General features: G+C 69.1%; 57 protein-coding genes, 1 tRNA gene and 3 pseudogenes (1 of these 61 only partly in view). 35 read left to right on the forward strand and 26 right to left on the reverse strand.

Going from position 1 to position 55,916, the window contains the following annotated elements; genetic code table 11:
- Window positions 1-69: 69 nt before the first annotated feature.
- The 3 genes and pseudogenes from AB5J54_RS12545 to AB5J54_RS12555 all read left to right on the forward strand — a co-directional run.
- Window positions 70-288: pseudogene (locus tag AB5J54_RS12545) on the forward strand (UTRA domain-containing protein); the annotation flags it as partial.
- Window positions 285-566, forward strand: a complete 282-nt coding sequence (locus AB5J54_RS12550; RefSeq protein ID WP_369144008.1) for a hypothetical protein — start codon at window positions 285-287, stop codon at window positions 564-566. The pseudogene AB5J54_RS12545 and the gene AB5J54_RS12550, both read left to right, overlap by 4 nt.
- A gap of 489 nt (window positions 567-1,055) precedes the next feature.
- Entirely contained in the window at window positions 1,056-2,507 is a 1,452-nt protein-coding gene (locus tag AB5J54_RS12555) for a hypothetical protein (protein WP_369144009.1), read from the forward strand.
- A gap of 349 nt (window positions 2,508-2,856) precedes the next feature.
- Here AB5J54_RS12555 and AB5J54_RS12560 read toward each other — a convergent pair whose 3' ends face one another.
- On the reverse strand, window positions 2,857-3,378 hold the full coding sequence (locus AB5J54_RS12560; RefSeq protein WP_369144010.1) for a hypothetical protein: 522 nt from the start codon (window positions 3,376-3,378) through the stop codon (window positions 2,857-2,859).
- Window positions 3,379-3,724: 346 nt separating this feature from the next.
- Between AB5J54_RS12560 and AB5J54_RS12565 the strand changes: the two genes are divergently transcribed.
- Entirely contained in the window at window positions 3,725-4,843 is a 1,119-nt protein-coding gene (locus AB5J54_RS12565) for a toll/interleukin-1 receptor domain-containing protein (RefSeq protein ID WP_369144011.1), read from the forward strand.
- Between the two features lie 1,145 nt (window positions 4,844-5,988).
- Here the strand turns inward: AB5J54_RS12565 and AB5J54_RS12570 are convergent.
- Complete coding sequence (locus tag AB5J54_RS12570) at window positions 5,989-6,213, reverse strand: cold-shock protein (RefSeq protein WP_369144012.1); 225 nt, start codon at window positions 6,211-6,213, stop codon at window positions 5,989-5,991.
- 131 nt (window positions 6,214-6,344) lie between these two features.
- A pseudogene (locus AB5J54_RS12575) lies at window positions 6,345-7,110 on the reverse strand (GntR family transcriptional regulator).
- A gap of 78 nt (window positions 7,111-7,188) precedes the next feature.
- Here AB5J54_RS12575 and AB5J54_RS12580 point away from each other — a divergent pair.
- The 5 genes from AB5J54_RS12580 to AB5J54_RS12600 all read left to right on the forward strand — a co-directional run bounded on the left by AB5J54_RS12580 (window position 7,189) and on the right by AB5J54_RS12600 (window position 9,244).
- The gene (locus tag AB5J54_RS12580; protein ID WP_369144013.1) at window positions 7,189-7,467 is read left to right on the forward strand and encodes a hypothetical protein; all 279 of its coding nucleotides are present in this window, start codon (window positions 7,189-7,191) and stop codon (window positions 7,465-7,467) included.
- A gap of 12 nt (window positions 7,468-7,479) precedes the next feature.
- Window positions 7,480-7,776 (forward strand): hypothetical protein, encoded by a 297-nt coding sequence (locus tag AB5J54_RS12585; protein WP_369144015.1) that lies wholly within the window; start codon window positions 7,480-7,482, stop codon window positions 7,774-7,776.
- A gap of 196 nt (window positions 7,777-7,972) precedes the next feature.
- The gene (locus AB5J54_RS12590; protein ID WP_369144016.1) at window positions 7,973-8,236 is read left to right on the forward strand and encodes a hypothetical protein; all 264 of its coding nucleotides are present in this window, start codon (window positions 7,973-7,975) and stop codon (window positions 8,234-8,236) included.
- Window positions 8,205-8,900: a GntR family transcriptional regulator gene (locus tag AB5J54_RS12595; RefSeq protein WP_369144017.1), complete on the forward strand. Its 696-nt coding sequence runs from the start codon at window positions 8,205-8,207 to the stop codon at window positions 8,898-8,900. The genes AB5J54_RS12590 and AB5J54_RS12595 overlap by 32 nt, the downstream gene beginning before the upstream one ends.
- Entirely contained in the window at window positions 8,897-9,244 is a 348-nt protein-coding gene (locus AB5J54_RS12600; protein ID WP_369144018.1) for a hypothetical protein, read from the forward strand. The genes AB5J54_RS12595 and AB5J54_RS12600 overlap by 4 nt, the downstream gene beginning before the upstream one ends.
- A gap of 166 nt (window positions 9,245-9,410) precedes the next feature.
- On the opposite strand, the gene AB5J54_RS12605 is transcribed toward AB5J54_RS12600, so the two are convergent.
- Window positions 9,411-10,616: a restriction endonuclease gene (locus tag AB5J54_RS12605; RefSeq protein ID WP_369144019.1), complete on the reverse strand. Its 1,206-nt coding sequence runs from the start codon at window positions 10,614-10,616 to the stop codon at window positions 9,411-9,413.
- A gap of 264 nt (window positions 10,617-10,880) precedes the next feature.
- Between AB5J54_RS12605 and AB5J54_RS12610 the strand changes: the two genes are divergently transcribed.
- Window positions 10,881-12,869: an ATP-binding protein gene (locus tag AB5J54_RS12610; RefSeq protein ID WP_369144020.1), complete on the forward strand. Its 1,989-nt coding sequence runs from the start codon at window positions 10,881-10,883 to the stop codon at window positions 12,867-12,869.
- Between the two features lie 396 nt (window positions 12,870-13,265).
- Here the strand turns inward: AB5J54_RS12610 and AB5J54_RS12615 are convergent, their stop codons facing one another.
- Together AB5J54_RS12615 and AB5J54_RS12620 are read right to left on the reverse strand one after the other, a co-directional pair.
- Window positions 13,266-13,649: a hypothetical protein gene (locus AB5J54_RS12615; RefSeq protein ID WP_369144021.1), complete on the reverse strand. Its 384-nt coding sequence runs from the start codon at window positions 13,647-13,649 to the stop codon at window positions 13,266-13,268.
- A 10-nt stretch (window positions 13,650-13,659) separates the two neighbouring features.
- Complete coding sequence (locus AB5J54_RS12620; protein WP_369144023.1) at window positions 13,660-14,124, reverse strand: NUDIX hydrolase; 465 nt, start codon at window positions 14,122-14,124, stop codon at window positions 13,660-13,662.
- On the opposite strand from AB5J54_RS12620, the gene AB5J54_RS12625 reads away from it, so the two are divergent.
- From AB5J54_RS12625 to AB5J54_RS12670, 10 genes are all read left to right on the forward strand, one after another.
- Window positions 14,125-14,922: a GntR family transcriptional regulator gene (locus AB5J54_RS12625; RefSeq protein WP_369144024.1), complete on the forward strand. Its 798-nt coding sequence runs from the start codon at window positions 14,125-14,127 to the stop codon at window positions 14,920-14,922.
- A gap of 138 nt (window positions 14,923-15,060) precedes the next feature.
- Window positions 15,061-15,405, forward strand: a complete 345-nt coding sequence (locus tag AB5J54_RS12630) for a hypothetical protein (RefSeq protein ID WP_030688073.1) — start codon at window positions 15,061-15,063, stop codon at window positions 15,403-15,405.
- A gap of 3 nt (window positions 15,406-15,408) precedes the next feature.
- Window positions 15,409-16,764: an FtsK/SpoIIIE domain-containing protein gene (locus AB5J54_RS12635; protein ID WP_369144025.1), complete on the forward strand. Its 1,356-nt coding sequence runs from the start codon at window positions 15,409-15,411 to the stop codon at window positions 16,762-16,764.
- A gap of 83 nt (window positions 16,765-16,847) precedes the next feature.
- Window positions 16,848-17,540: a DUF2637 domain-containing protein gene (locus AB5J54_RS12640; protein ID WP_369144026.1), complete on the forward strand. Its 693-nt coding sequence runs from the start codon at window positions 16,848-16,850 to the stop codon at window positions 17,538-17,540.
- Window positions 17,541-17,552: 12 nt separating this feature from the next.
- A complete protein-coding gene (locus AB5J54_RS12645; protein WP_369144027.1) occupies window positions 17,553-17,744 on the forward strand; it encodes a mobile element transfer protein in 192 nt (63 codons plus the stop codon).
- 20 nt (window positions 17,745-17,764) lie between these two features.
- Window positions 17,765-17,923 carry a hypothetical protein gene (locus AB5J54_RS12650; protein ID WP_369144028.1) on the forward strand — a complete coding sequence of 53 codons (159 nt, stop codon included), beginning with the start codon at window positions 17,765-17,767 and terminating at the stop codon, window positions 17,921-17,923.
- An 11-nt stretch (window positions 17,924-17,934) separates the two neighbouring features.
- Window positions 17,935-18,276 (forward strand): SpdD-like protein, encoded by a 342-nt coding sequence (locus AB5J54_RS12655; RefSeq protein WP_369144029.1) that lies wholly within the window; start codon window positions 17,935-17,937, stop codon window positions 18,274-18,276.
- Window positions 18,277-18,364: 88 nt separating this feature from the next.
- The gene (repSA, locus tag AB5J54_RS12660) at window positions 18,365-19,762 is read left to right on the forward strand and encodes a replication initiator protein RepSA (RefSeq protein ID WP_369144030.1); all 1,398 of its coding nucleotides are present in this window, start codon (window positions 18,365-18,367) and stop codon (window positions 19,760-19,762) included.
- Window positions 19,759-19,947: an AlpA family transcriptional regulator gene (locus AB5J54_RS12665; protein WP_030688058.1), complete on the forward strand. Its 189-nt coding sequence runs from the start codon at window positions 19,759-19,761 to the stop codon at window positions 19,945-19,947. Before repSA ends, AB5J54_RS12665 begins: the two co-directional genes overlap by 4 nt.
- Complete coding sequence (locus AB5J54_RS12670; protein WP_369144031.1) at window positions 19,947-21,098, forward strand: tyrosine-type recombinase/integrase; 1,152 nt, start codon at window positions 19,947-19,949, stop codon at window positions 21,096-21,098. Before AB5J54_RS12665 ends, AB5J54_RS12670 begins: the two co-directional genes overlap by 1 nt.
- On the opposite strand, the gene AB5J54_RS12675 is transcribed toward AB5J54_RS12670, so the two are convergent.
- A complete protein-coding gene (locus AB5J54_RS12675) occupies window positions 21,076-21,714 on the reverse strand; it encodes a hypothetical protein (protein WP_369144032.1) in 639 nt (212 codons plus the stop codon). The two genes, AB5J54_RS12670 and AB5J54_RS12675, sit on opposite strands and share 23 nt — an antisense overlap.
- A gap of 141 nt (window positions 21,715-21,855) precedes the next feature.
- A tRNA-Val gene (locus AB5J54_RS12680) sits at window positions 21,856-21,930 on the reverse strand.
- Window positions 21,931-22,097: 167 nt separating this feature from the next.
- Between AB5J54_RS12680 and AB5J54_RS12685 the strand changes: the two genes are divergently transcribed.
- The 3 genes from AB5J54_RS12685 (at window position 22,098) to AB5J54_RS12695 (ending at window position 24,532) form a co-directional block, all read left to right on the forward strand.
- A complete protein-coding gene (locus AB5J54_RS12685; protein WP_369144033.1) occupies window positions 22,098-22,856 on the forward strand; it encodes a DUF4097 family beta strand repeat-containing protein in 759 nt (252 codons plus the stop codon).
- A 135-nt stretch (window positions 22,857-22,991) separates the two neighbouring features.
- Window positions 22,992-24,290, forward strand: coding sequence for a hypothetical protein (locus AB5J54_RS12690; RefSeq protein WP_369144034.1), 1,299 nt, complete (start codon window positions 22,992-22,994; stop codon window positions 24,288-24,290).
- A gap of 32 nt (window positions 24,291-24,322) precedes the next feature.
- Window positions 24,323-24,532 (forward strand): zinc ribbon domain-containing protein, encoded by a 210-nt coding sequence (locus AB5J54_RS12695; protein WP_369144035.1) that lies wholly within the window; start codon window positions 24,323-24,325, stop codon window positions 24,530-24,532.
- On the opposite strand, the gene AB5J54_RS12700 is transcribed toward AB5J54_RS12695, so the two are convergent.
- The 3 genes from AB5J54_RS12700 to AB5J54_RS12710 form a co-directional block, all read right to left on the reverse strand.
- Window positions 24,529-25,326, reverse strand: a complete 798-nt coding sequence (locus AB5J54_RS12700; RefSeq protein WP_369149304.1) for an HAD family hydrolase — start codon at window positions 25,324-25,326, stop codon at window positions 24,529-24,531. The genes AB5J54_RS12695 and AB5J54_RS12700 overlap by 4 nt on opposite strands.
- A gap of 89 nt (window positions 25,327-25,415) precedes the next feature.
- A complete protein-coding gene (locus AB5J54_RS12705; RefSeq protein WP_369144036.1) occupies window positions 25,416-27,947 on the reverse strand; it encodes a phosphoribosyltransferase in 2,532 nt (843 codons plus the stop codon).
- Window positions 27,948-27,965: 18 nt separating this feature from the next.
- Window positions 27,966-29,291, reverse strand: a complete 1,326-nt coding sequence (locus AB5J54_RS12710) for an HpcH/HpaI aldolase/citrate lyase family protein (protein WP_369144037.1) — start codon at window positions 29,289-29,291, stop codon at window positions 27,966-27,968.
- Between the two features lie 177 nt (window positions 29,292-29,468).
- Between AB5J54_RS12710 and AB5J54_RS12715 the strand changes: the two genes are divergently transcribed.
- Entirely contained in the window at window positions 29,469-30,338 is an 870-nt protein-coding gene (locus AB5J54_RS12715) for a TerD family protein (protein WP_369149305.1), read from the forward strand.
- A 42-nt stretch (window positions 30,339-30,380) separates the two neighbouring features.
- Here the strand turns inward: AB5J54_RS12715 and AB5J54_RS12720 are convergent, their stop codons facing one another.
- From AB5J54_RS12720 to AB5J54_RS12745, 6 genes are all read right to left on the reverse strand, one after another.
- A complete protein-coding gene (locus tag AB5J54_RS12720; protein ID WP_351191600.1) occupies window positions 30,381-31,118 on the reverse strand; it encodes a Tellurium resistance in 738 nt (245 codons plus the stop codon).
- Between the two features lie 107 nt (window positions 31,119-31,225).
- A complete protein-coding gene (locus tag AB5J54_RS12725; RefSeq protein WP_369144038.1) occupies window positions 31,226-32,374 on the reverse strand; it encodes a DUF475 domain-containing protein in 1,149 nt (382 codons plus the stop codon).
- 29 nt (window positions 32,375-32,403) lie between these two features.
- A complete protein-coding gene (locus AB5J54_RS12730) occupies window positions 32,404-32,979 on the reverse strand; it encodes a TerD family protein (RefSeq protein WP_369144039.1) in 576 nt (191 codons plus the stop codon).
- Window positions 32,980-33,063: 84 nt separating this feature from the next.
- Window positions 33,064-33,639: a TerD family protein gene (locus AB5J54_RS12735; protein WP_030495317.1), complete on the reverse strand. Its 576-nt coding sequence runs from the start codon at window positions 33,637-33,639 to the stop codon at window positions 33,064-33,066.
- Window positions 33,640-33,789: 150 nt separating this feature from the next.
- The gene (locus AB5J54_RS12740; protein WP_369144040.1) at window positions 33,790-34,248 is read right to left on the reverse strand and encodes a peroxiredoxin; all 459 of its coding nucleotides are present in this window, start codon (window positions 34,246-34,248) and stop codon (window positions 33,790-33,792) included.
- 130 nt (window positions 34,249-34,378) lie between these two features.
- Window positions 34,379-34,801: a DUF3052 domain-containing protein gene (locus tag AB5J54_RS12745; protein ID WP_225799709.1), complete on the reverse strand. Its 423-nt coding sequence runs from the start codon at window positions 34,799-34,801 to the stop codon at window positions 34,379-34,381.
- Window positions 34,802-35,252: 451 nt separating this feature from the next.
- Between AB5J54_RS12745 and aceE the strand changes: the two genes are divergently transcribed.
- Together aceE and AB5J54_RS12755 are read left to right on the forward strand one after the other, a co-directional pair.
- Window positions 35,253-37,985, forward strand: coding sequence for a pyruvate dehydrogenase (acetyl-transferring), homodimeric type (gene aceE, locus AB5J54_RS12750; RefSeq protein ID WP_369144041.1), 2,733 nt, complete (start codon window positions 35,253-35,255; stop codon window positions 37,983-37,985).
- A 170-nt stretch (window positions 37,986-38,155) separates the two neighbouring features.
- On the forward strand, window positions 38,156-38,935 hold the full coding sequence (locus AB5J54_RS12755) for a potassium channel family protein (RefSeq protein WP_369144042.1): 780 nt from the start codon (window positions 38,156-38,158) through the stop codon (window positions 38,933-38,935).
- Here AB5J54_RS12755 and AB5J54_RS12760 read toward each other — a convergent pair.
- A complete protein-coding gene (locus AB5J54_RS12760) occupies window positions 38,916-39,287 on the reverse strand; it encodes a peptidase inhibitor family I36 protein (RefSeq protein WP_369149307.1) in 372 nt (123 codons plus the stop codon). The two genes, AB5J54_RS12755 and AB5J54_RS12760, sit on opposite strands and share 20 nt — an antisense overlap.
- 42 nt (window positions 39,288-39,329) lie before the next feature.
- Here AB5J54_RS12760 and AB5J54_RS12765 point away from each other — a divergent pair.
- Window positions 39,330-39,488 (forward strand): annotated as a pseudogene (locus AB5J54_RS12765) (hypothetical protein); the annotation flags it as partial.
- Between the two features lie 98 nt (window positions 39,489-39,586).
- On the opposite strand, the gene AB5J54_RS12770 reads toward AB5J54_RS12765, so the two are convergent.
- A complete protein-coding gene (locus AB5J54_RS12770; RefSeq protein WP_369144043.1) occupies window positions 39,587-41,209 on the reverse strand; it encodes an MFS transporter in 1,623 nt (540 codons plus the stop codon).
- 129 nt (window positions 41,210-41,338) lie between these two features.
- On the opposite strand from AB5J54_RS12770, the gene AB5J54_RS12775 reads away from it, so the two are divergent.
- The 7 genes from AB5J54_RS12775 to AB5J54_RS12805 all read left to right on the forward strand — a co-directional run bounded on the left by AB5J54_RS12775 (window position 41,339) and on the right by AB5J54_RS12805 (window position 49,109).
- Entirely contained in the window at window positions 41,339-41,977 is a 639-nt protein-coding gene (locus tag AB5J54_RS12775; RefSeq protein ID WP_369149308.1) for a TetR family transcriptional regulator, read from the forward strand.
- A 141-nt stretch (window positions 41,978-42,118) separates the two neighbouring features.
- Complete coding sequence (locus AB5J54_RS12780) at window positions 42,119-43,330, forward strand: alpha/beta hydrolase (protein WP_369144044.1); 1,212 nt, start codon at window positions 42,119-42,121, stop codon at window positions 43,328-43,330.
- 74 nt (window positions 43,331-43,404) lie between these two features.
- Window positions 43,405-44,328, forward strand: a complete 924-nt coding sequence (locus tag AB5J54_RS12785; RefSeq protein WP_369144045.1) for a DUF4429 domain-containing protein — start codon at window positions 43,405-43,407, stop codon at window positions 44,326-44,328.
- A gap of 450 nt (window positions 44,329-44,778) precedes the next feature.
- Complete coding sequence (locus tag AB5J54_RS12790; protein WP_369149309.1) at window positions 44,779-46,029, forward strand: sensor histidine kinase; 1,251 nt, start codon at window positions 44,779-44,781, stop codon at window positions 46,027-46,029.
- The gene (locus AB5J54_RS12795; RefSeq protein ID WP_369144046.1) at window positions 46,026-46,703 is read left to right on the forward strand and encodes a response regulator; all 678 of its coding nucleotides are present in this window, start codon (window positions 46,026-46,028) and stop codon (window positions 46,701-46,703) included. The genes AB5J54_RS12790 and AB5J54_RS12795 overlap by 4 nt, the downstream gene beginning before the upstream one ends.
- Window positions 46,704-46,935: 232 nt before the next feature.
- Complete coding sequence (locus AB5J54_RS12800) at window positions 46,936-47,916, forward strand: alpha/beta hydrolase (RefSeq protein WP_369144047.1); 981 nt, start codon at window positions 46,936-46,938, stop codon at window positions 47,914-47,916.
- A complete protein-coding gene (locus AB5J54_RS12805) occupies window positions 47,913-49,109 on the forward strand; it encodes an acyltransferase (protein ID WP_369144048.1) in 1,197 nt (398 codons plus the stop codon). The genes AB5J54_RS12800 and AB5J54_RS12805 overlap by 4 nt, the downstream gene beginning before the upstream one ends.
- Before the next feature lie 10 nt (window positions 49,110-49,119).
- On the opposite strand, the gene AB5J54_RS12810 is transcribed toward AB5J54_RS12805, so the two are convergent.
- Together AB5J54_RS12810 and AB5J54_RS12815 are read right to left on the reverse strand one after the other, a co-directional pair.
- A complete protein-coding gene (locus AB5J54_RS12810; protein WP_369144049.1) occupies window positions 49,120-50,145 on the reverse strand; it encodes an aldo/keto reductase in 1,026 nt (341 codons plus the stop codon).
- Window positions 50,142-50,552, reverse strand: a complete 411-nt coding sequence (locus AB5J54_RS12815; protein WP_369144050.1) for a MerR family transcriptional regulator — start codon at window positions 50,550-50,552, stop codon at window positions 50,142-50,144. Before AB5J54_RS12815 ends, AB5J54_RS12810 begins: the two co-directional genes overlap by 4 nt.
- 52 nt (window positions 50,553-50,604) lie before the next feature.
- On the opposite strand from AB5J54_RS12815, the gene AB5J54_RS12820 reads away from it, so the two are divergent.
- A complete protein-coding gene (locus AB5J54_RS12820) occupies window positions 50,605-51,435 on the forward strand; it encodes a serine hydrolase domain-containing protein (protein WP_369144051.1) in 831 nt (276 codons plus the stop codon).
- An 8-nt stretch (window positions 51,436-51,443) separates the two neighbouring features.
- Here AB5J54_RS12820 and AB5J54_RS12825 read toward each other — a convergent pair whose 3' ends face one another.
- The 5 genes in view from AB5J54_RS12825 to AB5J54_RS12845 are tightly spaced (at most 50 nt apart) and all read right to left on the reverse strand, a layout consistent with a single transcriptional unit that may run on beyond the window.
- Window positions 51,444-52,052, reverse strand: coding sequence for a hypothetical protein (locus tag AB5J54_RS12825; protein WP_369144052.1), 609 nt, complete (start codon window positions 52,050-52,052; stop codon window positions 51,444-51,446).
- Entirely contained in the window at window positions 52,049-53,542 is a 1,494-nt protein-coding gene (locus tag AB5J54_RS12830; RefSeq protein ID WP_369144053.1) for an ATP-binding protein, read from the reverse strand. Before AB5J54_RS12830 ends, AB5J54_RS12825 begins: the two co-directional genes overlap by 4 nt.
- A gap of 8 nt (window positions 53,543-53,550) precedes the next feature.
- Window positions 53,551-54,234 (reverse strand): response regulator transcription factor, encoded by a 684-nt coding sequence (locus AB5J54_RS12835; protein WP_359516881.1) that lies wholly within the window; start codon window positions 54,232-54,234, stop codon window positions 53,551-53,553.
- A 50-nt stretch (window positions 54,235-54,284) separates the two neighbouring features.
- On the reverse strand, window positions 54,285-55,895 hold the full coding sequence (murJ, locus tag AB5J54_RS12840) for a murein biosynthesis integral membrane protein MurJ (protein WP_369144054.1): 1,611 nt from the start codon (window positions 55,893-55,895) through the stop codon (window positions 54,285-54,287).
- Window positions 55,892-55,916 carry the end of a lipid II:glycine glycyltransferase FemX gene (locus tag AB5J54_RS12845; protein ID WP_369144055.1) on the reverse strand. The gene runs 1,163 nt beyond the window's last position, so 25 of the gene's 1,188 nt are visible here — the last part of the coding sequence; its start codon lies off the right edge, out of view — the gene reads right to left on this strand; the stop codon is at window positions 55,892-55,894. The genes murJ and AB5J54_RS12845 overlap by 4 nt, the downstream gene beginning before the upstream one ends.

Genomic DNA, 55,916 nt, shown 5'->3' on the forward strand with positions numbered 1-55,916 from the left:
TTCCGCGACCTCGCACCGGCGGCACACCGCGACCTATCCTCCTGGCCCGGCGGTCGAAACTCAGACTGGGCGGAATCCCACGAGACAGTCACCGCCCGCCTCCCCACCGCAGAGGAAGCAACGGCTCTTCGCATCAGCTCCACGCGGACGGTCCTGACCATCACAAGCATCGCCATCAACACCACGGGCCGCGTGATCGAGGCCGTACTCATGACGCTGCCCAGCGACACCGCCGACGCGGCCTTCACCACCCACCCGACACCCAAGGAAGAGGAGGCGGGTAAGTGACCTCCCGCAACGAACTGCGGCTTCTCCCCTGGTCCGGCCCCGACGGCAAGCCGTGCTTCCTGAGCACTGACGACAGCAACAGGCGCTTGTCCCGCCTGGCCGACAGGCTCGAAGCGACCTACCTCGACCATGCGGCCGGGGCACTCACCGACGCGATCGAAATACTGAACCTGCCGGAGCTCGACCCGGCGGACCTGCGAGCCACGTCGACAGACCTCGCGGAAGCCTTGGAACAGGCGCTACGCGTTGCCGAGAGCCGCGGCCGTCGCCTCCCATAGGTGGGTCCCCCGCCCACATCAACAAGGCCATCGCCTCCTCGAACCACCTCAGGATGCAGGACTCTCGCGTGCACGATCAAGAAGCCCCCAGCATCTCCGCTGGGGGCTTCTCTGGCACAAGTTCGGAGGCCGTGCATTCCCTCGCCCCCGCAGGTCAACGTCCTACAAGTGGCATGGCGGGCGCTCTCGGCTCACGAACAGGCCGCACCTCGTGGACACAAAGGCTTCTCAGTTGGCACCCGCTGGGCGCTGTGGGACCTCGCGGACCCTCTGCGAGACCTACCGCCTTTGCAGGGAGCCACAGTTACGGCTGTCAGCTCCCTCCACTCGACGGAAGCTCAGAAAGCCGCGCAGCACTCACACATCTGGCATCCTGCTCACAGGGCTGGCCATCGTTACCTGAGCCAGCTGCACACTCCCGTTCAGTGGTACGCCGATTCGAGGACTACAGTGACTCAGTCGCCCAAATTCACCGAACTCTACTTCGGCATGGCCGATAGCAAGAACGAAGCGCGAGACAGCCCTGACGCCTTCATTAAGAGTTTCATCGATCCTCAAGGAATCGTCCCAGACCTGCAAAGCCGAAAGAAGTTCCTGGTACTAGGACCCAAAGGCGCGGGAAAGTCGGCAGTTGCTTGGTATATGGATCTTACTGCGTCCTCGACGGAACTGGTCAGCACTCGCGACATTAGCGAGCTCCCGATTGCCGACGTAGAAAAGATGAAGACTGGCGACAATGCAGGAATCGGGAGAACGGTAACCGCATGGAAGCTGATCATTCTTTGCGCCCTCCTCGATCTCATCTTGACCGATCAATCCAGCCCTCTCCACTCAAATGCAGAGGTCCAGCGAGTCGAAAAGGAGCTGAGACGTCAGGGTTTCATGGACCCGACGCCAGTAAAGGCGGTACTGGCAACCACTAAGAATACGTTTAAGGTGCCAGTCCCAACGATTGGAGAGATCTTCTCAAGAGAAAAGAGCAGCTCTGTCCATCTGGCCAATATTGTTCCCTTTGTTGAGAAATGGGTATCCGCAAACCAGAAAAACAAACACACGTTGATCCTGGACGGAATCGACTCGATCTATCTGAACGACCCGAAGTATTTCACGTCGATTTCCGCAATGGTGCAAGCAGTGTACTCAATCAATCAAGCATTGCGTGCCTCACGATCCAGCGCTCACGTAGTCCTGCTTGTCAGGAATGACCTCTTCTCTAGGTTGACATTGGCCGACGCCGGAAAGATGCGCGAGGATTTCGGAGCCGACCTAGATTGGCGAATCCTCTCTGGCCAACCACGCCAGGCCCCCCTATTCAAGCTCGTTAACAGGAAAGCTGGATCGCTCCTCACGAACCCTCCTGCAGACATTATCGACACCTACTTCCCCATCGACGTGCAGATTGGAGGGAGGGGTGGCGGGGCACCCCAGTGGGTGGCTATCCATCAATACTTGCTCAACCTAACGCGCCATACACCAAGGGACATGCTGCGCCTGTTCGAACACATTCGAAGGGTTACAGAATCGGGAAATCTCCCGACGACCAGAGACGGGAAAGTAACACAAGAAATCATCAGAGAGGGCGTCCTGCAATACTCGTCAAAGTATTTCGTAGACGCTATCAATAACGAACTCGTTGGCCGCGAAGGTGACGAAGATAGCCTCGTCCGCGAAGCTATGGTCACACTTAGGCACCTGCCTAAGAGTTCGTTTACTCTCGACGAGTTCGTACAGGAATGCTTCGGAGACGCTTCCGTTGAGAGCCGCAAGAGATCCGAGAAGGTCCTAACGTGGCTATTCTTTGCCGGGGCTCTTGGGAACTTGCGAGGAGGCTCCGAGACCTACATGCAGTTCTATCACCGACGTGAAGATACAGACGTTTACCTCAAGGGGAAACTCGTGCTACACAACGCTCTTGTGCACGCTTGGAATGTCCCCCGCTAACACCTCTACCTAGGGTCAGCGACCTTCCCCCAGAGGCCATTCAAGACTACAGGTAGCCGTGCAACCCGTAACGGCCCGAATCGCCACGGGTTGAAATCCTCCCTCCGGCAATGAAACGGCCCCTGCCCAGGAAAGGGTAGGGGCCGTTACCAAAGCAGTACATGGGAAGCCCTGGGCACTTTCCGGTGTCTCCGATAAATCAGGTCATCCAACCAGAACGCCAAATGCACTACTCTTGGACTAAAGATAAAATAAGAGAGGAGCTGGCGACAGCAGACGGAGATCTGGATGGATGCCAATCAGACGCCATCACAAGTCTCAAGGGAGGCCGAATCATTAATATATCCCGTCACGCCAGTAGCTTCTCCTGCTCCTTCTTAAGTCGATCGAACGAGCCCTGAACATATTCATTAAACGCGCTTCCCGGATGTGCGATCAAGGCGCGCCTATGCAATCCTTCGGCCTCCTCTAGAATCGAAATCTCTAGGGCCAGAACATGAGCACAAAAGTCGCGAAGGGGGTGCGGAACCTCGGGCTCAACAATCAGGTCGGCGCGTTCGATAATCAAGTCCCGCATTCGGCGATTAGTTGGAACAAGCGCCTGATCCCGCCACCTCTGCCACTCGCTCGAATTTGCGGTTGGATCTCTCTCATCCTGTGCGGGAAGAAAAGAAACCCGCAATGCTTCCCAAACTCTCTCATTACTCTCAATGAGAGTATTGAGAGGCCCGTAAAGCTCTCGGAGTTGGCTATTGATTCGCGCGAGACGAGCCTGGCGTCGCTCTTGTCGAATTTGGGCCCGCTGGGTTAGGAGAAATGCCAGAACTGCGACGACAATGCTCGCGCTGGCGGTGATGATGGCTGCTGTCACACTGCAAGTGTGGCCTACGGTAGTCGTTTTGGATACAGGCAGGCACCCCTGACCGGCCCTTCGAATGGCCGAAGCCGCTCTCGACCTGACCGATCAAGAGTTCGACTGACCTCTACGTGACTGATTCACTTGGCGAGGTCTAGTCCGACTGATGCCATTATGGCATCGTCTGCCAGTACTTGCGCCCTATGATGGGGCTGCTTCACGGCTGTCGGTATCAGCGGTGCATGCTCCATGGCCCTCGTCCCGCTGTGCAAGAGCAACAACATTTCACAGAACCTCACGAAGCGGACCATCAGTTGTCATACTGGCCGCACGCATACCAAGGGTCTACGTTCCAGCTCGGGTGGAGGTCATCGTCAATACCATAATTTCTCAGGCGAACCGGCTCTTTATCAGCTATGCCTTTTCGGACGACGAGCTGTTCGATGACGCTGTGCGAGCGTTTGCCAACGACCTTAAGCGGTTTTACTCAGCAAAAACCGGCAACGAACTTTCGGTCTTCTTTGCGCGTGAAAGCATTGGATGGGGTGACAACTGGAGGTCTAGGATTGATAGCGAGCTGGAAAACGCTTCGATCTTCATGCCGATCATCACCATGCAATACTTCAACCGCTCCGCATGCCGGGACGAACTAAACACGTTCCATCAAGGAGCGTTGCGGCTGGGGGTGCAGTACCTGATTCTTCCCGTAGTCATCGCCGGCGCCCACGCCATCAGGTCCGACCATCCGATGCCAGAAGTGGCGACAATCAAGGCGCTGCAATATAAGAACTTGGAGGAAACCTTCCTTGCCGGCCCGGGAACGCCGGAGTGGCGCAGAGCACTCAGTGGCCTAACCGACGAGCTTATCGAACTAATCTCGAGGGGAGAGCTAGCGTCCCCCGTGCTTGCATCTAAGGATTCGGGTGGAGTTGACCAAGGCGAACTCAGTGAAGATAACAGTGATTTTCTGACAAGTGCGGCAGAGTTGGAGACCCTCACTCCCGCTCTTGCGAAGGCTGCCGAGCAGGTACTGGAGGATTTCGGCTCGTGGTCTGAGGTAGTGAACGAAGCAACCAAGTTGGTCAAGCCTGGCTTGACAGTTCAGCAAATGCGAGCCGTCTCAATCTCGATCGCCAATCAGCTGAAGATCCCGTCGGAGAAACTGCACGACTCTGGGGTAAAGCTTGCAGAGACGGCAGAGAAGGCCGACGCTGTAATGAATGCGATTAGCGACCAAATCTCTCGGGTACCAACTCAAGAGGGGAAGGCCGGACTGGAGAAATTGGTTGCGCCAATGCGACAGTCTGCTGATCTCCACGAGGTAGTGGGTAACATGACAGAACTTCTCGAAAACATGGCATCAGTGGAGGTACTGAGCGCTCCCCTCAGGAGATCCCTCAAACCGGCCAGGATCGGGATCACTAAAATTCAAGACACCGCGCGAGTGGTGGACCGCTGGGCCAATGGTCCACACATGTGATGCCGCAGGGTCGGACGAGTATTCTACTTTTCAGCGTTCACGTGAGGCATGCAGATCGGCGACAGCTCTCTGACCTACGCCCAACGTCGTGGACTGTGCTGAAGAGATGGAACCCGGGGCGATCCTGGGCTCAAACGTAGAAGAATTCGTCTGGAATTTAGCAGCGACTGGAGGAGGACTTGTTTTCCGCGAGCCTCCTCCAAGTAACCTGGGTTCTACGCACCAGCAGTTCATCCACTCGCACGAAGGCAGACAAGATCTTCCTACTGGGGTGCAGGCGACGGGATCGAAGCCTCACCGATTCACGCCTCGCCTAACTTGCATCCCGTCTGCCATCGGCCCACACGTATGTGGAGCGGCCGCGGTGCCGGGCGTCAAGGTGGAGCGCGCCACTGTACGAACGACCTTGACGCCCGGCACCGCGGCCGCTCGGCTTGTCCTGGGCCGATGGCAGGCGGGATGCAAGTTCCCCACCCTCACGTCCCACCGGCCGGCACCCGCGTACGGCCCCCTCCCATCCCGGAGCCGGAGCGCCCCCGCCGGAGGCATCGTTTTGAGTCACACCCGCGTACCGCCTCGGCCGCATCGTGGTTCACCCTTCATCAACCCGAGCTGTCAGGCGTGCGGCCGGCGGTCGGGCTGGAGCGGGGCGGAGACAGGAGCGCAGGCCCGGGCGACGGGCCGCGCGCGCCGCGCCGTGCGCGGCGGGTGCCTTGATGAAGTAGAGAAAGTCTTACCGCGGTGCAGTGCTTGGGGTGTCAAAGTGTGATCGGCTTGTAGGCCATGGCTCCGAGGCGGTCTTCTCCTCCGGTGGCTCCGGATCACGGTCCCAGCAGACGTGGTCGCTCATGTGCGGGCACGCCCGATGGCAGTCAGCTACCGGGATCGACTGCTCAAGAGTCGTTCCCGGTCCTGGTCTACGCCATCGTTGATGTCAGGTGGCATCGACGTGGCATGGAGAAGCCCCCAGCCGTGATCGGCTGGGGGCCTTTTCCCTGGTGGGCGCGGACGGTTTCGAACCGCCGACATCTGCTTTGTAAGTTCGCTCGTACTCGCCGCCCGAAGCCCTCATCAGCGTCCTGCCATGCCGCTGATGACCGCTCGACACCCCCCACGTCCGGGCTCGTTGATGTCAGCCGTAGATGTCAGGCGGATCGAGGAACGATGCCCAGCGCGCGGTAGTCGTACCCGTCCTGCTTGAAGCCGGGAGCTTCCCAGGTGAGCTCGACCTGCTGCCCCGGCGACAGCGTGCGGAACCCCGCCGCCTGAATGTCGGAGAAGTGGCCCCAGCACCCCCCAGGGGTCTCGGGCGAGTCGAGCACGCCCCAACCTTCCTCGTCGTTCCACTCGCGGACAGTCGCAATCACCATGGGTGGAACCCTACGGGCGTTCGGGCGTTGGTACGGGCGCAAGCAACGGAAACTCCCGGTGACCCGTTGCCCGATCGCCCGTCTTTGCAGCACCGGGATTGCAGCTGACACGGAAGATACTCCGAGCTGCGCTAACTCTGCTGCCGGTTAACGGGCACCTCGTAGACGATCTCGCACAGAGCCGCAGGCACGACGATGTCAGCCGTCTCCACGGGCTGCCCCTCATCGCTGTAGTACGTCCGCCGGATGTGCGTCACGAGGGAGCCCTTCTGGATCCCGAGAAGTGACGCCTCTTCTGCTGTCGCCTGCGCTGGCTCGGGCTGCTCCACGGCATGGCTGACCGTGATGCCGATCTCGGCCATACGGTTCACGACACCCGCACCGGCGTGCGGTCCTCCCTCAGGAAGGACGACGAGAGTGCCGCCCGTGAGGTCGTACGACTCCCAACTCGTCGACAACTGCACGGGGCGACCGTCGGCAAGGAACTCGTACACGGTCCGGACGCACAGGTCCCCCTCGGCAATACCGAGCCGCACCGCGATCTCAGCCGGCGCTGGCACCTTCGCCTCCGTCCGGCTCTCCCAGTCCCCCTGCTTCCCCACGGCCTTCATGTCAGCCCGAAACGGAGAACCGCCGCGCTGCTCGCGCGCCGAGGACCGAACCACCCGAACACGCTGACGAGGTTCGGCGACGTACGTGCCCGAACCCGCACGGCCCTCCAGGACCCCCCTGGGAGATCAGTAGCTCCTGCGCCCGGCGGACCACGTTCTCGCCGACACCGCACTCCTGGGCGATCTGAGCACGGGAGGGGAGCCGGTCTCCAGGCGCCCACTCATGCTCCGCGATCCGCTGTCGAAGGACATCCGCGATGCGGAGATAAGGCGGCTGCTCAGGCATATGGAAAATCTAGTCCACTAGCTCTAATCTAGTTAACTAGCTTCACGTAAAGTGATCACACGGCGACGGAGGCTCCCTGTGCCTACTCCGGAAGTAAGCGCGGAGGCCATCGCCGCCCGGTTGTCCGCCCTCGGACTCACCACACGCGTGGAGCCACACGCCCGACACACGTCGATCGAAGCGGAGGTACCGGAATCCCTCCCGGGCGAGACATGGCGGGAGGCCCTGGAAGTGGTGGCGGAAGCTGATCGGTTCGGTCTTCTCGCCAGCAGTCTGAACGGCCGCACGTTATGGGCCGCCGTACACAAAGCGGTCCCCGCGACAGGCGACGTCCGGGGACCTGGCCGTCAGCGATAGGAGCTGATCAGCATGTTCAACCGTATCCGCCGCGCGGTCTCGCGCACCAGAGAGCGGCACCCGTCGAAGGGCAGGCACCGCAGCCCCTTAACGCCCAACCGACCGACGATCGTTCACTACGACCTCTACGACTGGCCGACGCTGCTCACGGCGCCGCACCACAACCGCACGGACGTATTCGCGGGCGAGGACAGTGCACTCGTCCGCCCATACGTACTGGCCAGCGAGGAGCGTACGTTGCGGCGCTCGACGCCCCTGCCTCACGACCTCCTCACGCACACCTGGTTCGCGCCGACGGAGGCCCTCTGATGCCTCGTCGTCACCAGCCGCGAGTGACAGACGCCGCAGCTGCCTACCGGTCGAGCGCGTGCCGGATCGGCACACATCACGAGTGCGCCCACTCCGCCCCCACCGCGGCGCCGGTCGACATCCCCGTGGTCTACGAAGCGTGCGACTGCTCCTGTCATCCGGCCGGCGACCGGAACACACCGAAGGAGGTGCCCCAGTGAGGGGATGGGCACCCAGCGGTGCCCTTGCCTCCAACGTCGAGATCACCTCGGCCACCGTGCAACTGGGAGACGTCATCCAGATCGGCGGTCAGCCGTGCCGGGTCGCGGACCTCTTCCAGCTCCCCGGCGGCGCCAAACGCCTCCTCTTCGAATCCGGCGAGCTGCTGACGATGCACTCCCGGACCCGACTCATCGCCCTGCGGATGCTGAGAGGAGGTGACTCACGCCGTGCCTTCTCTCCGTCACACCATCGCCGATGACCTACGAACCCGAATCGCGACGGGCCGCCTCAAGGCCGGCGAGCGCCTCCCCTCGGAGCCCCAGCTCGCCGCCCAGTACAAGGTCAGCACGGCGACCCTGCGGAACGCCCTCGCGCTCCTCCAAGCCGAGGGGCTCATCGAAAAGGTCCACGGCAAGGGGAATTTCGTCCGTCCCCCACTCCGCCGTATCACGTACGCCGGCGGTGGCCGCACGCCCTTCGATCCCGCACTCCAGGTCAGCATCCGCACGACCAACCTCCGGGCGCGCGGACACCTCAGAGCCCTACTGAGGGTCTCGTCCAACAGCCCTTTGACCGAGTTCCTCTGCATCACCCACGAGGGAAAGTCACCCCACAGCCTGGCCCGCATCTACGTCCCCCGCGGCCTGGCGCCGGCCGTCCAACTCAGCTCGTCGCCGTGGCCCCAGAGCGCGGAGCCGATATCAACGGAGGTCCGAGAGACGGTCACCGCCCGCCTCCCCACCCCAGAGGAAGCAACAACTCTCCGGATCAGCTCCACCCTGGCCATCCTCGCGATCACGAGCGTGGCAACCGATGCCACTGGCCGCGTAGTAGAAGCCGCGCTCCTGGTGCTCCCCGGCGACCGCGCGGACGCAGTCTTCACCACACGCCCCACGACCGAAGAGAGGAAGACGGAAGGATGACGCGCGACAACGAACTGCGGCTCCTCCCCTGGTCGGGCACCGACGGCAAGCCCTGCTTCCTGAGCACCGACGACGCCAACGGCCACCTGTCCCGCCTTGCTGACAACACCGAAGCGATCCAACTCGGCCTGGCGGCAGAACTCCTGGACCACGCCTCTGAGGTACTCGGCGACACGGAGGCTGCCCCGGAAGAGCTCCGCGCCCTGGCCCACGACCTCACGGAATCCTTGCGGGACACGCTGCGCGTCGCGGAGAGCCGCGGTCACCGCCTGTCGCTTCCCGGCCCGGACACCCATGGCAACGAAACCGGGGGCCCGATGCTGCCGGCGACGGCCTTCGGCTAACGAGCAACGCACCTACAACGACGCCGAGAAGCCCCGGACTCAGTCCGGGGCTTCTCGGCACACGGCTCCGGAGGCCCCGTGCGTTCTCTGCGTTGCCGCAGGTCAGGGTCGCGCAGGCCCATGGATGCCCCCTGCCTGTCCGCGAATAGACCGCGACCGTCAGAGCTCACTCAAGGAGGATCTCCTCCGGCCTGCGGTTCGTGATCACAGTTTCCTGTCCAGCGAGTATGTGTTCAATGCACGCCGTCAGGTCGCCGCCGTGGTCGTCCCTAGCCATAGCTCTGAGTTCACGCACCAGTTCTGATCCGTTGATCAGAACGATCGGGTACTGGTCCTCGACCATCTCGGTCTGTGCGGGCTCCGAGTACGCCCCGGTGGTGACGTAGACGCCGATCCACCCTCGCCGGAGCCGCGCCACGACGCGAGCGATCTGTTCCGCGGTGACGAGCGTGTCGAGCTTCACACACTTGGCCTGCCCCAGCACCACGAGGTTCGTGCCGGCCAAGCCGCTTCCCAGATCGATGCGACCCACAAAATCGGCGCCGCCGTCTCCTGAGCGCCGCGTCAACCATCCTTCGACGTAGCTATGCCCGGATCCTCGCAGGACACGAGCCGCCACCGCGGACGCCAGGGCTTCGAAATCGTGCTTGCGGCCGTCGAAGTGCTTGTAGATCAGTTCAAGGTCGGCATGTTCGCTGCTACCAGGCTTAGGCCGCTGGTCGCGAACCTTGCTGACCTTGGCACGAGCGACACGACGTCGTAGCCGTGGCAGCGCTGAGATGCCGTGCTTCACCCATTCCCGCCACGCCGTGGGCGCGAGCTGGACAGCCTCGGCGTCTGTGACGGTCTCGTCCCTACGGGCTTCGATCCACTCCCAGGCGACCTCATCGCCCTCAACTGCTAGATCGAGAAGTGCAATGTCGTAGACATAGTTGACGAACGTGGTGTGGTCGCTTCCACCCCACTGAACGAGCCGTTCGGTCCGTTCAATGACACCAAGCCCGCAGAACTCAACGTGCCCCTTGGGTTGCCCGTTTCGAGAGACCGACCGGAAGAGCAGCAGTGGTGTCGCCGCGGCTCGCGCTTCGGGCGTATGACCCTGGTGGCCATCGAAGGCATCAAGCAGGGTGGCATTGCCGGTGGTCGTGCCCGGAGCCATGCTTAGGCCGGCCTTGTGATCCCCGAAGTACCGGACGTGCCCGTTGTCCATGTCGAACACGTCGTGCCACGGCGTCTGTTCGGTCCCTGCCTTCCAAGGGCTGGACCGGATGAAGATGGCTGGCCTGCGGGCGCCGTCGAGGGCTGAGACCTTCGCCATCCCGTTGATGCCACGCTCGAGCAACGCCCGCTTCAGTCCTGGGGAGAAGGTCACGTGGTGGAAGTTTGGGTAGCCGTCTAGCACCTGCGGTAGGGGGTCCTTTCCGCTGGCGTAGCGGTAGACCTGCCCTACGCGAAACCTGCCGCCCAACAGAACCTCCGTGTCTAGTCTTTGAGGATCTTGTCACGCGGCCAGGCCATGTCATATAGCTAGGGCGAGACTCGGCGTGCGGGGGCGGGGAGCGCTCCTTGGCGAGATCGGGTGGCCAGAAGGCGCTGGCGGAAAGCAGCGTCCTCAGACAGGAAGAAGTTGAATACGGTGACAACTGAAGCGGCCAAGCTGTACATCGCATTCCATGGTCGAGTGATCGAGCACCTTGGAATCGACATGTATCAATCCCCGGTCGCCGCAATTGCCGAACTCGTCTCGAACTCCTGGGATGCTGACGCTCGACGTGTGACGGTCAGCTTGCCGGATGACATTTCAGCAGACGCCGAGATCGTAATCTCGGACACTGGGGAGGGGATGTCCCTTAAGCAGTGTCAGGATCGATACCTGAAGGTTGGTTACAATCGCCGGAAGGATCGGCAATCTGAGTTCACCGTTGGCGGCCGTCCGGTCATGGGGCGCAAGGGGATCGGAAAGTTCGCAGGATTCGGAATCGCGAATCTTGTCGTCGTCGACACAGTGAGTCGAGAGACGGGAGAGCGGACGGTTTTTAAGCTCGACGTTGCTCGTCTCACAGGAGAATCCGACGGATATGCCAGCGAAACCCGCCTCGATGTGGAGGTAGTCGATTACTCTGGCCCGAATGAGTCCATGAGGAAGGATGGCGGCACGACCATCTATCTTCGTAATCTAACGCTCAAGAAGCGACCGAATAGCGATCAGTTTCGGTTGAGCATGGCGCGACGATTCCTCCTGCTGGAGCGTTCGGACGAGTTTGAAGTATTGGTGGATGGCAAGCCGATCGCAGATGAGGAGAATGTGGAGAAGATTCAGTTCTCCTTCCCTGTCGACTACGCCGAGGGTGAAGCGCCGGCTGGCGTGACCCTCGACGGAGGCTGGGGAGTCGAGCGGCTCTCCAATGGAGAAAAGATTCGCTGGCGGTTTCATTTCTACCGGGACCCGATCCATGAGGAAGAGCTGGCGGGCATCTCGATCTTCAGTCATCATAAACTCTCTCAGCGTCCCTTCTTCTTCAATCTGAGTGGCGGAATTGGAGGGCAGCAAGGTACGAGTTACCTGTCAGGTCGAATCGAGGCTGACTTCATTGATGATCAAGAGAAAGATTTGATCTCGACGGAACGGCAGCGGATCAACTGGGAGGCGGACGCGGCTCTCCCCCTGGCTGCGTGGGGTCAGGATCGAGTGAAGGCCCTTCTGAGGATCTGGCAAGATCGGCGCGCCGAGTCGAAGGTGAAGGCGATGAACGCCAGGATTGAGCCGTTCTCGCAGCGCCTCGGAAAGCTTGAGAGGCATGAGCGAAAGATTGTGAATCGCGCCTTGACATCGCTTGCCAGGGTCGCCGTAATTTCAGACGAGCAGTTCGAGGATTTGGCTAATGCCATCTTGAGCGCATGGGAAGGAGGTCGACTTCGCGACTTGATCGATGATCTCGGCCAGACCGGCGAGATGGATGCCGACGCACTTGTCAGAATTTTGATTGAATCCCGGGCGATGAACGCGCTTCATGCGGCGGAGCGCGTTAAGATCCAACTGAATCTCCTTGAAGGCCTTGAGCAGCGCATCAAGAATCGCGAACTTGAGAATGCTGTGCGAGATTACATCGCGGAGAATCCGTGGATGATCTCGCCGGAGTGGGATACTTTTAAGGTCGAGAAGAGCCTCGAAAACCTGATGAAGATGGTCGGGGAGACATCCCTTGACACTTTGGAAGGATGGAAGGGGCGAGTGGATCTGGTGCTCTGTTCTGGACATCAGCTTCTTGTAATTGAATTTATGCGCCCCGGAGTCACGGCCGACTGGGATCACGTCGGCCGGTTCGAGCGATACATTTTCTCCCTCCGAGAAGCGATAATTGCGAATCGAGGTGGCGATTTTACGTCGGTGACTGGTCTGATGGTGGCAGACAGATTGGAGAGGCCGGCAGGATTTACTGAGAAGCTTGCTGGGCTGCGTAGGCAGGGAATGGATGCGACCGATTGGGCTGGCCTTCTCGGCAAGGCGAGGTCGCAATGGCAGGACTATTTCGACATCCTTTTTGATCGAGCGCCTGAGGACGGCCGGATGCAGGCGCTGGCAGGTGCAGGAACCGCCTCAACCGAGTCGAGCGAGGACCAGTAGCCGGGCGTTTTGGCAAGCCGGGTCGTCTGCTGTCTAGATGACCCTCCTTCCCCGGAGGGCAGTGTGATCGGCAAACCCAGCTGAAGGACCGCTCCATGCCCGCCAGCCATGCCCCCAACTCCCATCCCGCCCCGCCCCACCGGCCGGCACCCGCGCACCGGCCCCCTCCATCCCGGAGCCTGAGCGCCCCCGCCGGAGGCATCGCCCTGAGCCGCACTCGCGTCCCGCCTCGGCCGCATCGTGGGTTCGTCACCCATCAACCCGAGCCGTCAGGCGTGCGGACGGCGCCCGGGCTGGAGCGGGGCGCAGACAGGAGCGCAGGCCCGGGCGACGGGCCGCGCGCGCCGCGCCGTGCGCGGCGGGTGCCTTGATGAAGTAGAGAAACTCTTACCGCACCTAGTCTGTGGCTTCGGATGCACTGGCGCCGGCTGCCATGAACTCGTCGAGGAGAGCGAAGAAGAGCTCGATGGTCGGCATGTCCCTTCGCTCAGCCTCTCGTTCGATCTCGACGGCCCACCCGAGCGCGCTGGGGTACTGCATGCCAAGTCGCTTCCAAAGCCAGTCACTGAACGGGCCACGGTTGGCAAAGTCGGACTCCTCGTCCACGCCATGGATCTCCAGGGCGATCCAGTAGCCAGTCAGCATGGAGTCGAGGTGCTGAAGGGAGCTGCCGCGGACCCACATCCCTGGGCGCAATCGGACCTCTTCAAGGAGGTCGTAGATACCTCGCAGTTCGCTGAGATGCCTCGGTGCTCGTCTGGCGGACGTCGACTCGGTCATGCCCAGCACACTAGTGACGGATGAGCTTCTTGCCGTCGTGGCTGCGGACGTGGGGGCCGTTTCCGTCCAGGGCGTCCAGGAGGCGGATCGCGTAGACCTCCGCCATGCGCTCCTCGACCTCGGCCGGCGTTAGCCAGTCGACCGCGGTGGACTCGTCCGAGATTCGCTCGGAGCCGCCGGAGGGCTTGCAGCGGAAGACCAGGGCGACGATGCCGCGGATGGTGTTCTTGTAGACGCCCGTCAGCTCGTCCACCTCGACGTGGATGCCCGTCTCCTCCAGGACCTCGCGGGCTACGCCTGCTTCCGGTGCCTCGGTGAGTTCGAGGACTCCGCCCGGGAGCTCCCACGTGCCGTTGTCCGCTCGGCGGATGGCCAGGAGGCGGCCGTCTTCGCGCACGACCGCTCCGCCCACGGACACCGAGTGGAGTGGCGTTGACTTTGTTCCCGCGCTCCCGTTACTCATGTACAGGAGCATATGAGAGTGGGTAGGACTGTGGGAACTCCAGCAGGAGCTGGCAGGGCCGTACCTCGGTACGTGCAGATCGCGGACGAGATCGTCCAGCAGATCCGGTCCGGCGTCCTCAAGGCCGGCGACATGGTTCCGAGTGAGTCGGAGCTTGTCGAGCGGTACGGGGTTGCTGGGGGGACTATTCGGAAGGCCATGGTCGAGGTTCGGGCCAGTGGGCTCGTCGAGACTCGGCACGGCAAGGGCTCGATCGTGAAGGATCGGCCTCCCGTACGGCTTCGGTCTTCGGATCGGTTCCGCGCTTCTCACCGGCGGGGCGGTAAGGCTGCCTACCTTGCCGAGTCCGAGCAGTCTGGCGCGACCGCCAAGGTGAGCGTTCTCTACATCGGGCCCATGGAGGCGCCGACGGACATCGCTGAGCGACTTGGTGTCGACGCGGGAACTCAGGTGCTCGCGCGGCGGCGGCTGTACTTCCGGAACGGGACGCCCGTCGAGACCGCCTCGTCGTACCTGCCGTGGGACGTGGTGAAGGACATCCCCGAGCTGTTCGCCGAGAACCCCGGCCCCGGTGGCATCTACGCCCGGCTCGAAGACCACGGCCACACCTTCGCCGAGTTCGTGGAGACCCTTCAGGCTCGGCCGGCCGCGAAGGCGGAGGCGTCCGAGCTGGCTCTGAGTCCTGGCGCCCCCGTGATTCAGCTGGTGCGGGACGCGGTGACCACGAAGGGGCGGGTCGTGGAGGTCTGCGACACCCTCATGGCCGCTGACCAGTTCGTCTTCCAGTACCGGATCCCCGCGACCGACTGACGCCCGCTCAACTCCCCTCAACCCGCTGCGGTTTCTTTCCGCGGCGGGTTGACTCATGTACAGGAGTGAGGCACTCTTCTTCACATCACTCCTATACAGGAGTGAAGGAGCCCGACCTCTATAGAGGAGTGATCCACTGTGCGTCAGATCCCCGTCGACACCTCCGCCGCGATGGTGATGGTGGCCCAGCCCCCGGCCCCGAAGATCGCGAACCGGCAGACCGGTGAGATCGCCACCGACCGGGACACCGGTGCCCCGCTCATGACGGTCGACGTCATGTTCGTCATGGACGGCAACGCCGAGATCCTCAATCTGACCGTGCCCAAGACCGGCATCTCCGAGGAGCTCTCCATGGGCACCCCGGTCGCCCTCACCGGCGTCGTCGCCCGGCCGTGGGAGAACGAGTTCAACGGCCAGAAGCGCCACGGCATCAGCTTCCGCGCCGTCGCCGTCACCTCGCTCGCCGCCGCGAAGGTCGGGTGACCCATGACCGCCTTAACGGTCACCCTCGCGCTGGTCGCCAGCGTCGCATTGCTGCTGCGGTGGCAGCGTCCGGCCTGGTACTGGATGAGCTTCGGCGTCGTCTTCGCCGTGGTGCGCATCCTCGCCCGGTACGCGTCGGTCATGGACGCGTGCGGGCTGACCGTCCCGCCCTCGCGCTGGCGCCTGGCGCTGGCCCGGATGACCGGCCGGCCTATCCCCGACTCGCGGGCGCCCCGGATCCTGCGGCTGCGGCCGACGCGTACCGGGCTCGTCCTGCGGGTGAAGCTGCGGCCCGGGCAGGACGCGTTCGACTTCTCCGCCGCCTCGGACCGGCTCCGGCACTCGTTCGTCATGCAGAACGTCACCGCCCGGGAGGTCCGCTCGGGTGTCGTCGAGCTGCGGATGACCGGCTACGACGTCCTCAAGCGGGTCCAGATGCCCGCGGCTGCCCGTGCTGGGGTGATGCGCGTTCCGGTCGCCATGCGGGAGGACGGAGAGGTCTACTACCGCGACTACCGCCAGACCCCGCATGCACTGAACGTCGGTGCCACACAGTCCGGGAAGTCCGTCTATCAGCGCAATCTTGTTGCCGCGCTCGCTCCGCTGGACGTTGCTTTGGTCGGGATCGACTGCAAGCAGGCCGTTGAACTTGCCCCGCTTGCCCGGCGGTTCACTGCCCTGGGCGACACCCCTGACGCCGCCGCCGACCTCCTCGACGCGCTCGTCGAGCACATGGAGGACGTCTACCAACTGATTCGCCGCGAGCAGAGATTGAGTGCAGACCTGCCGGATGCAGAGATCACCGCCGACATCTGGGACCTACCCGATCACCTGCGACCGACCCCGATCGTGCTCCTGGTCGATGAGGTCGCCGAACTCGCCCTCTACGCCACGAAGGACGAAGAGAAGCGGCGGGATCGGATCATCACCTCCCTCGTCCGGCTCGCCCAGCTCGGCCGCGCCGCCGGCATCTACCTGGAGATCTGCGGACAACGCTTCGGCTCCGAGCTCGGCAAGGGCATCACCATGCTTCGCGCCCAGCTCACCGGCCGCACCGCCCACCGCGTCAACGACGAGACGTCCGCGAACATGGCCTTCGGCGACATCGCCCCGGACGCCGTCCTCGCCACGGTCCAGATCCGCACCGACCGGCCCGGCACCGCCGTCGCCGGCGACTCCTCCGGTGGGTGGGTCCGCATCCGTACTCCCCACCTCACGCTCCGGCGGGCCGTGAACATCGCGAACTCCCACGCCCACCGCACGCCGGAGATCCCCGCGCTGGACGCCTTCCGGCCCGTCCTGCCGCCCCTGGGCAAAGCCGCGGCGCCCTCAACCGTCACGGCTCCCGCGATCGCCTGAATCCCCTCGCTCCACGGCGGCGTGACCGCTTCACGCCAGGTCCCTACCCCTCCCATGCCCGAAACCGGAAGGAGGACCCTCCGATGCGTCCCATCCGCCGACCGGACGCCGTCCTCGTACAAGCCGTGATCGCCGGCGCCCTGTCCTTCGCTCATCTGCACGACCTGGCTGCGGCTGCCGGACAGTCCGGTTGGAAGGCCTGGGCCTACCCGGTCTCCGTGGATCTCCTGCTCGTCGCCGCCTGGCATCGGCTGCGGACCTCGCGGGCCGCCGGTGAGCCTGCCCGCTCGGCCTGGACGTGGTTCATGGTCGCCCTGGCCGCGTCGCTCGGGGCGAACGTCGCCACCGCCGGTCTCCTCGACCTCGGCCACGTTCCCGCCTGGCTGCGCATCCTCGTCGCGGGCTGGCCCGCCCTCGCGTTCCTCGGCGGGACCCTTCTTGTCCACTCCCCTGGACATTCGGCGGTCGCCAAGCCTGCCGAACCCGACACGGACACCGCCGAGCAACCCTCGGCTGTGGAAGCGGTCATCGAGCGGGATGACGTGGTCGAGCCGGAGCCCGAAATCGCCGCCGCCCCGGCCCTTCCCTCTCCGGAGCCGGTCCCGAAGTCCGAACCCGCCCCCGTCTCCGTACCGCCGGCCCTCGTCGCTCACGCCCGGAAGGTCGCCGACGACTACCGCGCTCGGACCGGCTACCCGATCGACGCCGACACCCTCCGCACCCGCCTCGGCGTCCCGCCCCTGATGGCCGCTGCCATCGCCGCCCAGCTCGCCTGAAGGGAGACCCTCATGGCCCCTCGCGACCACTTCCACTCCGTGATGCGGATCGGACCGGTGCAGATCGGCACCCACCGCGACCGCCACGGCCGCACCAAGTACGCCGCCGTGTGCACCTCCGAGGGCTGCGGCTGGTCCGCCGAGTACTCCAGCTCCTCGGCCGCCCAGCTCGCCGCCCGTACCCACCGCTGCAAGCCCCGCTGACCTCGAAGGAGACCCGCGTCATGGACGTCCCGCTCTGGCTCGCCCTGATCGTCGTCGGCGGCCTCGGCGTCAAGCTCATCCGCCCGCCCTGGTGGCTCGTCGCCGTGATCCTCCTCGGCGGCTACCTCCTCGCCGACAGCGTCCTCGCCCCGCTCATCGACACCACGATCAACAAGTAGGGAGAACCGTCATGTTCCAGCCGCGCATCCCGGTCAACCCTCTTCCGACCGGCATCGTCACCCCGCTCGTCCAGCCGACCGCCACCGTCGACATCGCGCCCCACCACACCGTCGACACGGCGGCCTGCAACCACCGCCACGCCCCGGCCTCTGCTCCGGTCCCGGCACCATCCTCCGCCGTGCGCCTCACCCCGGCCGGCCTGGCTGTCGTCGTCGCCGGTGGCGCGGGTGCCGTCCTCGTCGTCGGCACGGTCCTGGTCTCCATGCTCCTCGCCGTCGCCATCAGCGCCGCCTCGGTCGCCGTGTGCGCCGTCGTCCTGCGCTCGCTCCTCAACGGCCAGCAGCGCCGCTAGTCGGGCCTCCGGGCGGCTCAACCGCCAAGTCTCCGCCGCCTGGAAGCCCCGCCCCTACCCGGCTCGCAGAACCAGAAGGAAGCACTCCATGATGACCGTCCCAGCCGCCTCGTCGGCGGGGTTCAACACCGCCACTCTGGGCGACATGCTCCGGGTGGCCGGGTCCCCCGGCTTCGACCGCTGGAAGGAGCAGATCCACCGCACCGGCGGCTGCTCCCACCCCATCCACCTCCAGGGCTGGACCCTCGCCCGGGACAAAGCCACTGGCGAGACCCTGCACCGGTACTCCACCGACACCGAACCGGGTGCACGGCTCCGGATCGCCTGCGGCAATCGCCGGGCCTCCCGCTGCCCCGCCTGCGCGTGGACGTACGCGGGCGACACGTACCACCTCATCCGCGCCGGCCTCGCCGGGGACGACCGCCGGGACATCCCCGCCGCCGTCCGCGAACACCCCCGCGTCTTCCTCACCCTCACCGCCCCGTCCTTCGGCCCGGTCCACAACCGGCCCGGCACCCGGCCGTGCAGCTGCGGCACCCGCCACGCCGAGGACGACGACGCCCTCGGCACGCCGCTCGACCTCAAGTCGTACGACTACGCCGCCGCCGTCCTCTTCAACAACCACGCCGGGCAGCTCTGGCAGAGGTTCACGAACCGCCTCCGCCGGGAGGTCGCCGCCGTGGCCTGCCTTTCGCAGCGGGAGCTGAAGGCGGTCGCCCGGATCTCGTACGGGAAGGTTGCCGAGTTCCAGAAGCGGGGCGCCGTCCACTTTCACGCCGTCATCCGCATCGACGGCCCGGACGGTCCCGACTCCCCGCCGCCGTCGTGGGCGACCACCGAACGTCTCACCGACGCCATCCAGGCCGCCGCCACCCACGCGTACACGACCGTCACCATCCCCGCCGCTGGCCATCAGCCGTTACGTCGCCTCCGCTGGGGCACCCAGCTCGACATCCGGCCCGTGAAGGCGTTCGGCGACGGCTCCGACATCACCGAACAGGCCGTCGCCTCCTACATCGCCAAGTACGCCACCAAAGCCGCGGAGACCACCGGCAGCCTCGACCGTCGCGTCGGCAACCGTGAAGCCCTGGTCCTCCTCGACGTCCCCGACCACACCCGCCGCCTCGTCGAAGCCTGCTTCGACCTCGACCCGCTGTACCCGGATCGCCGCCTCCTCGCCTGGGCCCACATGCTCGGCTTCCGCGGCCACTTCTCCACCAAGTCCCGCCAGTACTCCACCACCCTGAGCGAACTCCGCCAGACCCGCGCCGACTACCGCGCCGCCCAAGAACGCACCGCCCGCGGCCTCGACGACATCGAACCGGACACCGTCCTTATCCTCACCTCCTGGACGTACGCCGGCCAAGGCCACTCCCCCGGTGAGGCCGCCCTCGCCGCCTCCATCGCCAGGGACATCGCACTCAACCGCGAGACCGCTCGCGAAGCCCTACGCGACCAACTCGCCCTGGAAGGAGCTGTGGCATGACCACCGCCACCCCTGAGCTGCTGACCGTGCCGGAGGTCATGGCACGCCTCAAGCTTGGTCGCTCGACCGTCTACGACCTCATCCGGTCCCGCCGCCTGGTCTCCCTCACCATCGGCCGGTCGCGCCGCGTCCCCGCCGACGCCGTCCGGGACTTCATCGACAACCAGATCGAGGAGGCCGCCTGATGGCCAGCCAGCGCAAGCGCAATCCCAACGGGGCCGGCACCATCACCCAGCGGAAGGACGGCCGCTATCAGGCCGCCGTCTACGTCCTCCAGCCCGACGGCACGACGGCCCGCAAGTTCGCCTACGGCAAGACCTGGGCGGAGTGCGACACCAAGCGCCGCGCACTCCTCGACGCAGTCGACAACGGTGTCCCCGTCCCCACCCGCTCGATGAAGCTCGCCGAGTGGCTCCCGTACTGGCTCGACAACATCGTCAAGCCACGCCGGAAGCGGACCACCGCCGCCAAGTACGAGGTGCACCTCCGGCTCTACCTCGTGCCGATGCTCGGCACCAAGCGGCTGCAGTCCCTCAGCGTCGCCGACGTACGGCGCTTCCTCGTCCAGCTGGAAAAGAAGACCAGCGCCGCCACGGCCAAGGAGTCCCATCGCGTTCTGCGCACCGCCCTCACTGCGGCCTGCCGTGAGGAGTTGGTGAGCCGGAACGTCGCGACGCTCGTCGAGCCGCCCACCGTCGCCGCCCGGGAGCTCTCGCCCTGGTCGCTCGACGAGACGCTGGACTTCCTCGCCGCCGCCCGGAAGGACCCGCTGTACGCCGCCTTCGTGCTCGCCATCGCCCTCGGCTTCCGCCGCGGTGAGGTCGTCGGCCTCCGTTGGGAGAACGTGGACCTCGACAAGAGGGAGATCCGGGTCAGAACTCAGCGTCAGCGGGTCGCCGGGGAGGTGTACGAGGACGATCCCAAGGGGCGCCGGCGCAAGCAGACGCTTCCGCTCCCTGCGATCTGCGTCGCTCCTCTGCGGTGGCAGCGGCTCAAGCAGGCCGCCGCCCGCGAGCGCGCTGGAGAAAAGTGGACGGAGACCGGGTACGTCTTCACCACCCGCACCGGGCAGCCCATCGAGCCGCGCAACCTCTACCGCTCGTTCACGCGCGTCGCGAAGAACGCCGACCTCCGTGTCGTCCGGCTGCACGATGCCCGGCACGGTACGGCGACGCTCCTCACCGCCGCCGGCGTCCCACCCCGCGTCGTCATGGAGATCCTCGGCCACAGCCAGATCGCCGTGACCATGAACGTCTGCACCCATGTCGTCCAGGACACCCAGCGTGAAGCCGTGAGTCACATGGACCGGCTGCTCAGGAGTCGTCCCCGGTCTTAGGCCCTTCGAATGCAGATCGCCAGCTCGGCTGATCGGCTGCCCAGCGGAGGACGGCATCACGGACTGCTGCCCGAGAAGCTGACCGCGTCCCATCGCGCTCAGTGGCCGTACCCGCTTGGTGAACCACCTCGTAGGCGTCGTCCTCGTCGAGCAGGACTTGGAGGTACCAGTCGCCCTCATCATGGTCGGTCACCCGCTGGAGAAGCATGTGCTCCCTGCGCTGCAGTCCGGCAAGCATCGCCTCGATGGTGGGGGCGTCGGGGTCGCGGACCAGCCGTCCGCCAGCGTCCAGCGCGACAAGCTTGAGCGGCCCAAGACCCTCCTTCTGATGCCTATCCCGGAGCCACTCCTTCTCCTGGCCGGTCAGGAGAGACGGCGGTACGGGAGGTCCGTCAGGGTTGTAGACGGCTATGGGGTCTTCCGGATCGGACCACGAGCCCACCGTCCACAGGCGGTACGTGTGGACACCGCCCTCCGCCAGCGGCACCGCGAGGGTTTCCGGCGCGGGAGGGCCAGGAATGCAGCGGCCCACGTCTTCCCCGTACGGACCGCCGTGGAAGATCGCGTGCATCCAGCCCTTCGGCGGTCTGCCAGTCGCGTCGAAAACGTCCTCCACCGTTCCCCCTTCGACGGAATCGCAGCCCTGACGCTCATCATGATCAGCCGGGCAGGCCCCAGAGCCCAGATGACCATGGACGTTGATGTCAGATGTGGATGTCAAAGGCCCCCAGTCAAGATCGACTGGGGGCCTTTTCCCTGGTGGGCGCGGACGGTTTCGAACCGCCGACATCTGCTTTGTAAGAGCAGCGCTCTACCCCTGAGCTACGCACCCGTGGAAGAGGCAACAGCCTACATGGCCGGGGGGTGGGTGCTGCAAACGGATGGGGGGACGGGGGGGGGTAGCCCCACCCTCGGGACGGTGGGTCGCCTGATCGTGACCCGGGGTGGTGGGGTCGTAGCGTCGGGGGGTCGTCGGGTCTCTCTGGGGGAATGATCGTCATGGCCGTAGGTCGCCGGTTCCGTGTGCTGCTCGCCTCCGGGGTCGCCGTGATCGCGCTCGCCGGGTGTGGGGGTGCCGGTGCCGAGGGGGCGCCGGTGGAGCGGAGGACGTTCGCGTTCGACGGGGACGTGCTCACCGTCGACTCGGACGATTCCGATCTGGTGATCACGCCCGCCGACGTCGACGGCGTGCGGGTGGAGCGGCAGGTCGACGGGTGGGTGGTCATGGGGTCCGGGCCCGAGGCGAGCTGGAAGCTGGAGGACGGGAGGCTCACCTTGAGGGTGGACTGCGACGCCGTCGCCGCCAGCTGCTCTGCCGTCCACCGGATCCAGGTGCCCCGCGGGGTCGCCGTCAGCGTCGAGGACGGCAACGGGGACGTCACCGCCGAGGGCTTCACCACGCCCCTCAAGGTGCGGTCCGACGACGGGGACGTCCGCGTGCGGAGGGTGAGTGGGGGGCTTGATCTCGGGAGTCAGGACGGGGATGTCAGCGTTGACGGTTCCGTCACTTCTCCTTCTGTCCTCGTGCGGGCCGACGACGGGGATGTGCACGTCACCCTCGACGCCGTTCCCCTCGACGTCGACGTCGTCACCGAGGACGGTGACGTCGCCCTGGCCGTGCCGCAGGGCGCGTACGAGGCGTCCGGCGCCAGTGACGACGGGGATGTTCGTATCGAGGTGCCTCTGCGTGAGGGCAGCGGGCACGTCGTCCGTCTGCGCAGTGACGACGGAGATGTCGTAGCGCGCACGGTGAACTGACCGGGCCGTGTGTTCGTCCTTACCGGGTGGGAGAATGAACCGGACCGGGCACGGCGGACACAGCACGGGGAGTAGTACGTGGCGGCGAGTGGTGTGAGGGGTACTTCGGCGCCCAGGTCTTCATCCGCGTTCCGGTTGGCTTTCGCGCTTCCTCTGCTCGTGGGTGCGCTGCTGCCGCAGGCCTTCGCCGGCGGCGGGACCCGCCGGTGGTTCGGCGGGCGCGGTGAGGGGCAGCGGGCCGAGGCCCAGGCCGCCAAGGACGCCGCCGCTGCCGCCTTCTACGAGCTCGACACGGCCCAGCGCGGGCTCCGCATCTCCATCGAGACCATCACGGCCGTCGACAGTTCGCCGGACGCTCGTCGCGCCGTCGAGGGGTTCGAGGCGCTGGGGCGGCGGATCGATGAGGTCAGTCATGCCTATATCTCCGCTGTCGACGCTCATGATCTCGATCGGGACGAGTTGGATGCCGGGACCGCTTCGCGCGCTCGTGCCGAGCTGACCCGCGCCAAGGAGGAGCTCGACCGCGTCAAGGGCGAGTTGGAGCGCTTCGAGGAAGGGCTCGCCCCGCTCCTCGGGCGTGCCGAGACCCAGCTCGCGCGGCTCGCGCCCGCCGTCGAGCGGGCCCGGCAGGCGTTGCGGGGCGCGAGCGGTGCCCTGGATGTCGTACGCGAGGGCGGGCTGCGCGCCGATGACCTCGCCGCCCGGCTCGCCGCGCTCGGGCCCGAGCTGACCCGCCTCAACGAGGGCGCCGGCCGGCACGGCGTCCCCGAGACGCTCCAGCGCGCCGACCGGGTGCTGCGGGACGCCGAGGCCGTACGCGCCGAGGCCGAGCGGCTCCCCGAGCGGGCCGCCGAGATCGACAAGCGCCTGGTGTCGCTCCGTACCCGCACCGAGGCGCTCACCACCCGCGCCGGGGGCGTCGAGCCCGTCCTCTCCGAGCTCCGGCGGCGCTACTCGGCCGCCTGCTGGCAGGACCTCCAGCACGTGCCCGAGCAGGCCGTCGTCACCCTCCGGCAGGCCGAGGAGCGGATCGCCGAGGCCGGCAAGGCGCGGGCCGAGCAGCGCTGGCCCGACGCGACCTCCCTGCTCTCCACCGCCCGCGCGCTCCTCGACTCCACCGACGAGGCCGTCTCGGCCGCCGGGGACCGGCTGCGCCGCCTGGACGCCGTCGCGAAGGACCCGAAGGCGGAGATCGACCGTGCCCGGTTCGCCGTACGGGACGCCCAGCGGCTCGCCATGGCCGGGCGGAACACCCCCGACCCCCGCCACGCCCGGCCCCTCGACGACGCCGTCGCCCGTCTCGACCGGGCCGTGGACGGTCTTGAGGGTCGTCACCCGGACTACTGGCATTTCCTGACCGAGCTGGAGGGCGTCCGCGCCACCGCCGCCCGTGTCGTCGGCCTCATCCGGGAGGAGCGGGGCTCCGGTCACTGATGTCCGGCGGGCCCCGCCGTTAGCCTGGTCCCATGCCTCGTTACGAATACCGCTGCCGCACCTGCGGCGACACCTTCGAGCTCAGCCGTCCCATGGCCGAGTCCTCCGCCCCCGCCTCCTGCCCCGCCGGGCACGACGACACCGTGAAGCTGCTCTCGGCCGTCGCCGTCGGCGGAAGCAGCTCCGCCGCCCCCGCGCAGGGCGGTGGCGGCGGCTGCTGCGGCGGGGGTTGCTGCGGCTAGAACGCCGCTGCCGCTCTGAAGCGGCGGAGGATCTCCTCCCCCGCCGCCACCCCTCGCTCCGCGAGGACGTCGAGGTGGGGGGCCGTCCAGTCACTGTCGGCCAGTTCGCCGTGGCCCGGGCGCCAGGCCCGGTCCGCGGCGAGCAGCAGGTCCGCGTCGAGGAGCGAGTCCCCCGCCGCCAGGGTGAGCGTCGCGCCCGTGCGGCGGGCGACCTCGCGGACCGCCGCGCTCTTGGTGAGCGGCTTCGGTACGGCGTACACCTTGCGGCCCTGCAGCGAGACCGTCCAGCCGCGGTCCCCCGCCCACGCGCCGAAACGGTCCAGCCAGTCCTCGGGGAGCCGCTCCCGCTCGACGACCAGATAGGCGAAGAGGTCCTCCGCCACCCGGTGCTTGCGCACCCAGGACAGGTCCGTGGTCGCGGTGAGGTAGGCGCGGATCTCGGAGAGCGGCGCGCATTCGTCGGCGAGCCTGCGGACGACCGACTCGTGCCAGTCGCGGTCCGAGACGCCGTCGACGAGGATGTGCCCGCCGTTGGCGCAGATCGCGTACGCCGGTGCCGTGCCCGGGAGCTGGATGCGCTGGTACTGCTTACGCGTCCGCGTGGTCGTGGGTACGAAGACGGTCTCCGCGGTCAGCCGCGCGAGGAGGTCCGCCGCGTCCTCGGTCATGTACGAGAGCGGCTTGGACTCGTGGACCTCCACGCAGAGCAGCCGGGGCGCCTGGGCGTCCGGCATGCCGAGGGCGAGGGCCGCGGTCGAGTAGATGAGGGTGCGGTCGAGGTCGCTCGCGACCAGTGTCCTTGTTCCCGCGCCCGCGCCCGTGCCCGTGCCCGTACTCGTACTTGTTGTCGTGCCCGTGCTCGTTGTCGTGTTCGTGTTCGTGCTCACTGGGACACCACCGCCTTGCCGTCGGCGCCTGTCGCGCCCCTCGTGTACTGAGGGTGGATCAGGCCCACGCAGCTGTACGGGAGTTCGTCGACCTCCTCGACCGGTACGCCACGCTGTTCCGCCAGCAGTCGGACGTGCGCGAGGTCGGCGTCCGCGCCCCGCTTGGCGAGGATCTTCCAGGGGACGCGGCGCAGCAGCACGCGCGTGGTCTCGCCCACGCCCGGCTTGACCAGGTTGACGTCGTGGATGCCGTACTCCTCGCTGATCCGCTCGACGGCCGCCCAGCCCTCCCAGCTGGGGGTGCGGTCGGCGGCCAGGAGCTCCTTGACGTCCGTGTCGACGGTCGCGGCGACCTCGTCGAAGCGGGCGGCGACGGCGTCCAGGAAGGCCTCGGAGACGTCCGCCTCCGCCAGTTCGCGGTAGAACTTCGCGCCGTGGAAGTCGTTCGGTCCGACGAGGTCGGAGCGGAGGACCGTACGCGATATCAGGCCGGAGACAGTGGAGTTGAGGCAGGCGGAGGGGATGAGGAAGTCCTCGCGGGTGCCGTAGGTGCGGACGCAGGAGCCGGGGTCGGCGAGGACCGCGATCTCCGGGTCGAAGCCCTCGAACTCCTTGAGCGCTTCCGCGAGTTCGCGGGTGATGGCGCCCTTCCCCGTCCAGCCGTCGACGAACACGACGTCGGCCGGGTCGTGGTGGGCGGCCAGCCAGCGCAGCGCGTTGGCGTCGATGCCCCGGCCGCGCACGATGGAGACGGCGTAGTGCGGGAGGTCGAGGCCGTGGCGGGCCTTCGCCCAGCGGCGCATGAGGACGCCGACGGGGGTGCCGGCCCGGGCCAGGGAGACCAGGACCGGTCGCGCGGACCGCTCGGCGAGGACGGTCTCGGTGACCGTGCCGACCGCGCGGGCGATGCGGGCGGCGGAGCTCTCCAGGGCCGTGTGGAAGAGCTCCTGGTAGCGCTCGCTGGGCTGGTACTCGACGGGGAGCGACTCGGCGTAGTGGGCGCCGCCGCTCTGGATGGCCTCCTCGCGCTCCTCGGTGGGGGCCTCGAGTTCGACGTCCGAGAGGTCCTGGAGCAGCCAGCCGACCTCTTCGGGGGCGTACGAGGAGAAGGCGGGGCCGCGGAGGGGCTCGGGCAGCATGGAGCTCCTTTCGGGAGCTTCGGTGGCGGAGACCGTGGGTGTGTAGGACGGGATCACCGCGAGCACGACGCGCGGGATGTGCGCGGCGAGCTGCGCGAGCAGGCCGTCCGGGGCGTGCAGGGCCGGGGTGTCGGCGGCGGAGTCCACGACGAGGACGACGGCGTCGAAGCCGGCGCCCGCGACGTTGTAGGCGTAGCGCTCGCCGGGTCCGTCGGCGGGGTCGTCGTGGGCCGGGAAGACGAGCCGGGTGCGTATCGCGTAGCCGGGGTCGTCGACGGCGAGGACGGGCGAGCGCGTGGTGGTGGAGTAGCGCACGTCGTGGCCCGCGTCCTCCAGGGCGGTGCCGAGGCGCAGCGGCGCGTACATCAGCTCCTCGAAGCCGAGGACGAGCACGCGGGGCCGGTTCGGGGGGCCTGCGGGCGGCTGTGCGGGGGATTCCGGGGCCCCTGGGGCCTTCGGGGCCTGCAGGGCGTCCTGAAGATCCAGCGCCTCCGAGCCCTCGTGGCCCCCTCCCGGCGCGTGGTGCAGCGCCTTCGTGATCGCCTGCGCCATCGTGGGAAGCGCCGTCTCCAGGCGCTCCCGGTGGTCGGTCGTGAAGCCGTGCCGCCCGCCGTCCGGCAGGTCGCCGGGCCAGCCGAGTTCCACCCGTACGGGCGTCTCGCGCGGGAGGGGTACGGGGGTGGAGGCCGTCACCGTGTGCTCCGCCACCAGCGCCTGGCCCTTCTCCAGGACCCCGTCCGGGAGGCGGACCGTGCCCGTGGCGCCGGCCATCAGGTCGACGCGGGCGCCGATCTCCGTCGCGAAGGCGTCCAGGCGGCCGAGGTCGGCGGCGGAGCGCATGTCGACGAGGGCCACCACGACGTACCGCTCGCGCGGGTAGCGCTCGTGCAGGGCGCGGATGGTGTTGAGGACGGTGTTGCCGGTGGAGAACTCGTCGTCGACGAGGACGAGGGGTCCGTCGCCGGCGAGGAGTTTCGGGTCCTCCGGCAGCAGGAGGTGCGAGGTGGCGTGGGAGTGGGACTCCTCGAAGCCGCCCGCGCGGGCGACGCCGGCCACCGGGCGGCGGGTGGAGTGGAGGTACGGGGCGAGGCCGAGGCCGTCGGCGACGGCGTGCCCGAGGGCGGTGGCGGTCTCCGCGTAGCCGAGGACGACGGACCGGGCGGCCTCCTCGTCGCCGAGGAGCTCGCGGACGCGCCGGCCGAGGGCGAGGCCGGAGCCGTACACGACGGAGGGGCGCTGCGGCACGTGCTTGCCGAGCACGCTGGAGACCAGCAGGTGCGCGCGCTTGGGGTTGCGACGCAGTGCGAGGCCCAACAGGTCGGGCAGCTCCTCGTCGCCGATCAGTTCGACGCCCAGTCGCTCCGCGACCCACGTTCCGGTCCACACCACGTCGTCGACGTCCCTTCGTCAGCTGCCGGCCAGGCCGGCGGTGAGCAGATCCACGAAGCCGACGTCCTCCTTGGCCACGCCGAAGAGCTCGGCGCGCAGGAGGGTGCGCTCGGCCCACGCGCGATGCGGCTTCACTTCGTTCATCTTGTTCGTATAGGCGGAGCGGAGCACTCCGCCGCCGTCCCGCTCGGGCCGCAGGATGTCCTGGGCGTCGCTCCACTCCTCGTGGCTGACGACGGAGAGGGCGTGCACCGGCACCACGTGGGTGGGGTGGATGCAGGTCTTGCCGAGCAGGCCGTTGGCCCGGTCGAGTTCGATCTCGCGGAGCAGGCCGTCGAGGTCGTGCTCGATGAGGGCGGTGCGCAGGTCCTCGGCGCGGCCCTCCAGGAAGGGGCTGCGGCGCAGCTGTGGCTTGAACATGCGCTCGCCGGGCCTGAAGTACTCCCAGACGGGTCCGGTGACGGTGAAGCCGGTGCCGTCGGAGCGGCCCAGGACGTTGACGACGTCGGCGATGACGTTCGCGACGATCTTGATGTCGTAGGCGGTCATGTCGGGCGAGCGGCGCAGCCCGTAGGCGGAGCAGAAGTCGGTGACGCCGAGGCGGAGGGCGAGGACGCGGTCGCGGTACTTGTCGGTGATCGAGGCGATCCCGGCGAGGGTCTCGGCCCGGGTCTCCAGGTGGAGGAGCTCGGGGGACTCGAGGACGGGCATGGCGAAGAGGCGCCTGCCGCTCGTCCGCTCGGCCTGGGTGAGTGCTTCGAGGAAGGCGTGGCCGCGGGTCTCGGTGAACTTGGGCAGTACGAATCCGGACAGCAGGCGCACCGAGTCGCCGAGGCGGTCGACGAGGTCCGTGATCTGGCGCGGTTCGCGGACCCGGATGAAGAGCAGGGGCAGTTCCGTGGCGGTGTCGGCGTCCGTCACGGTCCCTGCGGAGGGGCGCGTCCCGGCGGCGGGGTCGGCGGAGGAGCGCGTCCCGGCGGCGAGGTCGGCGGAGGGTCGCGTCCCCGCGGCGGGGTCGGCCGTGTGTCGCGTCCCCGCGGTGCGGTCCGCGTCCGTCGCGGACCCCGCGGCGAGGTCGGCGAAGTGTCGGACGAGGTTGGCCTCGCCCGCCTCGACCTCGGCGTCGCTGATGGAGTCCTCCAGGCAGAGGACCATGGAGACCACTCCGCGGCCGGCCTGTTTGCGTACGGCGTCGGCGAGCCGGGGCCGGGTGGCCGGGCTGTAGAGCGTGGCGCCCAGGGCCACGGCGAGCGTGCGGGCGGGCGAGTCGGCGGTGAACTCGGCCGGCTCGCGGTGGAACAGCCCGGTCCGCACCGCGGACGGGATGTGCCCGAAATGACGCATGTAAGTCCCCCGTCTGCCTCTCCGGGCCCTGATGACACGTGGCCGGTAATAGTACGTAGGTACGGGTGTCCTTAGTTCCCTCCCCGCATGAAATTCAGGTAACTCGTCAGCATCCGTCACCCCCTCCAGGTATCCGTGGCGCCCCCGCGTTGTCCGGGGGTCGGGCGGGAGGGCAGGATTGCGGTCATGACGCACGCGATGCTGAAGGGCTCCAACGTCCCTCTCGACACCGCGGCCGTACGGGCCGTGCTCTGCTGGACCCCGGGCCCCGGGGTCCCCGACGTGGACGCCTCCGCCCTGCTCCTGGGGCCGTCCGGGCGCGTGCGGTCCGACGAGGACTTCGTCTTCTACAACCAGCCGCGCCACCCCTCGGGCCTGGTGCGGCGGCTGCCGAAGAAGCGGGTCGGCGACGGTCTGACGGACACCGTGGAGGCCGATCTGGCCGGGCTCGACGTCTCGGTCGACCGGGTGGTGATCGCGGCCTCCTCCGACGGCGGCACCTTCCGGTCCGTCTCCGACCTGCGGATCCTGCTGTACGACGCGGTGGCGGGGCCGGAGCGCGAGCCGCTGGCGCTGTTCGACGTGACGGCGGAGACCGGCGAGGAGACGGCGGTCATCTGCGGCGAGCTGTACCGCCGCGGGGACGGCTGGAAGTTCCGCGCGGTGGGCCAGGGCTATCCGACGGGCCTGGTGGGCCTCGCCACGGACTTCGGCATCTCCGTCGACGAGGACGCCGCCCAGGATGCCGCCGCGCAGGGCGCCGCTCAGGACGCCGCCGAGGGAGCCGCCCAGGGCGCCTCTCAGGCCCCCCAGGGACCGGCCGGCTCGCACGACCCCGATCTCGATCTGACCGTGGTCCACACCCCCGTACCGCCGCAGCCGACCGTGCCGCCCATGCCGGACCGGGCCCCCGCCTACGGATACCCGCAGCAGCCGGTGAACGACCCGGCCCCCGCGTACGGCTACCCCCAGCCGGTGGCCGCCGCCGAGCAGAACCCGGCATCGGAGTTCCGCATGCCGCCGATGGGGCCCCAGTTCGTCTCGTGAGGCCGCTCGTGGGGCCGCTCGTGAGTCCGGGGCCCGCGGGCCCTAGGCCTTGGTCTTGTAGCCGCGCCCCCACTGGAGCCCCCAGCCGTACAGCCGGTCCAGCTCGGCCTGGAAGCCGTACACGAATCGCACCTCGCGGCGGACGGTCAGCTGGCCCTTGACGTTCTCCATGGAGAAGACCGCGCAGGAGCGGGCCTGTGGGGCGCGCTCGTCGAGCTCGATCTCGATCCGGGGGCCGTTGCTCGGGTAGAGCGTGACCTTGGCGTGCGTACGGTCGAAGGCCGGCGTCTGGTCGTAGATGTACGCGAAGAACAGCAGGCGCTTGATCTCGTCCCGGTGGTCCAGGTTGACGAAGATCGTCTCCCCGGAGGAGCCGCCGAAGCGGTCGTCGCCGCTCAGCTTCACGTACGGGGCGGCGTTGAGGTCGCCGAAGAAGCCTCCGAGCGGCTGCACGACGCCCTTGCTGCCGTCGGTGAGCTCGTAGAGACAGCCCAGGTCCAGGTCGACGTTGACCATGCCCTGGGTGTGGGCCTGGACGACCTCGGGCTTGAAGAGCTGGGCGGGGTTCCGCAGCAGCCGTCCGCTCTGGCGGGAGCGGCCCTCGATGTCGGAGGTCCGCATCCGCCAGGAGAGGTTCACCCGGAGGTTGCCGGTGGCGGCGCCCTGCTGGGTCAGCGAGACGGTCGGCCGCCGTTTCGTCAGGTCGATCGCGTTCGATGCGGCACTGCCCGAGTCGAACTGCGCCGCCCTGCCCGGAAACAGGTTGTCCCAGAAGGCCATGGCGCCTTCACCCCCCACTGTCACTGTCGTCACACACCGCGCACATGCCTGCGGGGCGGCCGGTCGTCGGCCGCCCCGCAGTGAAGCGTTCCTCGTTGCCGGGGGTGTCACACCCCGGACGGCACCTCGGTCTTGTCGCCCGAGGAGCCGGAGCCGCCCTCGGCCGCCGCTAGCCGCTGGTTGCGGCGGACGGAGGACCAGAAGGACCAGCCGATGAGCGCGACGCCGATGCCGCCGGTGACGATCTCGGGGATCTCGTACTGGATGGTGATCATGAGGACCACGGCCAGGGCACCGATCGCGTAGTGGGCACCGTGCTCCAGGTAGACGTAGTCGTCGAGGGTGCCCTGGCGGACCAGGTAGACCGTCAGCGAACGGACGTACATGGCGCCGACGCCCAGGCCGAGCGCCATGAGCACGATGTCGTTGGTGATGGCGAAGGCGCCGATGACACCGTCGAAGGAGAAGGAGGCGTCGAGGACCTCCAGGTAGAGGAACATGAAGAAGGCGGCCTTGCCGGCCAGCTGGACCGCGGAGACCTTCTTGCCGGTGCGCTTGGCCTCTTCCTCGGCCTCCTGCTCGGCCTCCTCTTCCTCCTCCAGCTTGTTCTCGAAGTAGCCGGAGAGACCGCCCACGACGAGGTACGTGATGAGGCCGGCGATGCCGGAGATCAGGACCGTCTGCGCCTTGTCGACGTGCGCGCCACCGTGCTGGTGGGCGTGGGTCGCGAAGGTCATGGAGGTGATGAGCAGGACGACGAGCGCGATGCAGACCGACAGCATGTCGACCTTGCCGAGCTTCGCCAGCGGGCGCTCGATCCAGCGCAGCCACTGGATGTCACGGTCCTCGAAGATGAAGTCGAGGAAGATCATCAGCAGGAACATGCCACCGAAGGCGGCGATCGACGGGTGCGCGTCGGTCACCAGTTCCTGGTAGCGGTCCGCGTCGTTCAGCGCGAGATCGACGGCCTCGATCGGGCCGATCTTCGCGCTGATGGCGACGATGACGACGGGGAAGACGAGGCGCATGCCGAAGACGGCGATGATGACGCCGATCGTGAGGAAGATCTTCTGCCAGAAGGCATTCATCTTCTTCAGGATCCCGGCGTTGACCACCGCGTTGTCGAACGACAGGGAGATCTCGAGGACGCACAGGATCGCGACGATCCCGAACGCCTCCCACCCCCCGTAGAGCACCGCCACGGCCAGGCCGATCACAGTGATCGCGAACGACCAGCCGAAGGTTTTCAGAATCACTGTCTACCCCATCGTGAAATTACATGGCTTTACGAAACGTTGACCCCGAAGTCTAGAGCGATGCCCCGGAGCCCGGACGCATACCCCTGTCCCACCGCCCGGAACTTCCATTCGCCGTTGTAGCGATAGAGCTCTCCGAAGATCATCGCGGTCTCCGTGGAGGCGTCTTCCGAGAGGTCGTACCGGGCGAGCTCCTGGCCGTCGAGCTGGTTCACGACGCGGATGAACGCATTGCTGACCTGGCCGAAGCTCTGGCCGCGGTTGTCGGCGTCGTGGATCGAGACCGGAAAGACGATCTTGTCGCAGTGGGCCGGCACCCTGGTGAGGTCCACGATGAGGGACTCGTCGTCCCCGTCACCCTCGCCGGTGAGGTTGTCGCCGGTGTGTTCGACGGAGCCCTCGGGGCTGCGGAGCTGGTTGTAGAAGACGAAGTACTCGTCGCCGAGCACCCGTCCGGCCTGGCACAGCAGCGCGCTGGCGTCGAGGTCGAAGGGGGCTCCGGTGGTGGAGCGCGCGTCCCAGCCGAGCCCCACGAGGACCTGGGTGAGGTTGGGTGCGGCCTTGGAGAGGGAGACATTGCCTCCCTTGGCGAGCGTGACGCCCATGATTCGGTTCCTCCCCGGTGGTGATGAGGCACGTCCGGCGCCGCACGGGAAGTGCGGCGCCGGACGGTTCGAACGGTGCTCGGCTCAGACGTTGACGCCGAAGTCCTGCGCGATGCCGCGCAGCCCCGAGGCGTAGCCCTGGCCGACGGCGCGGAACTTCCACTCCGCACCGTGGCGGTACAGCTCACCGAAGACCATCGCGGTCTCGGTCGAGGCGTCCTCGGAGAGGTCGTACCGGGCGATCTCGGCGCCGCCGGCCTGGTTCACGACGCGGATGAACGCGTTGCGCACCTGGCCGAAGGACTGCTGGCGGTTCTCGGCGTCGTAGATCGAGACCGGGAAGACGATCTTGGCCACGTCGGCCGGCACACCGGCCAGGTTGACCTTGACCTGCTCGTCGTCGCCCTCGCCCTCGCCGGTGAGGTTGTCACCGGTGTGCTCGACGGAACCGTCGGCGCTCTTCAGGTTGTTGAAGAAGACGAAGTCCTGGTCGTTGCGCACCTTGCCGGCCTCGCTCACCAGGATGGCGCTGGCGTCGAGGTCGAAGTCCGTACCGGTGGTGGTGCGGACGTCCCAGCCCAGACCGACGGTCACGGCGGTGAGGCCAGGGGCCTCCTTGGTCAGCGAGACGTTGCCGCCCTTGCTGAGGCTGACTCCCACGAGTCCCTCCATAGGTTTCCAGGGGCAGCGCCCCCAGTCGTGCGTTGGCATCGGATCAACGTCTGGATCCTAGTGACGGGTTCCCGGTCGAAACAGTCGATTCGCCCGGTGAATCCGAGGGTGTCGGGACCGATCCGGCCCCGCGGGCGCTCAGAGGGCGTCGAGAGCCTTCAGGCAGTCGCCGAGGTCGCGGGCGTCCGACAGGGCGTTCACGACGGTCCAGCGGACCACGCCCTCCTTGTCGATGACGAAGGTGCCGCGGACCGCGCAGCCCTTCTCCTCGTCGAGGACGCCGTAGGCCCGGGAGGCCTCGCCGTGCGGCCAGAAGTCGGAGAGCAGCGGGAACTCCAGCTCCTCCTGGTCGCCGAAGACGCGAAGGGTGTGGATGGAGTCGTTGGAGACCGCGAGGAGCTGGGTGTCGTCGTTGACGAACGCCGCGAGGTGGTCGCGGAGCTCGCGCAGCTCACCGGTGCAGACGCCGGTGAAGGCGAAGGGGTAGAAGAACAGCACCACGTTCTTCTCGCCGCGGAAGTCCGAGAGCCGCACGGTCCGGCCGTGGTTGTCCTTCAGCTCGAATTCCGGGGCCTTGGTGCCGACCTCGATCGCCATCGCGTACGCGTCCCTTTCGACGGGTCCCGGGGCTTGGGCCGTATCGGTGAACCCGGGTGGGACCCACCCTACGGCCTGCGCACGAAAGCCCCCGCCGGCGGACCGGCGGGGGCTTCTCGCAGCGTGGTGATCAGCGCTTGGGGGCGGCCAGGCGGGTGCCCGTCCAGTCCTTGGCGACGCTGATGCTCTTGGTCTGGGAGAGACCCGCTGTCTGCGCGGCATCCTGGATGTCGGACGGCTCGATGTAGCCGTCACGGCCGGTCTTCGGGGTCAGCAGCCAGATATTGCCGCCGTCCTCCAGAAGACCGATGGCGTCCACCAAGGCGTCGGTGAGATCGCCGTCCTCGTCCCGGAACCACAGCACGACGACGTCGGCGACGTCGTCGTAGTCCTCGTCCACGAGGTCGGCTCCGATGACGGACTCGATGCCTTCACGGAGATCCTGGTCGACGTCGTCGTCGTAGCCGATCTCCTGGACCACCTGTCCGGGCTCGAACCCCAGCCTCGCTGCCGGGTTGGTCCGCTCCTCCGCGTGGTCCGCGGTCGCGCTCACGGCTTGCCTCCTGCTCATTCGGAAAATCCTGTGGGCCGCACGTATGCGCGCGGCGCTGGCCGTAGTCCACACGTGCCGGGGCGGATCGCGCAAGTACCCGGCCGCCGAGACCGCCGAAACGGTGACGTTTGGGGCCGTCTCGCCGCAACTTCCGGCATCGTCGGACCCTCCTCCGCGATCAGGCTCACATGGTTCGTCCCGTTTTGCTGACTTCTGCGGTTTCAGTCTGCCGAACGCCCGGACGAAACGCATGCGCGGGTTGGGCGTAAGGTTGCGATTTGACCGCAGAGAACAGCCCGGATCGACCGCACTGGACATCTGGAGGGCAGGGCGAGGCACCCCCCGGGGGTTACCCCTCGGTAAATGTGACGTCTGGCGTCGGCGGGGTACACGATGGACATCCCCACCAGCCCGTGGCCCCGTGGGCACCACCGAACAGCGAAGGAAGAGCGTGGCTCCCGGATCCGATCGCAACCCGATCATCATTGGCGGCCTTCCCAGCCAGGTCCCGGATTTCGACCCGGAAGAGACCCAGGAATGGCTCGACTCCCTCGACGCCGCCGTCGACGAGCGGGGCCGTGAGCGGGCCCGCTACCTCATGCTCCGGCTGATCGAGCGGGCCCGCGAGAAGCGCGTGGCCGTGCCCGAGATGCGCAGCTCGGACTACGTCAACACCATCGCCACCAAGGACGAGCCGTTCTTCCCCGGCAACGAGGAGATCGAGCGCAAGGTCCTCAACGCCACCCGGTGGAACGCGGCCGTGATGGTCTCGCGCGCCCAGCGCCCGGGCATCGGCGTCGGCGGTCACATCGCCACCTTCGCCTCCTCGGCCTCCCTGTACGACGTCGGCTTCAACCACTTCTTCCGCGGCAAGGACGAGGGCGACGGCGGCGACCAGATCTTCTTCCAGGGGCACGCCTCCCCCGGCATCTACGCCCGCGCGTACCTCCTCGACCGGCTGGACGCGACGCAGCTCGACGCCTTCCGCCAGGAGAAGTCGAAGTTCCCGAACGGCCTTTCCTCGTACCCGCACCCGCGGCTGATGCCGGACTTCTGGGAGTTCCCGACCGTGTCGATGGGCCTCGGCCCGCTCGGCGCGATCTACCAGGCGCGGATGAACCGGTACATGGAGGCGCGCGGCATCGCCGACACCTCCAAGTCGCACGTCTGGGCGTTCCTCGGCGACGGCGAGATGGACGAGGTCGAGTCGCTCGGCCAGCTCTCCATCGCCGCCCGCGAGGGTCTGGACAACCTCACCTTCGTCGTCAACTGCAACCTCCAGCGGCTCGACGGCCCGGTCCGCGGCAACGGCAAGATCATCCAGGAGCTGGAGTCGATCTTCCGGGGCAACGGCTGGAACGTCATCAAGCTGATCTGGGACCGCTCCTGGGACCCGCTGCTCGCGCAGGACCGCGACGGCATCCTGGTCAACAAGCTGAACACCACCCCGGACGGGCAGTTCCAGACGTACGCCACGGAGACCGGCGGCTACATCCGCGACCACTTCTTCGGCGACGACCACCGGCTGCGGGCCATGGTCGAGGGCATGTCGGACCAGCAGGTCCTGCACCTGGGCCGCGGCGGTCACGACCACAAGAAGATCTACGCGGCCTACGCGGCGGCGAAGGCCCACGCCGGCCAGCCGACCGTGATCCTCGCCCAGACCGTCAAGGGCTGGACGCTCGGCCCGAACTTCGAGGGCCGCAACGCGACCCACCAGATGAAGAAGCTGACGGTCGACGACCTCAAGCGCTTCCGCGACCGGCTGCACATCCCGGTGACGGACCGGCAGCTGGAGGACGGCCTCCCGCCGTACTACCACCCGGGCCGGGACTCCGAGGAGATCCAGTACATGCACGACCGCCGCAAGGCGCTGGGCGGGTACGTCCCCACCCGCGTCGTGCGCGCGAAGCCGCTGGTCCTCCCCGACGACAAGGCCTACGCGGCCGCCAAGAAGGGCTCGGGGCAGCAGTCGATCGCCACCACGATGGCCTTCGTCCGCATCCTGAAGGACCTCATGCGGGACAAGGAGATCGGCAAGCGCTTCGTGCTGATCGCCCCCGACGAGTACCGCACCTTCGGCATGGACGCGTTCTTCCCGAGCGCCAAGATCTACAACCCGCTGGGCCAGCAGTACGAGGCGGTGGACCGCGAACTCCTCCTCGCCTACAAGGAGTCGCCGACCGGCCAGATGCTGCACGACGGCATCTCCGAGGCCGGCTGCACGGCCTCGCTGATCGCCGCCGGTTCGGCGTACGCCACGCACGGCGAGCCGCTGATCCCGGTGTACGTCTTCTACTCGATGTTCGGCTTCCAGCGGACCGGCGACCAGTTCTGGCAGATGTCCGACCAGCTGGCGCGCGGCTTCGTGCTCGGCGCCACCGCCGGCCGGACGACGCTGACCGGCGAGGGCCTCCAGCACGCGGACGGCCACTCGCACCTCCTGGCCTCGACCAACCCGGCCTGCATCGCCTACGACCCGGCGTTCGGCTTCGAGATCGCGCACATCGTCAAGGACGGTCTGCGCCGGATGTACGGCCCCGAGGCCGAGGACGTCTTCTACTACCTGACCGTCTACAACGAGCCGATCCAGCACCCGGCCGAGCCGGAGAACGTGGACGTCGACGGCATCCTCCAGGGCATCCACCGCTTCAGGGCCGGCGAGGCGGGCACGATCCCGGCGCAGATCATGGCCTCGGGTGTCGCCGTGCCGTGGGCGATCGAGGCGCAGCGGATCCTCGCCGAGGAGTGGAACGTCAAGGCCGACGTCTGGTCCGCGACCTCCTGGACCGAGCTGCGCCGCGAGGCCGTGGCCGTCGAGGAGCACAACCTGCTCCACCCGGACGAGGAGCAGCGCGTCCCGTACGTGACCCGCAAGCTCCAGGGCGCCGAGGGCCCGTTCGTCGCGGTCTCGGACTGGATGCGCGCGGTGCCGGACCAGATCTCCCGCTGGGTGCCCGGCTCGTACACCTCGCTGGGCGCGGACGGCTTCGGCTTCGCGGACACGCGCGGCGCGGCCCGCCGGTACTTCCACATCGACGCGCAGTCGATCGTGCTGGCGGTGCTGACCGAGCTCGCCCGCCAGGGCAAGGTCGAGCGCTCGGCCCTGAAGCAGGCCGTGGACCGCTACCAGCTGCTCGACGTGGCCGCCGCCGACCCGGGTGCGGCGGGCGGCGACGCCTGACGGCTGCGGCGCCGATGGCTGCGGCGCCTGACGGATGCGGCCGGTAGGTCGTTTCGGCCGGGCGTTCGTTTCGGCCGGGTTTCGGCCGGCCGTTCGTTTCGGCTGGTGAGGGCGGTGGGACGCGGTCCCGCCGCCCTTCGGCATTCCCTCCATTCCTTACGATGCCGGTCATGCCCGTCATGAAACTGCGCTGGGAAGAGCGCACCCAGACGCCGCTCCTGGTGCTCGCGGTCGCGTTCGGCCTCGCCTACGCGGTGCCGATCGTGGCTCCCGGCGCCGAGCCGTGGGTGCACCGGCTCTGCACCCACGTCGAATGGGTCGTCTGGGGTGCCTTCGCGCTCGACTATCTCGTCCGTCTCGGGCTGGCCCCGGACCGCTGGCGCTTCGTCCGCGGGCATCCGCTGGACCTGCTCGCGGTGATACTGCCGATGGTGCAGCCGCTGCGGCTGCTGCGGGTCGTCTCCACGCTCCTCCTCGTGGGCCGGCGGGCCCGGATGGCCCCGCAGATAACGCTCACCACCTATGTGGCGGGCGCGGTGGTCGGGCTGATGATGTTCGGCTCGCTGGCCGTGCTTCACGTGGAGCGGGACGCCCCGAACGGCAACATCAAGACGCTCGGGGACGCGGTGTGGTGGTCGTTCACCACGATGACCACGGTCGGCTACGGCGACCACGCCCCGACCACGGGTCTCGGCCGGGTCCTCGCGGTGGGCCTGATGCTCTCGGGCATCGCCCTGCTCGGTGTCGTCACGGCCAACATCGCGGCCTGGTTCATCTCGCGCTTCGACCGCGACGACGCGGTGGAGCGCCGGCAGACCGAGCTCCTGGAGGCGCTCACCCTGGAGGTCCGGGCGCTGCGGGCCGAGGTGGCCCGGCTGTCGGCCCCGCCGGAACCGCCGGGGCCGAACGAGCCGCGCGACGTCCCCTCGCCTACCGCTCCCAGAGCTTGAACGCTCTGACCTCGTAGGCCGTCTGCGGAACCCAGGTCCCCCGCCCCGGGTACGTCTCGAACTCCCCCGTCTCCCCGCACTCCGCCGACTGGTACGTGGTGACCGGCCGCCCCGTGCGGTTCGCGAGGGACTGGGCCGAGGTGCCCGGCGGCAGGGCGACGCAGCTGTCGATGTCGGTCGTGGCCAGCTCGTGCGTCCACGGCCTGCCCTTGAAGTCGGGCTTGGGCCAGAGACAGAGCCGGCCCGGTCCGCAGGCCCCGAGGGCGGTGCCCCCGGCGGGTGCGGCGCTCGCGGCGGGTGCGGCGCTCGCGGGCACGGCGAGGAGGGTGGTCAGGACCGCCGCGACCGCCAGAGCCGTCTTTGTCAGAGCCGCCTTCGGCAGAGCCGTCTTCGGCAGAGCCGTCTTCGGCAGAGCCGTCTTCGGCAGAGCCGTCTTCGGCCGAGCCGTCTTCGGCCGAGCCGCCTTCGGCAGAGCCGCCTTCGGCAGAGCCGTCTTCGGCAGAGTCGTCTTCGTATACATGCTGGTGGACCCCCGTTTCGTCACTCTCTGTAATCACGAGAATGGCCGAGGTCTCCGCGCAACGGAAGAGGGGCCGCCCCCGTTCACGCGAACGGGTGACGGCCCCCTACGGGAACCCTGACGGGCGAGTGTCAGATGTGACCGCCCATGCCGCCCGCCTCCGCGTTCTCGCCGCGCTTGGTGAGCGTGGCCACGAGGGCCGCGACGACGGCGACGCCGCCGGCGACGGTGAAGGCCAGGCCCATGCCGTCGAGGAAGGTGTCGTGGATGACCCCGGTGATCTGCTGGAGGAGGCCGGGGGTCATCCCCGGCGCCTGGGCCAGCTCCGGCGGGGTCATGCCGAACTCGGCGGCCTGCTCGAGACGCGGGTCGGCCGGGACCGGGATGCCGGCCTCCTTCCAGTTGCCCGCGAAGGTGTCGGAGACCTTGGAGGACATGACGGCACCGAGCACCGCCGTGCCGAGCGCGCCGCCGACCTGCATGGCGGCCTGCTGCAGACCGCCGGCCACACCGGAGAGCTCAAGGGGGGCGTTGCCGACGATGACCTCGGTCGCGCCGACCATGACCGGGGCGAGGCCCAGGCCGAGCAGGGCGAACCAGAGGGACATGGTGAGGGTGCCGGTGCCGGCGGTGAGCGTGATCATGCCGAACATCGCGACGGCCGTGCAGACCATGCCGCCGACGAGCGGCACGCGCGGCCCGAACTTGGTGATGAGCGCGCCGGCCAGCGGCGAGGAGACGATCATCATCGCCGTCAGCGGCAGCAGGTGCAGACCCGCGTCGACCGGGCCGAGCCCCTTCACGCCCTGGAGGTAGAAGGTCACGAAGAACAGGCCGCCCATGAAGGCGAAGGCCATCAGGACCATCAGCACCACACCGGCCGAGAGCGGCACGGAGCGGAACATGCCCAGCGGGATGAGCGGCTCCTTGACCTTCGTCTCCCAGAAGGCGAAGACCACGAACAGGGCCACCGCGCCGAGCAGGCAGCCCCAGGTGTTGCCGCTCGCCCAGCCCCAGGACTCACCGGCCTTGATGATGCCCCAGATGAGGGCGGCCATGGCGCCCGAGAGCAGCAGGATGCCCAGGAGGTCGAAGGAGCGCGGCGCGTTCTCGGCGCGGTGGTCCTTGAGGATGACCAGGCCGAGCACGAGGGCGAGCACGCCGACCGGCACGTTGATGAAGAAGACGGACTGCCAGCTGACGTGCTCCACGAGGAAGCCGCCGAGGATCGGGCCGCCCGCGGTGGAGGCGCCGATGACCATGCCCCAGATGCCGATGGCCATGTTCAGCTTCTCGGCGGGGAAGGTCGCGCGCAGCAGGCCCAGCGCGGCCGGCATCAGCAGGGCGCCGAAGAGGCCCTGCAGGACGCGGAAGGCGATCACGGCTCCGATGGAGTGCGACAGGCCGATCGCTCCGGAGGCGGCGGCGAAGCCGGCGATGCCGATGAGGAAGGTCTGCCGGTGGCCGAAGCGGTCACCGAGCTTGCCGGCGGTGATCAGGGCGACAGCGAGGGCGAGCAGATAGCCGTTGGTGATCCACTGGACCTGGGCGAGGGTGGCGCCGAGGTCCTCCTTGATGGCCGGGTTGGCGATGGCGACGATCGTGCCGTCGAGCGCGACCATCATCACGCCGACGGCCACGCTGAAGAGCGTCAACCACGGGTGGCCGCGCAGTCCTTTCGCCGGGACCGGAGCGGGTTCCCGGGCACCCCCCTGATCCTGCGGGGCCTTTTCCACGGTGGTCTGACTAGTCATGAGAAAGAGGCTAATGACAGTCACTGACAATTGACAAAGCGATTCACGCGTCGGTAACTGTCACGTAGCTCACAGGTACGCTGAGCAGGACGAAATGCCTGGAAAGAGGACCTCTACGTGACCCTGCCCGTGTCTCCGCCCGGACTGCGCGAGCGGAAGAAGCAGCGCACGCGCGACGCACTCACCCGGGTCGCCCTGGAGCTCTTCACCACCCAGGGATACGAGCGGACCACCGTCGACGAGATCGTCGACGCCGTGGAGGTCTCCCAGCGCACCTTCTTCCGGTACTTCTCCTCCAAGGAGGAGGTCGCCTTCGCCGTCCAGCGGATGGTGGAGGAGCGCTTCGTGGACGCGCTCGGCCGGCGGCCCCCGGAGGAGGCGCCCCTCGACGCGATGCGCAACGCCGTCCTGTGCGCCTGGGACACCATCGGCGAGGCGATCGCCGAGGTCGTCCCCGTCGAGCTGCACCTGCGCACGTACCGCATGATCGAGTCGACGCCCGCGCTGCTCGCCGTCCATCTGCGCCGCTCCACGGAGATGGAGGAGACCATCGCCCGGATCATCGCCGCGCGCGAGGGCCTCGACGTGGACGAGGACCCCCGCCCCCGGATCGCCGTGGCCGCGTTCAGCGGGGTGATGCGGGTCACCGGCCAGATGTGGGGCCGCGGCACGGACCAGAGCCTGGAGGCCATCCGCACGCTCACCGAGGAGTACCTCGACCACCTCGGCCCTGCGCTCGCCCCGCACTGGCGGGACCGGGAGCGATAGGACCCCGCAGATCCTGGGCCGTCAGCTCCACCCCCCGCACGTCCTGGGCCGTCATCTCCCCCACCCCCCGCGGGTCCGGGGCCTTCATCTCCACCCCCGCAGGTCCGGCGCCGTCATCTTCGCCCCGTAGGGTGGCCGCCCGTGACCTCCGTCGACTCCTCGCCCGCCCTCGTCGCCACGCGCGCGCTCCTCGCGATCGCCGTCGTGTTCGTGCTCCTCTCGACCACCGGGTGGACCACCATCCGGCACCTGCCCGCGCCCTGGGCGTCCCGCGAGGCCGCGCTCGCCGCCTGGGCGCGCGACCGGATCGACCACCGGCCACTGCCCGACCCGGGCGCCCCGGCGCGTACCGTCGCCGCGTTCTTCGCCGCACTCGGCCCGGCGGGCGGCGACCGGCTCGCCGCCCGGCACCCCCTCGTCGTCGGCAACCTCGACGGCGTCCCGGTCGCCCTGCGCTACCGCGCCAACCGGATCACCCTCGCGCGCGCGTACGCCGCCGAGCGCGGCCGTGTCGACGACACCCGGCTCTCCGCCGAGGGCCGGCACGAGGCCCGGCGCCGCGTCGACCGCTTCGCCTCGCTCATGCGGCCCGGCCGCCAGGTCCTCGCCTTCGACCCGACCGGTACGGGACGGGCCGCCGAGGTCCTCGGGGACCTGGAGCGGGCCCGGCGCGTCTCGGTGATCGTGCCCGGCGTCGACACCAACCTGCTCACCTTCCAGAAGACCCACGGCCGGTACGCCGCCCCGGCCGGCATGGCCGAGGCCCTCTACGCCGCCGAGCGGCAGGCCGCGCCCCGCGCGCGCGTGGCGGTGGTCGCCTGGGCCGACTACACCGCGCCCGCCGGGATCGGCGTCGACGCGATGACCGGCCGGCTCGCCGAGGAAGGCGCCGTACGCCTGGTCGGTCTCACGGAGTCGCTGCCGCCGCACGCGCGCGTGGCGCTCTTCTGCCACAGCTACGGCTCCGTGCTCTGCGGCGTCGCCGCGCCCCGGCTGCCCGCCCGGGTGACCGACGTGGCCGTGGCCGGGAGCCCCGGGATGCGGGTCGAGCAGGCGGCCGAACTCGACAGCCCCGCGCGCGTGTGGGCCATGCGGGACGCCGACGACTGGATCGCCGACGTGCCGCATCTGGAGCTCGGCGGGGTCGGGCACGGCGCGGACCCCGTCGCGCCGGAGTTCGGCGCCCGGGTGCTCTCCGCGCGCGGGGCGGTCGGCCACGGAGGCTATTTCGAGCCGGGTACGGAGAGCCTCGACAACTTCGCGGCGATAGGCGTCGGGGCGTACCCGAAGCTGATCTGCGCACGTGCCGACAGCGCTTGCCACGACGGAATATCCGGCACGGAAGGGCTCTGACGCGCGTAGATCACGCAATTTCGGGACCTTTCACAGGGGCGACGCAAGGGCACACGCCGCTTACGATGAGGCGTATGGGTGATGTGCTGGCCGGAATTCATGCCACCTGGGAGCTCGAGAGCGACGCCCTCGTCATCCGCTTCGATCGGGGGATCCGCACGCCGAAGCTGTTCTCCGCGCTGCGCGAGAGACGGGTACCGCACGAGGCGCTGGCGTCGGTGACGCTCACGCCCGGCAAGCGGGGCACCGTCGTGCTGCACGCCGTGCCGAGGCCGGGCGCCGATCCGCTGATGGAGGCGGCCGCGGGGCAGCTCAAGGAAGGCAGCGATCCGTACCGCCTGGTCCTCCCGGCGGAGCGCGAGACGCTCGCCGAGCAGTACCGGGACGAGCTGCGGGCGCTCCTCGCGTCGCATCCGGGGGCCGCGGGGGCCGCCGGGTACGAGGACGAGGTGTACGACGCCGGGGGTGTCGCGCCCGCCGAGCGGTTCCTGGTGGCGCCGCCGTCGGGGCCGCAGTCCTTCAAGGCGTACGACGGGAAGGCCAGCTTCGACGGGACCTCCGAGGTCGCGTTCCGCTGGTCCTGGACGGGGGCGTCGACGGAGAAGTGGCGGTCGGGCGATCAGGTCTTTCCCGTACGGGACCTCTGCGGGGTCGAATGGCGCTCGCCCGACGGCGTCGACGGGTACCTGCGGCTGGTGCCGCGGGGCGGCGGCCACGGGCCCCGGTCCGAGCGGCCCGATCAGGACCCGGCGTGCGTCGTCTTCGGCCGGTACGGGCCGGTGTACGAGTCCCTGACCTTCGCCGCCTCGGTCCTAGCCGCGATCCGGGGCAAGGACCGGACGCCGGTGCCCGTGCCCGTGCCTGTGCCGGTCGCGGCGGCGGGGGATCCCGGGGCGGTGGCTGAAAGGATTCGGCATTTGGGGGAGCTGCATCAGGCGGGGCTGGTCACGGATGCGGAGTTCTCGGCGAAGAAGGCGGAACTCCTGGCGGAGCTCTGAGGGGGCGGGCCTCGCGCGGTGCTGGGCTCGCGGCCTGGTGGGCGGTGACCACCCGCCGTGTGGGCAATCGTCCCGCTGGGCGATGGGGGTCCCCCCTGGTCGAGCGAAGCCGAGAGCTTGGGGGAGGGTGGGCACACGGGACGGCGCCCTCCCGCGGCGCCTCCGCCTTCCGTGCCCTGACCCGCACCGCGTGGCACCGAGCTGGTGGTGCGGGTTCGGGCGCGTAAGCCTCTGGCGCCGGCAAGGCGCGGGTCCGTTGTGCCCACCCGTTCCGCCCCTTGCGGAACGCCTGCCCACAACGGGGGGGGTCATACCCCGGTATCAGGTCTCACCCCGCTCCCCGGTATGACGCCCGGGCGTGGGGGTGCTGCCTACGCTGAGGGCGTCATGGGTATCGAAACGCGGCCCGAGCCGCCCACCAGTTTCCCGTCAGTCGTCCGGGTGCGTGAGATGTTCCAGGGGCTGGGGGGCGCTCTCACCACCCCGACCACCCCGGGCGCGCCGCTTCTCGCGGGTGCCTCGAAGCGGTGGGTGCGACTGCTGCCGTACGTCGTCGCCCTGGCGTTCAGCGCCGCGCTGCTCCCCTCCACCGTCCTGCTCCTCATCAACGACTACGGCGTCAACGGCGCCCTCGCCGGCGCCCTCGGCACCGCCCAGGCCGCGCCGCTGCTCCTCGCCGTCACCCGCCCCCTCCAGGCCTGGTGGATCGTCTTCGCCGCCGATGTGCTCGGCGCGCTCGTGCTGCTCGGCTCGGACGGTGCCCACGCGGAGATGTGGCCGTGGACCCCGCCGGTCGTGATCGGCTACTGCGCCCTCATGGTCGCGCTCGGGCTGCGCGAGTCCCGCCGGGCGCTGTTCGGGGTGTGGCTGGCCACCGGCGTGGCGGGTTTCGTCCTGGAGGCCTTCCGGCCCGCCGGGCAGACCAGCCTCCACGTCCTGCTGCTCGTCCTGAGCGGCGTGCTGCTGCTGCTCACCTCTGCGGTCCGCGCCCGTGGGGACGCGCAGCGGCGGCTCGCCGAGCAGGAGACCATCAGCGAGGCCGAGCGGGCCCGCCGCACCCTCCTTGAGGAGCGGGCCAGGATCGCGCGCGAGCTGCACGACGTCGTCGCCCATCACATGTCCGTGATCACCGTGCAGGCGGACTCGGCGCCGTACCGCATCCCCGAGCTCCCGGACGCGGCCCGCGAGGAGTTCACCTCGATCGCGGCGAGCGCGCGGGAGTCGCTGGCCGAGATGCGCCGTCTCCTCTCCGTCCTCCGCAGTGACGGCAGCGAGGGCGAGCGCGCCCCGCAGCCGGGCCTCGACCGGGTCCAGCAGCTCGTCGAGGCGACCGTACGCGCGGGCGTGCCGGCCGAGCTGCGGCTCGCCGCCGACCTCGGGGACCTGCCGCAGGCCGTGGACCTGTCCGCGTACCGGATCGTGCAGGAGGCCCTGGCGAATGTGGTGCGGCACGCGCCGGGGGCCTCGACCCGTGTCTCCGTACGGGCCGATGACGGGTGGCTGACCGTTCTCGTCGTCAACGGGCCGTCCCTGGAGGAGCGTTCCGCCGTGGAGCGGGGCGCCCTCGGCACCGGGCACGGGCTCGTCGGCATGCGGGAACGCGTACGGTTGACCGGCGGCTCCCTGGACACCGGGCCGCTGCCGGACGGCGGCTTCCGGGTCGCGGCCCGGCTTCCCCTGCGTACGAAGGACACCGAGTGACCATCCGCGTGATCATCGTCGACGACCAGGCCATGGTGCGGGCCGGTTTCGCCGCGCTCCTCGCCGCGCAGCCCGACATCGACGTGGTCGGCGAGGCGCCCGACGGGCGGCAGGGCGTGGACGTGGCACGCTCGACGCACCCGGACGTGGTCCTGATGGACGTGCGGATGCCGGAGCTGGACGGGCTCGCGGCCGCCCGGGAGATCCTGCACCCGCCGGCCGGGGTCACGCACCGGCCGAAGGTGCTGATGCTGACCACCTTCGACGTCGACGACTACGTGTACGAGGCGCTGCGCGCGGGCGCGTCCGGCTTCCTCCTCAAGGACGCGCCGCCCGCCGACCTCATCGCGGCGGTACGGGTGGTGGCGGCGGGCGAGGCGCTGCTCGCGCCGTCCGTGACCCGCCGTCTCATCGCCGACTTCGCGGCCTCGCGCCCCGCGCCCCGCCGGGACACCACGGCGCTGCGCCTGAACGGGCTCACCCCGCGCGAGACGGAGGTCCTGGAGCTGATCGCCCGGGGCCTGTCGAACCAGGAGATCGCGGACAGCCTGGTCCTCGCCGAGCAGACGGTGAAGACCCACATCGGCCGGGTCCTCGCCAAGCTGGACCTGCGCGACCGGGCGCAGGCGGTGGTCTTCGCGTACGAGTCGGGCCTGGTCACCCCCGGCGCCTAGCCGGCAGGACCGGGGACGCCCCCCCGGCCTGGTCACCCCCGGCGCCTAGCCGGCAGGACCGGGGACTCGCGCCGGCACCCGGGGGAAAACCCCACCCTCCACCGGGTGTTGGCTGCTCCTCCACCCCCTACCCAGGTATCGGACGGGAGTTGGCTCCCCGGGGTGACGTGCCGTCACCCACCCCCTTCCTACCTTCCTCTCGCCAACGACGAGAGCGAGGGAGGGCGGGCCGATGCGCCGCTTCACGAGGACCCTGATCACCGCGGCCGTGGTGACCGGTGTGATCGCCGGGACGGCCGGCTGGGCGTCCGGGAACAGCCAGGAGGCCGTGACCGGGGCCCCGGCCGGGACGGCGGCGTGGCGGGCCGCGGGGCTGCCCGACCCGGAGCGGATGGGCCCGGCCGAGGTCGCGCGGTTCTTCGCCGGGCTGAGTCCCGTACGCCGGCACGAGCTGGCCCGGACGCACCCGACGGTCGTCGGGAACCTCGACGGGGCGCCCCTGGAGCTGCGGTACGAGGCCAACGCACGGTCCGTGCCCGGGCAGTTCGGCGGTGCGCGGGTCCTCGCCCACGATCCGCGCGGCCGGGGGCAGGTGGCCCTGGTCTACGGGGACCTGGCGCGGGCCGAGCACGTGGCCGTGATCGTCCCCGGCTCCGACATCGACGCGGGGCACGTCGAGCCGCTGGCCGACATGGCGACCGAGCTGCGCCGGGCGACCGGCGGCCGTACGGCGGTCGTCGCCTGGGCCGGGTACACGACGCCCGTCGGTGTCGGCCTGGACGCGGCCACCGGCCGGCTCGCCGAGGCCGGGGCGGAGCGCCTGGCCCGGTTCACGGACGGTCTGGCGGCCGTGGGGGCGGCCGAGCCGTCCCTCTTCTGCCACAGCTACGGCTCCGTCGTCTGCGGTCTCGCCGCCCACCGGCTCAAGGCGAAGGACCTGGTCGTCTTCGGCTCCCCCGGGATGCGCGCCGAGAACGTCGACGAGCTCGGCACCTCCGCCCGGGTCTGGGCGGCGAAGGATCCCACCGACTGGATCGACCGGGTCCCGAACGTCGAGCTCGCGGGGCTCGGGCACGGCGCCGACCCCACCGACCCGGCCTTCGGGGCGCGCCGGATCCCGGCCGCGGACGCCGCCGGACACGGCGGCTACTTCGCGCCCGGCACCTCCTCCCTCCGTGCATTCGCCGCGATCGCCGAGGGGGACGTCCGATGAAGACGCTCGTCGCGAAGATCGAGTCCTCCACCCCCGCCCACCGCGACCGCGCGATCGACGGGCTCCGTGCCCTCGCGCTGCTCGCCGTGCCGACCGGGCACTGGCTGCTCGGCGGCTTCACGCTCTCCTCCGACGGCGCGATCCACAACGCGAGCCCGCTCGGCACGTTCGCCGGTCTCGCGCCCGTCAGCTGGGTCCTTCAGATGCTGGGGATCTTCTTCCTGGTCGGCGGTTACGCCTCGGTCCTGTCGTACCGGCGGCGCAAGGGCTCCACGCGCGCGTGGCTGGGCGGCCGGCTCGCCCGGCTCGGCCGGCCGGTGCTCGGGGTGACCGCCGTGTGGGCGGCGCTGCTTCCGGTGCTGCACCTCGGTCTCGGGGTGCCCGTGGACACGCTGCGGACGGCGTCCACGCTGGTGGTCCAGCCGCTGTGGTTCGTCGGCGTGTACACGGTGGTCACCGCGCTGACGCCGCTGTGCGTGCGGGCGGCCCGCCGTCTCGGGGTCTGGGCCGCGGCGCCGCTGCTCGGCTCGGTCGCCGTCGTGGACTTCCTGCGGTACGGGCCGTACGCCGACGCCGTGCCGTCCTGGCTGAGCCTGCTGAACATCCTGCCCGGCTGGCTCTTCGCGTATCAGCTCGGTGTCTCGTGGGGCGAGGGCCGGGTCGGTCGGCGGCACGCGTGGGGGCTGCTGCTCGGCGGCGCCGCGCTCTTCGCCGCCCTGCTCCTCGTCTTCGGCTACCCGGCGTCGATGGTCGGCGTGCCCGGTGAGGCCCGCACCAACTCGCACCCGCCGTCGCTGCTGGTCCTCGCCCTCGCCGCCGCGCAGAGCGGTGCGGCGATCCTGCTCCGGGACCGGCTCGGCCGGTTCCTGAAGCGGCCCGCGGTGTGGGCGCCGGTCGTCGTGGTCAACCTGTCCGCGATGACGATCCTGTGCTGGCACCAGACGGCGATGCTCGCGGCCGCGATCCCCGCCTCGTACGCCGGCGAGGTCGCGGGTCTGGTCGGCGCGCCGGACTCGGTCGGCTGGATCCTGGCCCGGCTGGCCTGGATGCCGGTCTTCGCCGGTCTCCTGGTCCTGATCGGCCGGTACGCGCGCGTCTTCGAGTCCCCGTGGGCGAAGACCGGGCCGGCCCGACGCACCCTGGCGGGTCTGCTCGCGGCGGGCTTCGCGGTCTTCGCCCTGGGGCTGGCCTAGGGCCTGGCTGTCAGACCTCCCGGGCCGCCGACGTGGAGCTCATGTCGGGGTAGCGGTCGCCCGCCACCAGGCCCGCGATCGGCTCCAGTTCGGCCAGTTCGGCGGTGGTGAGGGTGATGCGCGTGGCGGCCGCGTTCTCCAGGAGGCGGGAGCGCTTGCGGGTGCCGGGGATGGGGACGACCGTGAGGCCGTGCACGGCGGCGCGCTGCTGCACCCAGGCGAGGGCGATCTGCGCCGGGGTCGCGCCGTGGGTGGCGGCGATCTTGCGGACCGGGTCGAGGAGGGCGGCGTTCCGCTCGGCGTTCTCGCCGGTGAACCGGGGCTGGTACTTGCGGAAGTCGCCGCCCGAGAGGTCCTTGCCGGCGTCCGCGAACGCGCCGGTCAGGAAGCCCCGGCCGAGCGGCGAGTACGGCACGAAGGTCACGCCGAGCTCGGCGGCGGCGCCGACGGCGCTGCGCTCCACGTCCCGGGAGAAGAGCGACCACTCCGACTGCAGGGCGGCGATGGGGTGGACCGCGTGGGCCTCGCGCAGCTCGGGTCCGGTGACCTCGCTCAGGCCGAGGAAGCGGACCTTGCCCTCCTGGACGAGTTCGGCCATGGCGCCGACGGACTCGGCGAAGGGGATCCGCGGGTCGCGGCGGTGCATGTAGTAGAGGTCGATGACCTCGACGCCGAGGCGGCGCAGGCTGTCCTCCGCGGCCTTCTTGATGTACGCGGGGTCGTTGCGGACCCCCCGGTAGGTGGGGTCGTCGGCGCGGCGCTCTATCGCGAACTTGGTGGCGAGGGTGACCTCGTCGCGGTGGGCGGCGAGGAAGGGGGCGAGGAACTCCTCGTTGGCGCCGCTGCCATAGATGTCGGCGGTGTCGATCAGGGTGACGCCGGCCTCCAGGGCCGCGTCGAGGGTGTCGCGGGCGGCGGCCTCGTCGGTGTCCCCGTAGAACTCGCTGATGCCCATGGCGCCGAAGCCCTGGACGCCGATCTCCGGTCCGTCCTGGCCGCCGAGACGTACGGTGTCGATCCTGGTCACGCTGGTCATGAAGGTGTTCCTCCGCATGCGGTCCCGTAATGGCTGATCTTGATGTCGAGCACGGCGAGCGTGTCCTGGAGCTCGGTGATCCTGGTGAGGACGTCGCGCCGGGTGGCCTCCAGGAGCTCCCGTCGCGCGTCCCGGGTGTGGTCGCCCTCGCGCACGAGCTCGGCGTACCTGACCATGTCGGCGACCGGCATTCCGGTCAGCCGCAGCTTGCCGACGAAGGCCAGCCAGCCGAGGTCCTTCTCGGTGAAGCGGCGCTGTCCGGTGTGCGAACGGTCGACGTGCGGCATGAGGCCGATCCGCTCGTACCAGCGGAGGGTGTGCGCGGTGAGTCCGGTGATGGCCGCCACCTCACTGATCGTGTAGCGGTCCTTCCCGGCAAGCCCGGTCGTGCTCTCGATCACGCTCATGGGCCCCACGCTAAAACGTTGGAGTGCACTCGAAGCAAGTAGGCTCGGCTCCATGCAGAGCAGCGTGCCGAGCCTGGCGTCGATCGAGAACTGGCCCGTCCCCACCGCGGCGGCCGCCGTCGTCCGCGCGGACGGCACCCTGGCCGGGTCCCACGGCCCCACCGGGCAGCGCTTCCCGCTCGCCTCCGTCACCAAGCCGCTCGCGGCGTACGCCGTCCTCGTCGCGTACGAGGAGGGGGCGATCGACCTCGACGAGCCGGCCGGGCCCGAGGGCGCGACCGTCCGCCATCTCCTCGCCCACACCTCGGGGCTGGCCTTCGACGAGAACCGGGTCATGGCCGCGCCGGGCACCCGCCGGATCTACTCCAACACCGGCTTCGAGGCCCTCGGCGACCACGTCGCCAAGGCCACCGACATCCCCTTCGCCGAGTATCTGCACCAGGCGGTCCTGGAGCCCCTCGGCATGGTCTCGACGACCCTGGAGGGTTCGCCCGCGAAGGACGGCGTGTCGACCGTGGACGACCTCGTGCGGTTCGCCGCCGAGGTGCAGGCGCCGCGGCTGCTCGACGCGCGGACCGTCCTGGACGCGATGACCGTCACGTACCCGGGTCTGACCGGCATCCTGCCCGGTTACGGGCACCAGAGGCCGAACGACTGGGGCCTGGGCTTCGAGATCCGCGACGGCAAGTCCCCGCACTGGACGGGCGCGAGCTCCTCGCCGCGCACGTTCGGGCACTTCGGGCAGTCCGGCACGTTCCTGTGGATCGACCCGGACGCGCGGGCCGCGTGCGTGGCCCTCACCGACCGGCCCTTCGGGCCGTGGGCGGTCGAGGCGTGGCCGCCGTTCACGGACGCGGTGCTCGCGGACCTGCGCGGGGCCTGACCAGGGCCTCAGGTCTCGCAGCGGGTCGCCGGGAGCGTACCGTCGGTGCCCATGATGCTCACGTCCACCACGCCCCCGTCGTCCTCGGCGTACGCGGCCGTGCAGACCAGCTGCTGGACGGCCGCGTCCGACAGGCCCGTGACCGGGAACGGCGACCGGAGCCTGATGACCCGGCGGCCCTCCGGGTTCAGGCCCTTGACCTGCTCGGCGTACGGTGGCTTCTCGGACTTCGGGAGTGCCGTGGTCAGGCCTGCCGCGGTGTCGGCGTCGCCGGGGCCGGCGAGGAGCGCGGCGAGCACCCTCTCGGCGGCGAACGGGTCGCCGTGCTTGTCCCGCGCGTGCCCGGAGCCCTCTCCCTGGGCCTTCCGGTCCTGGGCCCATTCGGAGCCGCCCGAGGCGAACGTCGGGTCGGGGACCGGTGGTTCGAAATCACGGACCACCGGGACCGGCCGGCCGTCCGGCCCGAGGAAGTAGAGCACCATCCGGAACTCGGGCTGCGGGACGACGACGACGGTCGGGGCGCCGCCCGCCTCGACGACGTCGCTCTCCTGTATGCCGCAGGCGGCGAGCGACACCATGCCGAGCACGGCCGCGACGGCGGTGGTCCGGCGCTTCACAGTGGCATCCGTACGGTGAAGACCGCCCCGCCCGCCGGGTGGTTGGCGGCCCGGACGGTGCCGCCGTGCAGCCGGACGTTCTCCAGGGTGATCGCCAGGCCGAGGCCGCTGCCCGCGGAACGGGTTCTGGCCTGGTCCGCCTTGTAGAAGCGGTCGAAGACGTGCGGCAGGACGTCCGGGTGGATGCCCGGCCCCCGGTCGGCGACCTCCGTCACGAGCTCGTCCCCCTCCGCGTACAGCCTGACCGTCACCGGCGCGGCCCCGTGCCGCAGGGCGTTGCCGACGAGGTTGGCGACGACGACGTCGAAACGGCGCGGATCGAGCCGGGCCCTGATGCCCTCCTCAAGGTACGGGACGACCTGCGCGGGATCGGTCCAGTGCCGGTGCTGGAGGGTCTTGCGGACGCAGTCGGCGGCGTCGACCTCGTCGGTGTGCAGCTCGGCGGCGCGCGCGTCGAATCGGGAGATCTCCATGAGGTCCTCGACGAGTACGGCGAGCTTCCCGGTCTCGGTGCTGATCAGCCGGACGGCGCGGGCGGTGTCGCTGTCGAGGCTCCCGGCGTCCTCGTCGAGGACCTCGGTGACCGCGAGCATGCCGGCGAGCGGGGTGCGCAGTTCGTGCGAGACGTCGGAGGCGAAGCGGCGGGCGCGGGCCTCGGCGTTGCGGAGTTCCGTGACGGAACGTTCCAGCTCGGCGGCGGACTCGTTGAACGTGCGGGCGAGATCGGAGAGTTCGTCCCTGCCCTTGGCGTGGATGCGGGTGTCGAGCCGGCCCCGGCCCATGCTGTGGGCCGCCTGCCGCAGTTCCCGTACGGGGCGGAGCACGCTGCGGGAGGCGATGAGGGCGGGGATCAGGGCCACGGCCAGGGCCGGGAGGGCGCCGTCGCGGGCTGCGGTCACCATGGCCTCGATGTTCGCCTCCTCGTCGTCGAGCTCCATGACGGCGTAGAAGACGAGGCCGGTGGGCTGGGCGGTGCCCTGGGTCACGTGCGTCCGGAAGACGGCGGGGACGGCCATGGTCAGGTACGGCCTGCCGTTCTTCACGACCCGCTGGAAGCTGGCGTGCGGGGTGGCCGACCGGGCCTGGGCGCGGGCCCGCAGCTCGGGGGTGATGACGGAGGAGGTGGGGCGGTCGGTGGAGGAGACGTGGACGGTGCCGTACTCGGCGTAGACGCGCCAGGGGCGGGGCTTTCCCTGGCGGGCGATGGCGAGGACCCTCTCGCGCAGGAGGGTGGTGTCGACGGGCAGGGTGGTGGTGAGCGGGTCGACCTGGTCGCGCAGGGCGGAGACGGCGGTGTTCTGGGTCTGCTCCAGGATGGCGTTGCGGGCGGCGCGGTAGGTGAGCGCGGCGGTGGTGCCGCAGCCGACGGCCGCGACGAGGAGGAAGGCGAGGACGAGGCGGGTACGGAGGCCGAAGGGGTGGGGACGGGGGCGGCGGGCACGGCGACGGGCCCGTCCGGCTCGTGGCTCGGTGCCGGGCTCCGGCGTCACGCAGGCCTTCACAGCGGACCGAAGCGGTAGCCGAAGCCGCGCAGGGTCTGGATGTAGCGGGGTTCGCCCGGGGTGTCCTCGATCTTGTTGCGCAGCCGGCGGACGCAGGCGTCCACCAGCCGGGCGTCGCCGTGGTAGCTGTGCTCCCAGACGTGTTCGAGGAGCTGCTGGCGGCTGAAGACCTGCTCGGGGGCGGCCGTGAGGTGGAGCAGCAGCTTGAGCTCGGAGGGGGCGAGGGCGAGGCGCTCGCCCGCCTTGGCGACGGTCAGGCCGGCCCGGTCGATGGCGAGCTCGCCGTGGAACTCGACGGCGGACCGGCCGGATCCCGGCTCCTCGATGCGCCGCAGCACGGCCCGTATCCGGGCCTCGATGACCTCGGTACGGGCGGGCTTGACGATGTAGTCGTCGGCCCCGGCCTCCAGGCCCACGACGACGTCGAAGTCGTCGCCGCGTGCGGTGAGCATGATGATCGGCAGCTGGCTGCTCTCCCGGACCCGGCGGCAGACCTGGACGCCGTTCATGCCGGGCAGCATCAGGTCGAGGAGCAGCAGGTCGGGCCGGAACTCCCCGAGCGCGGCGAGCCCCGCCTCGCCGGTGGGGGCGGTCCGGACGTCGTGCCCGCGGCGGCGGAGACCCAGCTCGACGCCTTCACGGACGGAGGGGTCGTCTTCTATGAGGAGCACGCGGGGCATGTGTGGAGTATCCCAAGGTCGGTACGGGCGCCCCCACGGGGCGGGGAGGGTCAGGTGCGGCGGAGCCGGTTCGCGGTCGAGGCGAGGAGGGCCTGGAGCTCCGTGAGGCGGAGGGGGCGGGAGAGGAGGGCGAAGGTCGTCAGGATCGTCGCGGCTCCCGCGAGGCCCGCGACCAGCGGCCCCGCCCCGGCCGCCAGGTCCGCGGCGAACAGGCCGTAGCCCGCCGCCGGCACGGCCGCCACGAGCAGCCGGGCCAGCGCGGGGACCGCCCCGCCCGCCGTGCCGCCGAGGCGCCGGCGCAGCACGTACGCCGTGGCGGCCCAGCCCGCCCACAGTGCGAGGGAGTACGCCGCCGCCATGCCCGTGACGGCCCAGCGGGTCGGGAGGCAGTGGTACGCGGCCAGGGAGAGGCCCGCGTTCAGGGCGGCGATGACCAGGTTCAGGAAGAACGGGGTGCGGGTGTCCCGCAGGGCGTAGAAGGCCCGGGTGCACACGTACTGGCCGGAGAGGGCGACCAGGCCCGGCGCGAAGGCCATCAGGGTCCAGGACATCGCGCGGACGTCGTCGCCGCCGGTCGCCCCGTACCCGAAGACCAGGGTCATCAGCGGGACCGCGAGGGCGAGGAGCGCGCAGGCCGCCGGGACCACCGCCGCCGCGCTGGTCCGCAGGGCGTACGAGACGTCCCGCCGGACGCCCGCGAGGTCGCCCTCGGCGGCGGCGCCGCTCATCCGGGGCAGCAGCGCCGTGACGAGGGAGACGGTGATGATGCCGTGGGGGACGGTCCAGAGGAGGTACGCGTTGTTGTACGCGGCGAGGCCCGCGCCGCCGTCCTTCACCAGGCCGCCCGCCGAGGTGGCGATCCAGCTCGTCACCCAGTACGCGCCCTGGTTCGTGAGGACGAGGAGCACCAGCCAGCCCGCGGAGCGCAGCGGGGCGGCGAGGCCGCTGCCGCGCCAGTCGAAGCGGGGCCGCCAGCGGAATCCCGCGGCGCGCAGCGAGGGCAGCAGGGCGAGGGCCTGAACGGCGATGCCGGCGGTGGTGCCCCAGCCGAGGAGGGCGGTCTCCCCGGGGGTGAGCTCGCCGCCGTCGCTGACGGCCAGGAAGAGGCCGAAGACGGTGACGGCGACGACGTTGTTGAGGACGGGGGTCCACATCATGGCGCCGAACCGGCCCCGGGCGTTGAGGACCTGTCCGAGCAGGGTGAAGAGTCCGAGGAAGAAGATCTGCGGCAGGCACGCGCGCGCGAAGGCGATCGTCATGTCCCGCTGTCCGCCCACGTAGTCGGTGTACGTGTCGACGATCAGCGGGGCGGCCAGGACGGCGACGGCCGTGAGTGCGGCGAGGGCGAGCGCGCAGAGGGTGAGGAGGCGGTCGGTGTAGGCGACGCCGCCGTCCTCGTGCTCCTTGGCGGCCTTGACGAGTTCGGGGACGAAGACTGCGTTGAGGGCGCCGCCGAGGAGCAGCATGTAGACGATGGTGGGGACCGAGTTCCCGACCGCGTACCCGTCGGCGACGAGGCCCGCGCCGAGCGCGGCGGCGACGACGGAGGCCCGGACGAAGCCGGTGGCGCGGGAGACGAGCGAGCCGGCGGCCATGAGGGCGCCGCTGCGGAGGGCGGAGGACTTCGGCTCGGGTGGTGCGGCGGTGAGCGTCGCCGTCATCGACGGGCCAGATAGGCCTGG

It is taken from the genome of Streptomyces sp. R44 (genome assembly GCF_041053105.1).
Taxonomy (GTDB): Bacteria; Actinomycetota; Actinomycetes; order Streptomycetales; family Streptomycetaceae; genus Streptomyces.

Coding starts and splice junctions, on each gene's coding strand:
- AB5J54_RS12555 (WP_369144009.1), top strand. CDS start 1,056: ATGGCCGATAGCAAGAACGAAGCGCGAGACAGCCCTGACGCCTTCATT.
- AB5J54_RS12570 (WP_369144012.1), bottom strand. CDS start 6,213: ATGGTGATTGCGACTGTCCGCGAGTGGAACGACGAGGAAGGTTGGGGC.
- AB5J54_RS12585 (WP_369144015.1), top strand. CDS start 7,480: ATGTTCAACCGTATCCGCCGCGCGGTCTCGCGCACCAGAGAGCGGCAC.
- AB5J54_RS12600 (WP_369144018.1), top strand. CDS start 8,897: ATGACGCGCGACAACGAACTGCGGCTCCTCCCCTGGTCGGGCACCGAC.
- AB5J54_RS12615 (WP_369144021.1), bottom strand. CDS start 13,649: ATGACCGAGTCGACGTCCGCCAGACGAGCACCGAGGCATCTCAGCGAA.
- AB5J54_RS12620 (WP_369144023.1), bottom strand. CDS start 14,124: ATGCTCCTGTACATGAGTAACGGGAGCGCGGGAACAAAGTCAACGCCA.
- AB5J54_RS12625 (WP_369144024.1), top strand. CDS start 14,125: ATGAGAGTGGGTAGGACTGTGGGAACTCCAGCAGGAGCTGGCAGGGCC.
- AB5J54_RS12635 (WP_369144025.1), top strand. CDS start 15,409: ATGACCGCCTTAACGGTCACCCTCGCGCTGGTCGCCAGCGTCGCATTG.
- AB5J54_RS12640 (WP_369144026.1), top strand. CDS start 16,848: ATGCGTCCCATCCGCCGACCGGACGCCGTCCTCGTACAAGCCGTGATC.
- AB5J54_RS12645 (WP_369144027.1), top strand. CDS start 17,553: ATGGCCCCTCGCGACCACTTCCACTCCGTGATGCGGATCGGACCGGTG.
- AB5J54_RS12650 (WP_369144028.1), top strand. CDS start 17,765: ATGGACGTCCCGCTCTGGCTCGCCCTGATCGTCGTCGGCGGCCTCGGC.
- AB5J54_RS12655 (WP_369144029.1), top strand. CDS start 17,935: ATGTTCCAGCCGCGCATCCCGGTCAACCCTCTTCCGACCGGCATCGTC.
- repSA (WP_369144030.1), top strand. CDS start 18,365: ATGATGACCGTCCCAGCCGCCTCGTCGGCGGGGTTCAACACCGCCACT.
- AB5J54_RS12665 (WP_030688058.1), top strand. CDS start 19,759: ATGACCACCGCCACCCCTGAGCTGCTGACCGTGCCGGAGGTCATGGCA.
- AB5J54_RS12670 (WP_369144031.1), top strand. CDS start 19,947: ATGGCCAGCCAGCGCAAGCGCAATCCCAACGGGGCCGGCACCATCACC.
- AB5J54_RS12685 (WP_369144033.1), top strand. CDS start 22,098: ATGGCCGTAGGTCGCCGGTTCCGTGTGCTGCTCGCCTCCGGGGTCGCC.
- AB5J54_RS12695 (WP_369144035.1), top strand. CDS start 24,323: ATGCCTCGTTACGAATACCGCTGCCGCACCTGCGGCGACACCTTCGAG.
- AB5J54_RS12710 (WP_369144037.1), bottom strand. CDS start 29,291: ATGCGTCATTTCGGGCACATCCCGTCCGCGGTGCGGACCGGGCTGTTC.
- AB5J54_RS12720 (WP_351191600.1), bottom strand. CDS start 31,118: ATGGCCTTCTGGGACAACCTGTTTCCGGGCAGGGCGGCGCAGTTCGAC.
- AB5J54_RS12730 (WP_369144039.1), bottom strand. CDS start 32,979: ATGGGCGTCACGCTCGCCAAGGGAGGCAATGTCTCCCTCTCCAAGGCC.
- AB5J54_RS12740 (WP_369144040.1), bottom strand. CDS start 34,248: ATGGCGATCGAGGTCGGCACCAAGGCCCCGGAATTCGAGCTGAAGGAC.
- AB5J54_RS12755 (WP_369144042.1), top strand. CDS start 38,156: ATGCCCGTCATGAAACTGCGCTGGGAAGAGCGCACCCAGACGCCGCTC.
- AB5J54_RS12770 (WP_369144043.1), bottom strand. CDS start 41,209: ATGACTAGTCAGACCACCGTGGAAAAGGCCCCGCAGGATCAGGGGGGT.
- AB5J54_RS12785 (WP_369144045.1), top strand. CDS start 43,405: ATGGGTGATGTGCTGGCCGGAATTCATGCCACCTGGGAGCTCGAGAGC.
- AB5J54_RS12790 (WP_369149309.1), top strand. CDS start 44,779: ATGTTCCAGGGGCTGGGGGGCGCTCTCACCACCCCGACCACCCCGGGC.
- AB5J54_RS12800 (WP_369144047.1), top strand. CDS start 46,936: ATGCGCCGCTTCACGAGGACCCTGATCACCGCGGCCGTGGTGACCGGT.
- AB5J54_RS12805 (WP_369144048.1), top strand. CDS start 47,913: ATGAAGACGCTCGTCGCGAAGATCGAGTCCTCCACCCCCGCCCACCGC.
- AB5J54_RS12810 (WP_369144049.1), bottom strand. CDS start 50,145: ATGACCAGCGTGACCAGGATCGACACCGTACGTCTCGGCGGCCAGGAC.
- AB5J54_RS12815 (WP_369144050.1), bottom strand. CDS start 50,552: ATGAGCGTGATCGAGAGCACGACCGGGCTTGCCGGGAAGGACCGCTAC.
- AB5J54_RS12820 (WP_369144051.1), top strand. CDS start 50,605: ATGCAGAGCAGCGTGCCGAGCCTGGCGTCGATCGAGAACTGGCCCGTC.
- AB5J54_RS12835 (WP_359516881.1), bottom strand. CDS start 54,234: ATGCCCCGCGTGCTCCTCATAGAAGACGACCCCTCCGTCCGTGAAGGC.
- murJ (WP_369144054.1), bottom strand. CDS start 55,895: ATGACGGCGACGCTCACCGCCGCACCACCCGAGCCGAAGTCCTCCGCC.